At 69.1% G+C, this 57120-nt stretch carries 54 protein-coding genes and 1 pseudogene (2 of these 55 running past the window's edge); 27 read left to right on the plus strand and 28 right to left on the minus strand.

The features are described from left to right. Window positions 1–769 carry the 5' portion of a 3-deoxy-7-phosphoheptulonate synthase class II gene (locus tag VXD91_RS03365; RefSeq protein ID WP_020103604.1) on the minus strand. 617 nt of this gene lie to the left of the window's left edge, so the window shows 769 of its 1386 coding nt (coding positions 1–769); its start codon is at window positions 767–769; the stop codon falls past the left edge of the window. 112 nt (window positions 770–881) lie between these two features. Here VXD91_RS03365 and VXD91_RS03370 point away from each other — a divergent pair, with 112 nt between their 5' ends. After that, window positions 882–1595: a zf-HC2 domain-containing protein gene (locus VXD91_RS03370; RefSeq protein WP_346414649.1), complete on the plus strand. Its 714-nt coding sequence runs from the start codon at window positions 882–884 to the stop codon at window positions 1593–1595. Here VXD91_RS03370 and VXD91_RS03375 read toward each other — a convergent pair. Both VXD91_RS03375 and VXD91_RS03380 read right to left on the minus strand, forming a co-directional pair. Continuing rightward, window positions 1592–2248 carry a DUF5134 domain-containing protein gene (locus tag VXD91_RS03375; RefSeq protein ID WP_346414650.1) on the minus strand — a complete coding sequence of 219 codons (657 nt, stop codon included), beginning with the start codon at window positions 2246–2248 and terminating at the stop codon, window positions 1592–1594. The two genes, VXD91_RS03370 and VXD91_RS03375, sit on opposite strands and share 4 nt — an antisense overlap. Next, the gene (locus tag VXD91_RS03380; protein ID WP_346414651.1) at window positions 2245–3618 is read right to left on the minus strand and encodes a PepSY domain-containing protein; all 1374 of its coding nucleotides are present in this window, start codon (window positions 3616–3618) and stop codon (window positions 2245–2247) included. Before VXD91_RS03380 ends, VXD91_RS03375 begins: the two co-directional genes overlap by 4 nt. Before the next feature lie 113 nt (window positions 3619–3731). On the opposite strand from VXD91_RS03380, the gene VXD91_RS03385 reads away from it, so the two are divergent. Beyond that, entirely contained in the window at window positions 3732–5666 is a 1935-nt protein-coding gene (locus VXD91_RS03385) for a cytochrome c oxidase assembly protein (RefSeq protein WP_318985161.1), read from the plus strand. 65 nt (window positions 5667–5731) lie between these two features. Here VXD91_RS03385 and VXD91_RS03390 read toward each other — a convergent pair whose 3' ends face one another. Next, window positions 5732–7993, minus strand: a complete 2262-nt coding sequence (locus VXD91_RS03390) for a heavy metal translocating P-type ATPase (RefSeq protein WP_346414652.1) — start codon at window positions 7991–7993, stop codon at window positions 5732–5734. Window positions 7994–8101: 108 nt separating this feature from the next. On the opposite strand from VXD91_RS03390, the gene sigC reads away from it, so the two are divergent. After that, entirely contained in the window at window positions 8102–8656 is a 555-nt protein-coding gene (gene sigC / locus VXD91_RS03395) for an RNA polymerase sigma factor SigC (RefSeq protein WP_029105716.1), read from the plus strand. Between the two features lie 78 nt (window positions 8657–8734). Here sigC and VXD91_RS03400 read toward each other — a convergent pair whose 3' ends face one another. Continuing rightward, entirely contained in the window at window positions 8735–11413 is a 2679-nt protein-coding gene (locus VXD91_RS03400; protein ID WP_318985163.1) for a hypothetical protein, read from the minus strand. A 146-nt stretch (window positions 11414–11559) separates the two neighbouring features. On the opposite strand from VXD91_RS03400, the gene VXD91_RS03405 reads away from it, so the two are divergent. From VXD91_RS03405 to VXD91_RS03425, 5 genes are all read left to right on the plus strand, one after another. Then, window positions 11560–12801 (plus strand): PucR family transcriptional regulator, encoded by a 1242-nt coding sequence (locus VXD91_RS03405; RefSeq protein ID WP_318985164.1) that lies wholly within the window; start codon window positions 11560–11562, stop codon window positions 12799–12801. Window positions 12802–12885: 84 nt separating this feature from the next. Continuing rightward, window positions 12886–13344 (plus strand): hypothetical protein, encoded by a 459-nt coding sequence (locus VXD91_RS03410; RefSeq protein ID WP_318985165.1) that lies wholly within the window; start codon window positions 12886–12888, stop codon window positions 13342–13344. Between the two features lie 28 nt (window positions 13345–13372). Continuing rightward, entirely contained in the window at window positions 13373–13942 is a 570-nt protein-coding gene (locus tag VXD91_RS03415; RefSeq protein WP_318985166.1) for a DUF5134 domain-containing protein, read from the plus strand. A gap of 18 nt (window positions 13943–13960) precedes the next feature. After that, a complete protein-coding gene (locus VXD91_RS03420) occupies window positions 13961–14650 on the plus strand; it encodes a YcnI family protein (RefSeq protein ID WP_029118559.1) in 690 nt (229 codons plus the stop codon). Between the two features lie 49 nt (window positions 14651–14699). Continuing rightward, on the plus strand, window positions 14700–16094 hold the full coding sequence (locus tag VXD91_RS03425) for a copper resistance protein CopC (RefSeq protein ID WP_346414669.1): 1395 nt from the start codon (window positions 14700–14702) through the stop codon (window positions 16092–16094). A 6-nt stretch (window positions 16095–16100) separates the two neighbouring features. On the opposite strand, the gene VXD91_RS03430 is transcribed toward VXD91_RS03425, so the two are convergent. Together VXD91_RS03430 and VXD91_RS03435 are read right to left on the minus strand one after the other, a co-directional pair. Then, entirely contained in the window at window positions 16101–16595 is a 495-nt protein-coding gene (locus VXD91_RS03430; RefSeq protein ID WP_346414653.1) for a polyadenylate-specific 3'-exoribonuclease AS, read from the minus strand. Continuing rightward, window positions 16596–17486, minus strand: coding sequence for a hypothetical protein (locus VXD91_RS03435; RefSeq protein ID WP_064858739.1), 891 nt, complete (start codon window positions 17484–17486; stop codon window positions 16596–16598). Between the two features lie 66 nt (window positions 17487–17552). Between VXD91_RS03435 and VXD91_RS03440 the strand changes: the two genes are divergently transcribed. Then, on the plus strand, window positions 17553–18818 hold the full coding sequence (locus tag VXD91_RS03440; protein WP_346414654.1) for a glycosyltransferase 87 family protein: 1266 nt from the start codon (window positions 17553–17555) through the stop codon (window positions 18816–18818). A gap of 165 nt (window positions 18819–18983) precedes the next feature. Here VXD91_RS03440 and VXD91_RS03445 read toward each other — a convergent pair whose 3' ends face one another. From VXD91_RS03445 to VXD91_RS03465, 5 genes are all read right to left on the minus strand, one after another. Next, window positions 18984–19685, minus strand: coding sequence for a lysophospholipid acyltransferase family protein (locus VXD91_RS03445; RefSeq protein ID WP_020103590.1), 702 nt, complete (start codon window positions 19683–19685; stop codon window positions 18984–18986). 87 nt (window positions 19686–19772) lie between these two features. After that, window positions 19773–20183: a hypothetical protein gene (locus tag VXD91_RS03450; RefSeq protein ID WP_082934667.1), complete on the minus strand. Its 411-nt coding sequence runs from the start codon at window positions 20181–20183 to the stop codon at window positions 19773–19775. Further along, entirely contained in the window at window positions 20180–21433 is a 1254-nt protein-coding gene (locus VXD91_RS03455; protein ID WP_346414670.1) for an ArsA family ATPase, read from the minus strand. The genes VXD91_RS03450 and VXD91_RS03455 overlap by 4 nt, the downstream gene beginning before the upstream one ends. Then, a complete protein-coding gene (locus tag VXD91_RS03460; protein ID WP_020103587.1) occupies window positions 21426–21863 on the minus strand; it encodes an SRPBCC family protein in 438 nt (145 codons plus the stop codon). The genes VXD91_RS03455 and VXD91_RS03460 overlap by 8 nt, the downstream gene beginning before the upstream one ends. A gap of 105 nt (window positions 21864–21968) precedes the next feature. Next, on the minus strand, window positions 21969–22358 hold the full coding sequence (locus VXD91_RS03465) for a polyketide cyclase / dehydrase and lipid transport (protein ID WP_212814877.1): 390 nt from the start codon (window positions 22356–22358) through the stop codon (window positions 21969–21971). A 120-nt stretch (window positions 22359–22478) separates the two neighbouring features. Between VXD91_RS03465 and VXD91_RS03470 the strand changes: the two genes are divergently transcribed. After that, complete coding sequence (locus tag VXD91_RS03470; RefSeq protein ID WP_212812091.1) at window positions 22479–24269, plus strand: long-chain fatty acid--CoA ligase; 1791 nt, start codon at window positions 22479–22481, stop codon at window positions 24267–24269. Window positions 24270–24286: 17 nt separating this feature from the next. Here the strand turns inward: VXD91_RS03470 and VXD91_RS03475 are convergent, their stop codons facing one another. The 4 genes from VXD91_RS03475 to VXD91_RS03490 all read right to left on the minus strand — a co-directional run bounded on the left by VXD91_RS03475 (window position 24287) and on the right by VXD91_RS03490 (window position 27819). After that, window positions 24287–25423: a glycosyltransferase family 4 protein gene (locus tag VXD91_RS03475; protein ID WP_212812092.1), complete on the minus strand. Its 1137-nt coding sequence runs from the start codon at window positions 25421–25423 to the stop codon at window positions 24287–24289. A gap of 18 nt (window positions 25424–25441) precedes the next feature. Continuing rightward, a complete protein-coding gene (locus VXD91_RS03480) occupies window positions 25442–26119 on the minus strand; it encodes a peptidase (RefSeq protein ID WP_318985169.1) in 678 nt (225 codons plus the stop codon). A 131-nt stretch (window positions 26120–26250) separates the two neighbouring features. Beyond that, window positions 26251–27414, minus strand: coding sequence for a peptidoglycan hydrolase RipC (gene ripC, locus VXD91_RS03485; RefSeq protein WP_318985170.1), 1164 nt, complete (start codon window positions 27412–27414; stop codon window positions 26251–26253). A 153-nt stretch (window positions 27415–27567) separates the two neighbouring features. After that, window positions 27568–27819 carry a hypothetical protein gene (locus VXD91_RS03490; RefSeq protein ID WP_212812094.1) on the minus strand — a complete coding sequence of 84 codons (252 nt, stop codon included), beginning with the start codon at window positions 27817–27819 and terminating at the stop codon, window positions 27568–27570. A 131-nt stretch (window positions 27820–27950) separates the two neighbouring features. Between VXD91_RS03490 and VXD91_RS03495 the strand changes: the two are divergent. After that, window positions 27951–29765: pseudogene (locus tag VXD91_RS03495) on the plus strand (DEDD exonuclease domain-containing protein); the annotation flags it as partial. Here the strand turns inward: VXD91_RS03495 and trpD are convergent. After that, window positions 29703–30794: an anthranilate phosphoribosyltransferase gene (gene trpD, locus VXD91_RS03500; protein ID WP_231506635.1), complete on the minus strand. Its 1092-nt coding sequence runs from the start codon at window positions 30792–30794 to the stop codon at window positions 29703–29705. The pseudogene VXD91_RS03495 and the gene trpD overlap by 63 nt on opposite strands. A gap of 69 nt (window positions 30795–30863) precedes the next feature. Here trpD and VXD91_RS03505 point away from each other — a divergent pair, with 69 nt between their 5' ends. The 4 genes from VXD91_RS03505 to VXD91_RS03520 are packed head-to-tail and all read left to right on the plus strand — an operon-like array spanning window position 30864 to window position 35117. Further along, the gene (locus VXD91_RS03505; protein WP_064985843.1) at window positions 30864–31475 is read left to right on the plus strand and encodes a heme-copper oxidase subunit III; all 612 of its coding nucleotides are present in this window, start codon (window positions 30864–30866) and stop codon (window positions 31473–31475) included. A gap of 11 nt (window positions 31476–31486) precedes the next feature. Further along, complete coding sequence (locus VXD91_RS03510; protein ID WP_346414655.1) at window positions 31487–32323, plus strand: cytochrome c; 837 nt, start codon at window positions 31487–31489, stop codon at window positions 32321–32323. Then, window positions 32320–33483, plus strand: coding sequence for a ubiquinol-cytochrome c reductase iron-sulfur subunit (locus tag VXD91_RS03515; RefSeq protein WP_064985845.1), 1164 nt, complete (start codon window positions 32320–32322; stop codon window positions 33481–33483). The genes VXD91_RS03510 and VXD91_RS03515 overlap by 4 nt, the downstream gene beginning before the upstream one ends. Further along, window positions 33480–35117, plus strand: coding sequence for a cytochrome bc complex cytochrome b subunit (locus VXD91_RS03520; RefSeq protein WP_226521417.1), 1638 nt, complete (start codon window positions 33480–33482; stop codon window positions 35115–35117). Before VXD91_RS03515 ends, VXD91_RS03520 begins: the two co-directional genes overlap by 4 nt. 90 nt (window positions 35118–35207) lie before the next feature. Here VXD91_RS03520 and VXD91_RS03525 read toward each other — a convergent pair whose 3' ends face one another. Continuing rightward, the gene (locus VXD91_RS03525; RefSeq protein WP_318985172.1) at window positions 35208–35945 is read right to left on the minus strand and encodes a hypothetical protein; all 738 of its coding nucleotides are present in this window, start codon (window positions 35943–35945) and stop codon (window positions 35208–35210) included. Between the two features lie 55 nt (window positions 35946–36000). Between VXD91_RS03525 and VXD91_RS03530 the strand changes: the two genes are divergently transcribed. Further along, window positions 36001–36600, plus strand: coding sequence for a TetR/AcrR family transcriptional regulator (locus tag VXD91_RS03530; protein WP_318985173.1), 600 nt, complete (start codon window positions 36001–36003; stop codon window positions 36598–36600). On the opposite strand, the gene VXD91_RS03535 is transcribed toward VXD91_RS03530, so the two are convergent. The 4 genes from VXD91_RS03535 to VXD91_RS03550 all read right to left on the minus strand — a co-directional run bounded on the left by VXD91_RS03535 (window position 36597) and on the right by VXD91_RS03550 (window position 39754). Further along, a complete protein-coding gene (locus tag VXD91_RS03535) occupies window positions 36597–37268 on the minus strand; it encodes a DUF2561 family protein (protein ID WP_346414656.1) in 672 nt (223 codons plus the stop codon). The two genes, VXD91_RS03530 and VXD91_RS03535, sit on opposite strands and share 4 nt — an antisense overlap. Beyond that, a complete protein-coding gene (locus VXD91_RS03540; protein WP_212812101.1) occupies window positions 37269–38096 on the minus strand; it encodes a hypothetical protein in 828 nt (275 codons plus the stop codon). Window positions 38097–38283: 187 nt separating this feature from the next. Then, a complete protein-coding gene (locus VXD91_RS03545) occupies window positions 38284–38703 on the minus strand; it encodes a cytochrome c oxidase subunit 4 (protein ID WP_020103569.1) in 420 nt (139 codons plus the stop codon). Between the two features lie 10 nt (window positions 38704–38713). Beyond that, window positions 38714–39754: a cytochrome c oxidase subunit II gene (locus VXD91_RS03550; protein WP_346414657.1), complete on the minus strand. Its 1041-nt coding sequence runs from the start codon at window positions 39752–39754 to the stop codon at window positions 38714–38716. Window positions 39755–39892: 138 nt separating this feature from the next. Between VXD91_RS03550 and asnB the strand changes: the two genes are divergently transcribed. Continuing rightward, window positions 39893–41848, plus strand: coding sequence for an asparagine synthase (glutamine-hydrolyzing) (asnB, locus tag VXD91_RS03555; protein WP_212812103.1), 1956 nt, complete (start codon window positions 39893–39895; stop codon window positions 41846–41848). A 77-nt stretch (window positions 41849–41925) separates the two neighbouring features. On the opposite strand, the gene VXD91_RS03560 is transcribed toward asnB, so the two are convergent. Further along, window positions 41926–42900: a carbohydrate kinase family protein gene (locus VXD91_RS03560; protein ID WP_212812104.1), complete on the minus strand. Its 975-nt coding sequence runs from the start codon at window positions 42898–42900 to the stop codon at window positions 41926–41928. Between the two features lie 64 nt (window positions 42901–42964). On the opposite strand from VXD91_RS03560, the gene VXD91_RS03565 reads away from it, so the two are divergent. Continuing rightward, the gene (locus tag VXD91_RS03565; protein WP_212812105.1) at window positions 42965–43597 is read left to right on the plus strand and encodes a hypothetical protein; all 633 of its coding nucleotides are present in this window, start codon (window positions 42965–42967) and stop codon (window positions 43595–43597) included. A gap of 30 nt (window positions 43598–43627) precedes the next feature. Here the strand turns inward: VXD91_RS03565 and VXD91_RS03570 are convergent, their stop codons facing one another. Beyond that, the gene (locus VXD91_RS03570) at window positions 43628–43996 is read right to left on the minus strand and encodes an iron-sulfur cluster assembly accessory protein (RefSeq protein ID WP_020103564.1); all 369 of its coding nucleotides are present in this window, start codon (window positions 43994–43996) and stop codon (window positions 43628–43630) included. A gap of 45 nt (window positions 43997–44041) precedes the next feature. Beyond that, entirely contained in the window at window positions 44042–45106 is a 1065-nt protein-coding gene (locus VXD91_RS03575; RefSeq protein ID WP_318985177.1) for a glycerate kinase, read from the minus strand. A gap of 71 nt (window positions 45107–45177) precedes the next feature. Here VXD91_RS03575 and VXD91_RS03580 point away from each other — a divergent pair, with 71 nt between their 5' ends. From VXD91_RS03580 to VXD91_RS03595, 4 genes are read left to right on the plus strand one after another with little or no spacing between them, the layout of a single operon-like run. Next, on the plus strand, window positions 45178–45858 hold the full coding sequence (locus VXD91_RS03580) for a DUF3043 domain-containing protein (RefSeq protein ID WP_212812107.1): 681 nt from the start codon (window positions 45178–45180) through the stop codon (window positions 45856–45858). A 5-nt stretch (window positions 45859–45863) separates the two neighbouring features. Beyond that, on the plus strand, window positions 45864–46403 hold the full coding sequence (locus VXD91_RS03585) for a bifunctional adenosylcobinamide kinase/adenosylcobinamide-phosphate guanylyltransferase (protein WP_212812108.1): 540 nt from the start codon (window positions 45864–45866) through the stop codon (window positions 46401–46403). Then, window positions 46400–47461 (plus strand): nicotinate-nucleotide--dimethylbenzimidazole phosphoribosyltransferase, encoded by a 1062-nt coding sequence (gene cobT, locus VXD91_RS03590; RefSeq protein WP_346414658.1) that lies wholly within the window; start codon window positions 46400–46402, stop codon window positions 47459–47461. The genes VXD91_RS03585 and cobT overlap by 4 nt, the downstream gene beginning before the upstream one ends. 2 nt (window positions 47462–47463) lie before the next feature. Then, window positions 47464–48186: an adenosylcobinamide-GDP ribazoletransferase gene (locus VXD91_RS03595; RefSeq protein WP_212812110.1), complete on the plus strand. Its 723-nt coding sequence runs from the start codon at window positions 47464–47466 to the stop codon at window positions 48184–48186. Between the two features lie 58 nt (window positions 48187–48244). On the opposite strand, the gene VXD91_RS03600 is transcribed toward VXD91_RS03595, so the two are convergent. Together VXD91_RS03600 and gcvT are read right to left on the minus strand one after the other, a co-directional pair. Then, the gene (locus VXD91_RS03600; protein WP_020103558.1) at window positions 48245–49363 is read right to left on the minus strand and encodes a branched-chain amino acid aminotransferase; all 1119 of its coding nucleotides are present in this window, start codon (window positions 49361–49363) and stop codon (window positions 48245–48247) included. A gap of 42 nt (window positions 49364–49405) precedes the next feature. Beyond that, complete coding sequence (gene gcvT, locus VXD91_RS03605; RefSeq protein ID WP_212812111.1) at window positions 49406–50530, minus strand: glycine cleavage system aminomethyltransferase GcvT; 1125 nt, start codon at window positions 50528–50530, stop codon at window positions 49406–49408. Between the two features lie 116 nt (window positions 50531–50646). Here gcvT and VXD91_RS03610 point away from each other — a divergent pair, with 116 nt between their 5' ends. The 3 genes from VXD91_RS03610 (at window position 50647) to VXD91_RS03620 (ending at window position 53720) form a co-directional block, all read left to right on the plus strand. Beyond that, complete coding sequence (locus VXD91_RS03610; protein ID WP_244872603.1) at window positions 50647–51753, plus strand: adenylate/guanylate cyclase domain-containing protein; 1107 nt, start codon at window positions 50647–50649, stop codon at window positions 51751–51753. 17 nt (window positions 51754–51770) lie between these two features. After that, complete coding sequence (locus VXD91_RS03615) at window positions 51771–53276, plus strand: leucyl aminopeptidase (RefSeq protein ID WP_212812113.1); 1506 nt, start codon at window positions 51771–51773, stop codon at window positions 53274–53276. Between the two features lie 93 nt (window positions 53277–53369). After that, the gene (locus VXD91_RS03620) at window positions 53370–53720 is read left to right on the plus strand and encodes a hypothetical protein (protein ID WP_212812114.1); all 351 of its coding nucleotides are present in this window, start codon (window positions 53370–53372) and stop codon (window positions 53718–53720) included. 6 nt (window positions 53721–53726) lie between these two features. On the opposite strand, the gene VXD91_RS03625 is transcribed toward VXD91_RS03620, so the two are convergent. Next, the gene (locus tag VXD91_RS03625; RefSeq protein WP_212812115.1) at window positions 53727–54662 is read right to left on the minus strand and encodes an alpha/beta fold hydrolase; all 936 of its coding nucleotides are present in this window, start codon (window positions 54660–54662) and stop codon (window positions 53727–53729) included. Window positions 54663–54853: 191 nt separating this feature from the next. On the opposite strand from VXD91_RS03625, the gene sucB reads away from it, so the two are divergent. Both sucB and VXD91_RS03635 read left to right on the plus strand, forming a co-directional pair. After that, window positions 54854–56647: a 2-oxoglutarate dehydrogenase, E2 component, dihydrolipoamide succinyltransferase gene (sucB, locus tag VXD91_RS03630; RefSeq protein WP_346414659.1), complete on the plus strand. Its 1794-nt coding sequence runs from the start codon at window positions 54854–54856 to the stop codon at window positions 56645–56647. A gap of 4 nt (window positions 56648–56651) precedes the next feature. Further along, window positions 56652–57120 carry the 5' portion of a TIGR01777 family oxidoreductase gene (locus VXD91_RS03635; protein WP_212812116.1) on the plus strand. 440 nt of this gene lie beyond the right edge of the window, so the window shows 469 of its 909 coding nt (coding positions 1–469); it begins with the start codon at window positions 56652–56654; its stop codon lies beyond the right edge, outside the window.

Consider the following 57120-nt stretch of genomic DNA (forward strand, 5'->3'; position numbering starts at 1 on the left):
CGCGCTCGTAGTCGAGCACCAGGGCCTCGTGGCTGGCGTAGATCTCGGCGGTCTGCAGGTTGCGGTCGTTGACGCCGCAGGCCGTCATGAAGTTCAGGCCACGGTCGATCTCGGCCGCCAGCGCCTCGTACCGGGCACCCGCCGGCGAGGTCCGGACGAACTCACGGTTCCACTCGTGCACCTGCTGCAGCGACGCCAGGCCCGACGAGGTCAGCGCCCGCACCAGGTTCATCGCGGCGCTCGCGTTGGCGTAGGCCCGCACCAGGCGCGACGCGTCGTGCACGCGCACCGCGGGATCCGGGTCGAAACCGTTGACCATGTCGCCGCGGTAGGACGTCAGGCCCAGCGAGTCGGTGTCCGACGAACGCGGCTTGGCGTACTGCCCCGCGATGCGGGCCACCTTGACCACCGGCATGCTGGCGCCGTACGTCAGCACGACGGCCATCTGCAGCAGGGTCCGGATGTTGGCCCGGATGTGCGGCTCGGTGTTGTCGACGAACGTCTCGGCGCAGTCACCGCCCTGCAGCAGGAACGCCTTGCCCTGCGCCACGTCGGCCAGCTGCAGCTTGAGCTTCTCGATCTCGGACGGCACGGTGATGGGCGGCACGCTCTCGAGCACCTTGCGCATCGCAGCAGCCTGGTCCGCGGGCCAGCTGGGCTGCTGCGCGGCCGGACGGGACAGCGCGTCGGCAAGGCGCGTGCGCAGGTCCTCGGGCAGCGGGGGCAGCTCGGGCAGCTGGTCGATGGGTACGTCGACGGTCCAGTTCACGTGTCTATGGTACCGGCGCCGACCAGCGACTATTTACCCACCAAAACGGCACCGATCGACGGATTCGGGACTGCCGGGAGAAAACCGGGCCCGGTGCGCGACTATTGACGATGTGGAGTGCGAGATTGCCCGGGAGGCGCTGTCCGCGCGCATGGACGGCGAGCACGAACCCGTCCCCGCGCGCCGCGTCGACGAGCACCTGGCGTCCTGCCCCGAGTGCCGGCAGTGGCAGGACGAACTGGACAGCCAGATGCAGCTGCTGCGCGGGCTGATCGCCGCCGACCGCACCCGGATCACCGCCGTGGCCGACACGGTCTCGCAGACCGCGCTCCCCGAAACCCGCGCCGGCCTCGACTGGCTGCGCATCGGCCTCGCGGTGGTGGGCGCCATCCAGATCGTCCTGGCCGTGCTGCAGGCGGCGGGCGTCAGCATCGGCGTGCACGTCGGGCATGCCGCGGGCGGACATGTGGTCAACGAGTCGACGGCGTGGTCCGTCGCACTCGGCGTCGGCATGCTGGTCGCGGCCGCCCGCCCGGCCGCGGCGATGGGCCTGGCGATCGTCGGCGGCGTGTTCACCCTCGTGCTCACCGGCTACGTCGTCGTCGACGGACTGACCGGAGCAGTCGGTGCGGTCCGCATGCTGAGCCATCTGCCGGCGCTGGCCGGGGTGGTGCTGACGGTGCTGGTGTGGCGCCGCCACACCGGCGAGCCACCGCGGCCGGACCGCGACGCGGCACCGACGCTCGACGACATCACGCTGCCGGACAACGCCTCCCGCGGCCGCCGCCGGGGCCACCTGTGGCCCACCGACGGCAACGCTGCCTAGATCATCACGGCGAACATGATCGCCATGCCGGCCGCCGCCATGGCCTGGCACGCCACGGCGAACCACAGGCGGGCCGGGGCGTCGGGGCGCTCCTGCCGCACGGTGAAGTAGCGGATGGCCCACCACAACGCAGCGGCCCCGAACAACGCGGTGACCACCCAGTTCACGGCGTCGACCCACGCCGACGGGTGCCCGCAGCCGCCCATCGGACCCGCATGCGCCGTCGTCCCGGACATGTCCATGCCCGGCATGGACGGCATCGACGACGCCGACTGCGGCGCGTCGGCCGCGGTCCCGGCGCACTGACCGGGCAGCACCCGCCCGTCCATCACGGCGTACATCCACGCCATCGCCAGCATCATCACCGCGTGATAGGCGTCGGCCACCCGATGGCCGGTGCGCACCACCAGGAGGACCGCGAACCAGCCGGCCGCCAGCAGGAAGAACACCAGCGGCGGCCGGTTGGGCACACACATCCCGGCCGGCCACGCCATGACGAGCATCGCCACGGCCATCACCAGGTGCAGCGCGCGGCTGGCCTGGTCGAGCCAGGTCCGGTCCTCACGGGCCGTGACGAGGGCGTAGACGCACTGCGCCGCACTCAGCAGGAAGAGCCCCGTCACGAACAACCGGAGCCAGATGTCGGCGATCACTTGGCCGCCTGCCGCCGCTGCCGCCAGCCCAATGCCACGTCGACCGCGACGAACAGCGCCAGCGTGAGGCCGAACAGCGGGGCGAAATAGCCGACGCCGGCGAGTACGGCGACCAGGAGCACCGCCTCGTACGGCCGCAGCGCCGACAGCGCGCCCCGCCGCTGGCCGGTGGGCAGGACGAACCGGTCCCCGCGGGTCGGGCGGCGTCGCCACCACATCCGGTAGCCCAGCAGGATCCCGGCGATCATCGCGAGGGCGACCGCGATCAGTGCGAGCTGGTTGACCAGGCCGAACAGGACGCCCATGTGCAGGTCGATGACCCAATCGGTCATCTTGGCCATCAACGGCCATGCGGCGAAGTCCAGCCGCGAGACCACCGTGCCCGTGGCGGGGTCGACGACGATGGCGTCGTACTGCGTCGGCCAGTCACGCTTGCGCTCGGCGACCTGCCAGCCCTGGCCCGTCGTCGTCGGGGGGTACATCCACATCGGGGTGCGCAGGTGCGCATCATGGGCGACCTGCAGCGCCACGTCGGCGCCGCGCAGCGCGGTGGCCTCGTCCAACGTCGCCCCGGCGGTCTGCCCCGGCAGTGCGGTGTCGACGGACGGGCTGGTCCAGCTCAGCTGCGTCCTCAACTGCGCGACGTTCTCCCCCGCGAACCGCGACCACGTCATGCCCGACACCGCCAGCAGCGCCACCGCCGCGAGGATCCAGACCCCGAGGGTGCCGTGCCACGACAGCAGCCGGCGCCGCCCCGTCGCCCGCACATCCGGAACGACCAACCGGCGCGGCTGTCCGCGGTTGTGGCCGATCCACAGCAGCAGGCCGACGCCGGCGATCACCCATGACCAGCTGGCCGCGAGCTCGCTGTAGTTCCGGCCGAAGGCACCGAGGTGCAGGTTGCGGTGCAGTTCGTCGAACCACGCCCGCACCGGCAGCCACTGGCCGTAGGTGGTCAGGGCGCCGCGGATCGCGCCGGTGTACGGGTCGACGAACACCGTGCGCGCGTAGTCGGCGGGGACGTCGTCGACCGCGAGCGTCACCTGCGTCGTCTCGTCGGGCGCAGCCGGCGGCCGGATGCTGGTGACGGTGCCCTCCGGGTGCGCGGCCCGGACGGCCGTCAACTGGGCAGCCAGCGGCAGCTGACGGTCGCCGACGTGGTCGACGGTCAGTTCGTGCCGGTACACGGCACTGTCGATCTGCGGTATCACCGCGTAGAGCAGCCCGGTGACGGCGGCGATCAGGATGAACGGCGCGACGAACAGGCCGGCGTAGAAGTGCAGCCGCAGCAATGCCGGGCGGAAGCGCTTCCACGCCGACGGATCGGACGCGACGGCAACGTCCGATTCGGGCAGTTGGGTGTGACTCACAACTTGTATTGGTCGGCCCGCGGCGCCAGGAGTTCCTGCGCCCGGAAAATTTCTACGACACCTGGTCGTAGACTGGGCGTGATCAGTTCTTCAGGTGGAAGGCCGGTATTTCGATGGGCTCGGACCGGGCGGGCAGGATCACGCTGCCGCTGTTGGGTTATCTGGCCGCGGTCGCCGCTCTGGTCACCTACGCACTCATCTCGGGCGACCAGCGCTTCGTCGCCACCGGCGACAGCTACCCCGGCACGTTCACCGCTGTGGCCGAACCGGTCGGCTACTTCACGGCCGTCCTCGCCGCCGCGATCTGCCTCGGCGGCCTGCTGTACATCGTGACCACCGCCCGGCCCGACTCCAAGGGCGTCATCGACCCACCCACTTACCGCATCCACCTTGTGCTGGAACGGGTTTCGCTGGTCTGGCTGGTCGCCGCGGCGTTCATGGTGGTGGTGCAGGCAGCGACCGACGCCGGCGCGCCGGCCCTGCGGCTGGTCGAGAGCGGCCGGCTGGGTGAGGCCATCGGCGCGTCCGAGATGGCCCGTGGCTGGATCGCCGCCACCCTGTGCGCCGCCGTCGTGGCCCTGACGCTGCGGTTCAGCGTGCGGTGGATCGCCATGGTCGTGCTGTTGCTCCCGAGCGTGATCGGCGTCCTGGCGCTGCCGGTGACCGGCAATGCCAGCGAAGGGCCGGACCACGACTACACGACCAGCGCGGTCATCGTGTTCGCGGTGGCGCTGGCCGTGCTGGCCGGTACGAAGATCGCGGCCGTCATCAGCCCGCCGGCCGCCGACCTCTACCGCCGCGTACTCATCATCCAGGTGGCCTGCGGCACCGCGGCCCTGATCTACGGCGTGCTGCTGCTCGCCGAACAACTCGGCCCCACCGGGCTCACCGGCAGCGCCTACGGGCGGTGGGCCATCGTCGCCGCGATCGCGCTGGCGGCGTCGTGGATCACCGATGCCGCGGCGCTGCGCCGCGCCAAGCCGTCCCGACTGGCCACCTGCCTGCCCGCGCTCACCGCGCTCGCCGCGGTGTCCGCGATGGCGGTGCAAACCGCGCCGCGCCTGCTGCACCACAAGTACACGACCTGGGACGTCTTCCTCGGCTACGAGCTGCCAGACCCGCCGAATGTGGTTCGGCTGCTGACGGTCTGGCGGTTCGACACGTTCATCGGCATCGGTGCGCTGGTGCTTGCCGGCGCCTATCTCTACGCCTACCTGAAGCTGCGGCGCCGCGGCGACGAGTGGCCCGTGGGCCGGTTGCTCGCGTGGCTGATCGGCTGCGCGGCACTGCTTTTCACCAGTAGCTCGGGTGTGCGGGCCTACGGCTCGGCGATGTTCAGCGTCCACATGGGCGAGCACATGACGCTCAACATGTTCGTGCCGGTGCTGCTGGTGCTGGGCGGCCCGGTGACCCTGGCGCTGCGCGCCCTGCCCGCGGCCGGCGAGGGCGCCCCGCCCGGACCCCGCGAATGGATCCTGTGGCTCGTGCACTCGAAAGTCACCGCCGCCCTGTCGAATCCGATCGTGGCGTTCGTGCTGTTCGTCGCGTCGCTGTACGCGGTGTACTTCACCCCGATCTTCAACACGCTCGTCCGCTACCACTGGGGCCACGAGTTGATGAGCGTGCACTTCCTGCTGGTCGGCTACCTCTTCTACTGGGGCATCATCGGCATCGACCCGGGCCCCAAGCGACTGCCGTTCCTCGGCCGGCTCGGATTGTTGTTCGCGGTCATGCCTTTTCACGCGTTCTTCGGCATCGCGACCATGACCATGACCGACACCATCGGCGGACCGTTCTACAAGTTCGTCGGCCTGCCGTGGCTCTCCAGCATCGGCGCCGACCAGCACCTCGGCGGCGCCATCGCGTGGGGTTCGAGCGAACTGCCGGTGATCCTGGTGGTCATCGCCCTGGTGGCGCAGTGGGCGCGGCAGGATCGTCGCGCCGCCTCCCGCGCCGACCGGCACGCCGATGCGGACTACGCCGACGACGACCTGGATGCCTACAACGCGATGCTGCGCGAGCTGGCGCGCCAGCGCGGCCAGCAGTAACCCCGAGCGTCAACCAGTGATTCGTGCACGATTTTCCGCGTCACGCGCGGAAAATCGTGCACAAATCACTTGAAGTTGCGCAGGCGCAGGCTGTTCGACACCACGAAGAACGACGAGAAGGCCATCGCCGCGCCGGCGATCAGCGGGTTCAGCAGCCCGGCGGCGGCCACCGGGATGGCGGCGATGTTGTAGCCGAAGGCCCACACCAGGTTCAACTGGATGGTGCGCATGGTCGCCTTGGCCAGGTCCAGGGCCTGCGGCACCGAATCCAGGCTGTCGCGGACGAGGATGATGTCGGCGGCGCCGATCGCGACGTCCGTGCCGCGGCCGATGGCCAGGCCCAGATCCGAGCAGGCCAGCGCCGGGCCGTCGTTGATACCGTCACCGACCATCGCGACCATGCGGCCGCGGTCGCGCAGCTGCTGGATGACGTCGACCTTGCCGTCCGGCAGCACATCGGCGATGACGTCGTCGATCCCCACCGCGGCACCCACCGCGGCGGCGGCCGCCGGGTTGTCGCCGGTCAGCAGGATGGTCTTCAGACCACGCTCATGCAGCGCCGCGATGGCGCCCGCCGCCGATTCGCGCACCGCGTCGGCGACCGCGATGGCACCGCACAGCTCGTCGTCGACGGCCACGAAAACGACTGTCTCGCCGCGGGATTCGGCGCCGCGCCGCGCTTCGGCGAGGGCCGCGGGCACCGCGGCACGGCCGGCCGCCCACGACGGCTTGCCGATGCGCACCTCGCGCTCCCCCACGGTGCCGACGACGCCGCGACCGGGAACAGCTTGGAAATCAACGACTTCCGCATGCTCGGGCGCCGACGTGGTGATGGCCACCGCGACCGCGTGCTCGGAAGCCGACTCCACCGCCGCGGCGAGGGCCAGCACGTCGTCGGACTCCCAACCGTCGGCAGCAGTGACCGCGGTGACGGCCAGGTGCCCGGTGGTCAGGGTGCCCGTCTTGTCGAAGACGACGGTGTCGACGGCCCGGATCGCCTCCAGCGACCGGTGCCCCTTGAGGAAGATGCCGAGCTGGGCGCCGCGTCCGGACGCCACCATCATCGCCGTCGGCGTGGCCAGACCCAGCGCACACGGGCACGCGATCACCAGGACCGCCAACGCGGAGGCGAAAACCTTGTCGGGACCGGCGCCGGCCAGGGCCCAGCCCAGCGCGGTCAGTGCGGCGATGGCGAAGACGCACGGTACGAACACCGAGGCGATGCGGTCGGCCAGGCGCTGCGACTCGGCCTTCTGCGCCTGCGCTTCCTCGACCAGCCGCACCATGCCGGCGAACTGGGTGTCGGCGCCGACGGCCGCGGCCTCCACGATCAGGCGTCCGTCGAGCACGATCGTGCCGCCGATGACGCTGCTGCCGGGCATCGCCCGGACCGGCTTGGCCTCACCCGTCATCACGCTGGTGTCGACGGCGGCCGAGCCCTCGACCACGAGTCCGTCGGCCGCGATCGTCTGACCGGGCCGCACCACGAACTTCTGCTGTTCGGCGAGCTCCTCGGCGGGGATCACCATCTCGGTACCGTCGGCGAGCAGGATCGTGACGTTCTTCGCGCTCAGCGCCGCGAGCGCCCGCAGCGCACTACCCGCCTTGGACTTGGCGCGGGCCTCGAAATAGCGGCCCGCCAGCACGAACACGGTGACGCCGGCCGCGACCTCGAAGTAGATCGCGTCACTGCCGACGAGGGCCTGCCAGATGCCGGTGGCCTCGGTGGCGTGGTGTCCGAAGAACACCGTGTAGAGCGACCAGACCGTGGCCGCGGACACACCGACCGAGATCAGGGTCTCCATGGAAACCGCGCGGTTGCGGGCATTGCGCAGCGCGACGCGGTGGAACGGCCAGGCGGCCCACGTGACGACCGGCAGCGCCAGCGCGGTGAGCACCCACTGCCAGCCGGTGAAACGGGTGCTGGGGACGACGGCGAACATCACCGACAGATCGGCGAGCGGAACGAACAGCACCGCGGCCACCAGCAGGCGGCGCAGCAGATAGTGAGCGTGCGAGAGGTCCTCGTCGTCGCGGTCGCCGGCGATCGCCCCGGAGCGGGGCTCGGCGTCGTAGCCGGCCTTGCGGATCGCGTCGCACAGCTCGGAATCGGCGACCTCGGGAAGGGCGTCGACCGTGGCCACGCGGGTGCCGAAGTTCACCGAGGCGCGGACACCCGGCATCTTGTTGAGCGTCCGCTCGACCCGCGCGGAGCAGGCGCCGCACGTCATGCCGGTCACGTCGAGCTGCACCCGGCGCGCGGCCGCACTGTCGTCGGCAGCTGCGGCAGCGTCGACCGCGCTGCCGACCGCTGTGCTGGCCGTCATCATCCTCCTATTGTCCCCCGGTCGTGTCCTGCGCTGTGCGGGCTACCAAATCAATGGTCGGACGTGCCCGGCTGTGAGTTCCCGGCAACCGTCGCATATGGTCGGCCTGTGAACAGCCGCGGCGACGACGACGAGGTGACCCGCCTCGCATTGGCGGCCGGCCGGGGCGATCGCGCCGCATTGGAGCAGTTCATCAAGGCTACCCAGCGCGATGTCTGGCGCACTGTCGCCTACCTCGACGAGCCCGGCAGCGCAGACGACCTGACGCAGGAGACCTACCTGCGCGCCCTCGGCTCGCTGCCCCGGTTCCGCGGCCGGTCGACGGCCCGCACCTGGCTGTTGTCCATCGCGCGCCGCGTCGTCGTCGACCACATCCGGCGCAAGCAGTGCCGGCCACGCAGCAGCGCCGCCATCGAGCCCGAGACGGTCATCGACATGCACCAGCCGACCGCCCGGTTCGAGGACATCGTCGAAATCCGCATGCTGCTCGACGGCGTCGACGCCGACCGCCGGGAAGCGCTGCTGCTGACCCAGGTGCTGGGCCTGTCCTACGCCGAGGCCGCCGAAATCTGCGGCTGCCCCGTCGGCACCATCCGCTCCCGGGTCGCCCGGGCCCGCGACGACCTGCTGCGCGCGGGGAACCAGGACCAGAGCGCGGGCTGACCGCGCGCTCTCGCGTCCGGACCGCGGGCTTGTGGCCCGCAGCCCGGACGCATCACGCCGGCTGCGATCAGCCGCGCGTCAGCTGCTGGAGTGACCGGCCGCCGCAGCGGCGTGCTCGCTTTGACTGTGAGTTGTCGACGTCCCGGCCGCGCGGTTCGGCGCGGTGTTCTGGGTGGCGGGCCGATTCTGGCCGGAGCGCGCCCCGCCGCCGCGGACCTTGGGCGTCCTCCTCGGCGACACCTTGGACGACGATGCATCGGCGCCCGGCGCCGCCGTCTCACCGGTGCTCGGAGTGCCGGCGCTGTCGGTGACGGTGTTCACCGGCTTGCCGGCCTTGCCCTTCGTTGTCGACTTCGCGGATTCGGGCCGGCCCGGCGCCGGCGACGAGGTCGCGGTCGCTGCGGTGGGCGTCGTCGCCGGGGTATCCGCGGGCGTCGTCGCCGGAGTGGACGCCGTGGGCGACTTGGCCACTGCGGCAACCGAACTCGAGGCAGTGGACGGCGCGCTCACCGCGGCCTGGGTGGGGCTCGGCGGCGTGACCGGAGTGCTCGCAGCCGTGGCCGAGCTCGCAGCCGTGGCCGCGCTCGTTGCCGTGGCCGCGCTCGTTGCCGTGGCCGCGTCGGAATTCGACGCTGCGGCCGGGGTGTTCGTCGGCAACAAGTAGCTGGAGCCGGCCAACATCAGTTGCGATGCCGACCGCCCGAACTCGGTGATCCGATTGAGCGCACGCCCGAAGTCACCCGGTGAAAGCGTGTAGCTGTTGGCGTGCATCAACGCAACAGAGAGGTCGTCGCGGGCATTGAGAAAACCGGCGGTGACACTGGTAGCCGGGTCGGTCAGGGTCTGCCCGACCAGCGTGCCCAGCCCCTTCACGCCCGAACCCAGGTCGCCCAATACTTTCTCCGGGTGCCCGGAGGCGAGATCGTCGACGACGGCCTGGATGGTCTGTCCGACGTGCATCTGCAGGCGTAGCACGGCCAAGACCATCGGCAGGCCGATGTCGTTGACCACCAGAGGCAGGTTGTTGACCACCGCCGACAAGCTTCCGGCCGGATTGGCCAGCACGGCGTGCGCGACGGCGCTGACGTTGGGCACCAGCGCCGCCGACGTCACGCGATCCAGCACCGAGGGCACCCCGGTTTGACTGACGAACAGCCGGTTGAACGCGTCCTGGCCTACCGCCGCCTTGATCTGGTCGAGTTCCAGGTTGCTGGTGATCCAACCCAGATTGTTGTTCTGGTGCAGCGAATAACCCCATTCGAGCAGGCGCTGTCGCAGTTCGGCTTTCCGCTGCGTCGGGGTGACGACCGGGGTGTCCGCCGGGAGTGCGTCGCGGACGTCGTCGACATTGACGACCTGCGTCTGTATCGGGATGGACGGAGCCGTCCCGTCCGGCAGAGCCTGCCAGCGGAGGAACACATTTCCGTCGGGATTGTTGCTCGAATCAATCCAATTCGCCACGCCCGGATCGGTGCTGCTGATCACGTAATAGGTGAAGCCATCAGAACCTTTGAAGGTCTGAGTGTTGTTGAGGGTGCCGGAGGCCGTGGCATACGGCAGCGCATAGGTCCAGGCATCGTTGATTTGAAAGCCGGTATAGCCCGCGTCGATGTTCGGCACTTTCACGATGAGCGCTTGGCCGGGCTCGAGCGAAAAATGCCCGAAACTACTCAACTGGAAAGAATTCGAGGCCCCCACGGCATTGCCGGTCACCGTGATCGGCGTGAATGTGTTGCTCGGCAACGTGTTTTGTATCGTCTGCAGGCCCAGCAGGAAGCGGCTGTTGTTGACGGACGCAAAAGTCGTCGAGATCTGATTCAGCACCGCACTGATCTGCGTTTTCGACAGACGCGGCGGGAGCACGACGTCCGGCTGACCCGGCGTTTGTAGGGATACCGTGGCCCGCAGCAATCCCCAGTCGTCGGTGGTGTTGCGCACCAGCATCGACTTGTCGCCGGAGGTGTCGACCCAGTTTCCGGGCTGCGGCGTGGGGCTCAGAACGATCGTGTAGGTGCCGTCACTGTTGGGCGTGAAGCCGGTGAGGTTATAGGCGCGGTGCGGAATGATGTCGCCATTTCCGAGATAGTCACCTGCCGACGTGGTGATACTGAAATCGGCCGTACCGGGACCGGGGCGGACCGTCATGATTTGCGTACCGCCACTCACATGGGTGAACAGATACGGCGTGTCCGGATTCGAGATGTTCATGTTGGTGATCGGGTTGGTGCCGGGCGCATTCCAGGTATAGGGCACCGACTGCCCGTTCTGAGTTATCGAATTGTCCAGATTGAATTTACCGAGCGCGTTGAAGAGTTGACCCGTCGCGACAAGGCGCGCATATTGCGGCAGCAATGTCTTGTCGAAGTCCGTGACGAACGGGTAATTGCTGTTATTGGCGACAACGGCCTGCTGGGCCGCGAGAATCTGATCGATTTCAGTTTGAAACGGACTCGTGGCGGACGTCAGCGTGTACGCCAACCTGGCCGCCTGGCGATGGTCTCGGGATACGGTCGCGACGGGCTCGGTCGCGGCCGTCAGCGTGAACGCCAGCGCACTCGCGGTGACGATGGTCGCCACCCGGGCGGCCCGAACCCGCCCCGCACGTGGCAGCCGTCGGCGGGCGTCGCGGTTCAGGGAGACGCCGGCACCGTGATCGGCGATCAGGGATGAGCCGCACGTGGCGGCCGCACCGCTCGTGATCGGCCCGCTGTGGACCCGCGGCATCGATGACGGTGAGGTGGGTGTGACGTCTCGCATAGGTTGCCTCGCTGTGTGACAGAAATCTCGAATCGACTTGAACGAGACGAAATGGTTCCGCAGCTCACAAGCCCCAGACAAGGGCATACCGCATAGACATTGGCATCTGATTGTGCATAGTGCCTTGGTGCCATACGCTCCGCTGCATGGAGCCACGGGGCTGGGAGCCGCCGACACCACGCATCTGCGAGTTGATGCGCCTTGCCGCCGAACGGGTCATCAACCTGCCCCAAGACTGGCTCGACGAGTTGCATACCGCCACGCTGGCATCGGATTACATGCCGCCGGCCATCGTCGAGGATCCGGTTCTCGCCGGCGAGGTCCGCCGCAGCAACCGGGCAAACCAACTGCACTGGGCCGCCGCCAATATCGGGCACCCCGGCGAACCGGTGCCGGCCAATGTCGGAGCGGACTCGCTGGCCATCGCACGCGACCTGATCCGGCGCGGGCTCGACGAATCAGCTCTGCTGGACGCATACCGGATCGGCCACAACGTGGCATGGCGGCAGTGGATGCAGGTCGTGTTTGAACTGACGTCCGATGCCGTCGAGCAACGAGAGCTGCTCGAGCTGTCGGCACGGTCGATCACCGCATTCATCGACGCGACAATCGCCGGCATCCACCGACAGTTGCGGATCGAACGCGACGACCTGATCCGCGGCACACATGCCGAACGCCGGGAGATCGTCGCACTCATCCTTCATGGCGCGGCGATCACCGAGAAGCACGCCGAGAACAAGCTCGGCTACCACCTCGGACAGTGCCACACCGCAGCCGTCATCTGGGGCGACGAGTCCGACACCGACTTGGCCGATCTGGACCGCGCCGCCGAAGCGCTCACCCACACGGTCGGCGGACCCCGACCACTGTCGGTGCTGGCCGATGCCGCCACGCGGTGGGTGTGGGTGCCCGGACACACCGGTCCCGACCTGGATCGTGTCTGCGCCGCGGTCGATCAACTGCCAGGGGTGCGGATCGCCCTCGGGCCAACGGTGGCAGGAATCGACGGGTTCCGGCGCAGCCACCTCGATGCCATCACCACAGAACGCATCATGGCTCGCCTCGGCGCCGGCCGGCGCGTCGCCAGCTTCGCTGACGTCGAACTCGCCGCCCTGGTCACCGCCGACCCCGAATCGGCGCAGCGATTCATCAAACACACCCTGGGGGATTTCGCGACGGCCGATCCTGAACTCCAGCGGACCGTACTGACGTTCGTCCACGAGCAGTGCAACGCCTCGCGCGCGGCCGCTCACCTGTTCACCCATCGAAACACGTTGTTGAACAGGCTCACTCGTGCCAACGAGCTGTTGCCACAGCCACTGGAACACTCCAGCGTGAAGGTCGCGGTGGCGTTGGAAGCACTCCGCTGGTGCAACGCCGGCAGATAGGGCACGTGGGCCACCGCGGAACCCGGGCCGCCACTTGCCCGACCAACTCTGCGAAACTGGTCTACAGACTGAACGGAGTTCGGCTTGTCCACCCGCCACGCGATCGACCTCGAGCACACCCTGAGCGCCATCGGGCGCCGGGTGTTCGACGAGGTCTGGATCGGTCCTGCCCGCCGCTACCCCACCGCCGTCGCGGTCGTCGTGCTGGTGCTGTCTGCCGGGGTCAGCTGGTCGGAATCGCATCGGTGGGTGCTGAAGGTCGTCGCCATCCTGTTCACCCTGGCCGCGACTGCATCGGCAACGGCGCTGTGGCGCAAGCGGTTTCGCGTTTGTTGCGCGGCGCTGTATCTGTCGGGCGTGGCCACCGCCGCCGGGTTCGGCGCGGTCTGGTGGTGCCAGACGTCACCGGCGCGAGTCTCGGTGTGGTGGCCGCTGGCCGGTTTCGTCGCCGCCGCGGTGCTGGCCGTCTGCTGGCTGGGTGTGGTGCTGACGCCGCTGGAGCGGTCCCAGCCCGACATGCGGTTCAAGCCCGCCGGGAACTGAAGCCCCCTTTCGTACGACCAATGACAGCGTGATCGCCGACTCTGCCCTGCGCTGGGCGCTGACTGCCGTGTTCGCGGTGGCCGCGCTGCTGTTCGTGGGTGCCGGACGGCGGGTACCCGGACAACGCGGCGTCGGGGTGCTGCATGCGCTGGCCTCGGTGGGCATGATCGCGATGCTCTGGCCGGCCGGCATGCAGGTGTCGCCGCTGCTGTACGTGCTGGTGTTCACCGCCGGCGCGCTGTACTTCGCCTACCTGGCCCTGTTCGGCTTCGAGCTACCGCACCCTGTCTACCACTGCACGATGATGGCCGCGATGGCACTGATGGGCCTGCTGATGGCGCCCAATGCGGGCGTTCCGGTGGCTGCGGCCGGTTCGGGGGCCCAAGCCTCCGGTCACCACAGCGCCCACCTGGGTCACGGCGCCGTCGCCGTGACTCCCCCCGGCTGGTTCACCGTGGTGTGCATCGTGCTCGCGATCGGATTCTGCGCCGCCGCGCTGTGGTGGTTCTACCTGCTGGTGCGCGGGCCGAAGCGCCCGTACGCCGACCTGCTCATGGCGCTCGGCATGAGCGCCGCCTTCGCCGTCATGGCCGTCTGACCCTCTCGAAAGGACAACATGCCCAAGCTGATCCAGACCCTCGCCGCCGTCACCGCGACGACGGCCTGCGCCGTCGCGCTGGCCGCACCGGCCGCCGCCCACGTCAAGGTCACCGGCGACGCCACCCAGGGTGGCTGGGGCGTGCTGAACTTCCGCGTGCCGACCGAGTCGGACACCGCGTCCACCACCGGCCTGCTCGTCGTGCTGCCCGACGACCAGCCGATCATCTCGGTCAGCACGCAGCAGAAGGCCGGCTGGACGGCGACCATCACCAAGAAGAAGCTGCCCGCTCCGCAGAAGGACGACGACGGCGCCGAGGTCACCGAGTACGTCTCGTCGGTCGAGTGGAAGGCCACCGCGCCGGACGCGCCCATTCCGCCGCATCAGTTCAACGTCTTCGCCATCTCGGCCGGCCCGCTGCCCAAGGTCAACACGCTGACGCTTCCCGCGGTCCAGACCTACAGCGACGGCAAGACCGTCAACTGGAACGAGAAGGCCAACCCGGGCCAGCCCGAGCCCGAGCACCCGGCGCCGGCCCTGCACCTCAAGCCTGCCGGCGGCGGGGACCACGACCGGCCCGCGGCCGCGGCTCCGGCGGCTGCGGCGCCGACGTGGCCGGGCCTGACGGCGCTGGCCGTGTCGGTGGTCGCGTTGCTGGTGGCGATCGCTAGCCTGGCAGCCTCCCGACGAAAGACGAGTCACGACTAGAAAACTGAGACCGGTCGCAGCGCTGCTCGCGGCTCTGCTCGCGCTCCTGCTGCCGGCTCCCCTCGCACACGCGCACGCCGTCCTGGTCTCCAGCGATCCGGTGGACGGCGCCACCCTGCCGGCCGCGCCGACCCGGGTCACCTTGAGCTTCGATGAGCCGGTTCGCCTGATTCCCGGTGCGGTTCAGGTGATTTCGAACTCCGGCGCGCGGGTCGACCGGGAGGTGCGGCAGCGGTCGGGCAACACCGCCGTGGAACTGGACCTGCCGCCGAACCTGCCACGCGGCAGCTACACCGCGACGTGGCGGCTGATGTCGGCCGACGGGCACGAGGTGTCCGGGTCGGTGAGTTTCGGTGTGCAGCAGGCGCCGGACGCGCCGCCGGAGGTTCGTCCGGTCGCGTCGTCGTCGGCAGCATCGGATGTCGCCCGCGGTCTCACGTACGCCGGCCTGGTGCTGTGCGTCGGTGTGCTCGCGGCGGCCCGGCTGGTGTGGGGGTGGGCGCTCGCGTTGCGCCGCACCCGAGTCCTGGCCGGCATCGGCTGGCTGCTGCTGGCCGCCGCGACCGTCATCAACGCCGTCACCACCGGCCCCGACATCCAGCTCTACGTGCAGGCCGCCCTGCTCGTGCTGCTCGCGGCGACCACCCGCGCCGGCACCGCGCTGTTCGTCGTGATCGCTACGGCACTCGCGGCCAGTGTCGCCGCGTCCGGGCACGCCTCGGCAGGCCCGGACCCGTGGCTCGCCACCACCGTCACCACCGTCCACCTGTTGGCCATGGCGCTGTGGCTGGGCGGGCTGGCCGTGCTGATGCTGGTGGTCCTGCCCGCCCGGCGCAGCGACGAGCTGCAGCGGTGGTCCCGGGTGGCGTTCGGCTGCGTCGCGGCGGTCCTGCTCACCGGCGAGTATCAGGCCTGGCGGCAGGTGTCGCCGATCGAGTCACTCTGGTCGACCGGCTACGGAATGGCCTTGTGCGCCAAGGTTTTCCTGGTGACGCTCATGGCCGCCCTGGCCTACCTCGGCCGGCGCCGGCTCACCCCGGAGCGGCTGCGCCGAACCGTACCGTGGGAGACCGCGCTCGCGGTGCTGGTCTTGATCATGACCACGGTGCTCACCGGCGAGCCGCCCGCCCGCACCACGTACGGCCCCGCGTTCACCGCCACCGCCGCACTCGATGAGGACCGGCAGGCACAGGTGCATCTGGACACCACGCGGCACGGCGCCATCCCGATCGACGTCGCGGTGCCCGGCGCCACCGGGCTGCGGGGCACTCTGTCGAGCGCCGAGATCGCCTCTCTGCCGGTGCGTTTCACGGCGGGTCCCGACGGTCACTGGCACAGCACGTATGCCACCGCGCCGCGGCCGGGACTGTGGACGCTGCAGCTGACGGTCCAGTTCGGCCCGAACGACGCCACCGTCACCAGCGTGCCGTTCCGCGCCTGGTGACCTGAGCTACCGGGGCGCCGTCATCATCTCGGCGATCAGCCGGTAGCGGTGCAGGTTGTGTCGCGCGTCGACCAGCGCGTCGTGGGAATCGCGCGGCCGCGGTGGCATCCGCGGGCTGCCGCAGTCCTCCCAGAACTGCCGCAGTTCGCGGGTGAAGCGCGGCATCGCCGGCGGCAGGTCGGCCATCGGGCCCCACAGCTGGCACAGCACCACGTGGTCGTACGCGCCGACCCAGGCCCACAATTCGATCGGCTCGTCACCGTCGATGTTGAAGAAGTCCTCGAGCTCGGCACGAATCTGCCGCCGCGACCGCCACACCTGCGACGACGGTGACGGCAGCTTCGGCAGCACGTTCTTGCGCACCCAGGAGCCCGCCCGATCGGGGTCGAACTCCGAGGAGACGGCGTAGTACTCGCGCCCGTCCTCGGCGGCCACACCGATCGAGATCAGGTCGATGGTGCGACCGTCGTCGATGAACTCGGTGTCGTAAAAAAACTTCATTCAGGCAACCTCGGTCGGCGTTCGGTCCGGCGGCGCGGGTGCCGCGTGGATCTCGCGGTCGAGCTGTTGGTCCACGTCCGCGTCGTCGGGAAACTTTGGCATACCGGCGATCGCATCCTGTAACCACAGCTTCGCCCGCACCACCGGCCGGCGCAGCCACCGCTCGCGTTCCAGCGCTTTGTGCATCTTGCGCGGCCGGCTCGTGTACCGCCAGCGGGCCCACGGCGCGTGCGGTCGCGACAGCCGGATTGCGCCGATGACCAGCAGCGGTGTGATGAACATCCCAATCAGACCGGTCCACACCTTGCCCTTGAGCAGCACGATGACGGCCATCGCGAGCGTGATGAGGGCCAGCGCGACGACCATGACGCGGGCCGCCACGTCCTGGTCGTCACGCCAGACGGTGATGTCGAAGAACGACAGCGGGTTGAACCCCAGGATCAGCAGGCCGGCCACCGCGATGGCGACGAAGACCGCGTCGACCGAGGTACGGCCGTCCTCGGCCCAATACACGTCGGACAGGTGCAGGATCAGCGCGAACTCGTCCAGGACCAGGGCCGCACCGATACCGAAAAAGATTGCCGCCACGGTGAATTCGGGGACGCCGCCGTCGACCGCCAGCGTCACCATCGTCACGCCCGACACCATCACCAGCACCACGCCGATCACCGCGTGATGGATGTGCAGGCCGCCGTGCCCGATGTTGCGCGGCTGCCACCACTTGCGCGGCGCCGGGTTGTCGGCGTGGGCCCGGATATACCGGACCACGGTGCGGGTGACGAAAAACGTCAGGATGAACGCAATCAGGCACCACAACAGTGGCAGCCGCCCACTCGATACGAACTCCGTAGGTAAGGGCGACCGCACGGGCAGAAACTTACGCCCGTGCATGCGTGTCACTGCCCCGCAGGGCGTCGACGCGCCGGTCCCCCCGATAGGCTGTCCGGCGAGATGCGTATGGGAACTTGGTCGTGGCCCGCCTCCGGTCAACGGCTGGCCTGGCTGCTGTTGCAGTTGCTGGCCATGTTGACGTTGGTATGGGGCGCCTGGCGGCTGCTGGGTCATACGCCGTACCGGATCGACATCGACGTGTACCGCATGGGCGGCCGCGCCTGGCTGAACAACACGCCGCTGTACAGCGAGAGCACCATCTTCCGCACCGAGGCCGGCATCGACCTGCCGTTCACGTACCCGCCGCTGGCCGCGATCATGTTCGCGCCGTTCGCCTGGCTCCCCCTGCCCGCGGCAAGCGTGGCCATCACGGTGACGACGTTCGTGTTGTTGCTGGTGTCCATCGTGATCGTGCTGACCCGCCTGGACGTCTGGCCGCAGTCGCGGCTCGGCGGATCGGCCCTGGCCCGCCGCTGCTGGCTTGCCGTCGCGATCGTCGGGCCGGCCGTGCTGTTCCTCGAACCGGTGCGGTCCAACTTCAACTTCGGTCAGATCAACGTCGTCCTCATGACGCTGGTGATCGCCGACTGCGTTCCCCGCCGTACGCCGTGGCCGCGCGGCCTCCTGCTCGGGGTGGCGATCGCCCTCAAGCTGACCCCGGCCGTCTTCCTGCTGTACTTCCTGCTGCGCCGCGATTTCCGCGCGCTGCTCACCACGGTGGCGTCGTCGGTCGTGGTCACGCTTGTCGCGTTCGCGCTGGCCTGGGGCGACTCGTGGGAGTACTGGACCAAGACGGTCCGCAACACCGACCGCATCGGCACCGCGACGCTGAACACCAACCAGAACATCTCCGGCACGCTGGCGCGGTTCGGGATGTCGGCGACGCCGCGATTCGTGCTCTGGGTGCTGCTGTGCTTCGCGGTGCTGGCGCTGACGGTGTGGGCGGCCCATCGGGTGCTCCGCGCGGGCCAGCCGGTGCTGGCTCTCATGTGCGTGGCGATGTTCGGCCTGGTGGTGTCGCCGGTGTCGTGGTCGCATCACTGGGTGTGGGCCCTGCCGACCATGGTGACCATCACCGTGATCGCCTACCGCGAACGCAGTGCCACTCTCGCCGTGGTGAGCGCGCTCGGCGCGTTCCTGCTGATCTTCACGCCGATCCGGCTGCTGCCCGAGCACCACGAGGTCGACGCGACGGTGTGGCGTCAGGTGATCGGCAGCTCGTACGTGTGGTGGGCACTGGCCGTCATCGCCGCGGCGGGCACCATCACCGGCCGCGGCACGCCGTCAGCCGACGCGGCCGAGCACGTCGCACCGGTCTCGGCGACGAACTGACCGCGCCGGGGGCCCGGCCGGCGCGACGGTGACGACACGGCGGTCCGAGAGCCGATTTTCCGCCACCGCGTCACGTTGGCGACGCGGCGTGCCGGCCCACGAAATCACGTAAGCCGAGGACTGCCGTTTGGTGACGGCAATCCTCGGCTCAGCGTTGTGGCGTGTTCAGCCGGCTTTGATCGCGGGCGGCGGTGTCTTGCCCTCTTTGACGTCGGCCGCGTAGAGGTCGACGTACTCCTGGCCGGACAGCCGCATCAGCTCGTACATGACCTCGTCGATGACGGCGCGCTCGATGAAGCGGTTACCGGCCAGGCCCTCGAAGCGGCGGAAGTCCATTGGCTTGCCGAACTTCACCTCGACGCGCGCGAAGTGCCACATCTTGCTTCCCGGCGGGTTCACGACGTCGGTATTGATCATGGCGACGGGAATGACGGGGATGCCGGTCTCGAGTGCGATGCGGGCCAGGCCGGTCTTGCCCTTGTAGAGCTTGCCGTCGGGCGAACGCGTGCCCTCGGGGTACATGCCGAGCAGCTTGCCCTGGTCGAGGATCTTGGCGGCGGCGGCCAGCGCGTCGGCCGCGGAATCGGCGTTGGTGCGGTCGATCGGCACCTGGCCGGTCGACGAGTAGAAGAACTTGATCAGCTTGCCCTTGATGCCGGTACCGGTGAAGTACTCGGCCTTGGCCAGGAAGAAGATCCGGCGGCGCAGCACCAGCGGCAGATAGAAGCTGTCGACGACGGCCAGGTGGTTACTGGCCAGCAGAACGGGACCCTCGTCGGGAACGTATTCCAGCCCCGTCACTTTCGGACGGCCCAGCAGGCGCAGCAACGGGCCCATCAAGATGTACTTGTAGAACCAGAAGAACATCGAACCTCCCGCTGAGGGCCCCCGGACGGTGCCCCCGACAACTTTACCCACCGACTGTCGGCCCGACCACAGCCCGCAGCGGACTGGTCATTCCTCCACAGATACCGGAATGGACTGGTAGCGACCCGGCCCTGGTGGGCCGTCCGGATCGTCGGGCTGGCGGTGCCTGCCAGCCGGACCGGACGGGTCCGTCGGCGGCTCGGGGTGCGGGCCGACGGGCCCCTTGTCGGCGAGCGCGGCGCGCACCGCGTCGAGAAAAGTCGTGCTGTGTTCGGCGATGGCCGTCAGCATCGGGTGCTGTTCGTCGTTGGCCAGGGCGACCAGTGCGCACACCGGGCACCACACCTGGTTGCAGTCGCTCGGGTTCTCGCCGTCGGCGAGCATGGCCACGGACAGCCGGACGACGGGATCGATCTTGTCGAGAAGCGCCTGGGCCAGCAGCCGCAGGTCCACCGGTAGGTCGCCCAGAGCGTCTGCCCCGAAATCGGTGTGCGTCACTTGGGCCACACCTCCGGGTCAGGGCGAAAACGGACGGTCAGTTCACAGCCGCGCAACGACGCGCCGATGACGATGCAGCGGCGCAGGACTGATGCCAACGGGACCCGGCGCCGGGTGCCACCCGAGCCGATGATCAGGTCGTCGTCGACGCGGCCCAGCGTCAGAGACCCCGGGTCGATTTGCGGCAATTCTATCCGCAGCCGGTAGACGGCATCCAATCCTGAGCCCGATTCGCGGTCGACGACGGGGCGCGGCGGCGCGGGCGGCGCGGCGCCGTGCCGCAGCCGTGACGCCTCGAGCAGTTCCCCCAGTGCCTTCGGCCCGATGGGTTCGCCGGCCAGGTGCGGCACCAGCACCAGGCGCACATCGCCGACGGCGGCATCCAGGTCGCTGAGCATGCTGCGCTGCTCGGCGATGCGCTCGGCGTACCAGTCGAAGGCCGGGTGCGCGGGCAGGTTCACGTACTCGTACGAATCGTCTTGGATCAGAACCTGATTCACGATCAGCTCCGACACGTGCACGCCCATCAGGGTGAGCGACGCCAGCGTCCGCACCGCTTCGGCCACCACCACCCGTTCCGGGGTGAGCACCAGGTGCGCGGTGACGTCCGGCTGGTCGAGCAACTCCCCCAGCGCCTCGGTGGCGGCGGCGAGTCGCTCGACGAGCGTGACCATGGCGACGGTCTTGGCGTCGGCCAGACCGACCGACAGCCGCCGGTGCCGCGGCCAGGCCTTCTCCAGGTACAGGGCGAACGCGGCGGGCAGCGTCAGCATCCGCATCGCGTCGGCCGTCGAGGCGCAGTCGACGATCACGTGGTCCCAGTTGCCCGACGCCGCCAGCTCGGCGACCTCGTGCAGCCCCAGCACCTCCTGAATCCCGGGTAGCGCCGAAAGTTCCTCCGGTGCAACGTCTCCCACATCGGAGTCCGGGAACCGGGCGACCAGCACCGCGGCCACCTCACGCCACCTGGCCTCGAGCAGCGCCAGGGTGTCGAGCGCCAGGGCATCGAGCACGACGCCGGCGCCGTCGTCGACGGGCACCTGCGTGGGCGTCCGGAGTCCGGTCGGCGGGACGTCCGCGCCGAGCACGTCACCCGTGGAGTGGGCCTGGTCCGTCGACACGATGAGGACCCGCTGCCCGGCGCGGGCATCACGCACCGCGGTGGCCGTGGCCACCGTCGACTTGCCTACTCCACCCTTACCGACGAACAGACTGATCCTGGCACGCCCAGCAGGGTCCGCGTCACTCAGACTCGACTCGCTTCTTGAGGTCCTTGAGCGCCGTGTCGGTCAGGCGGCGCTCTGCCTTGCGTTTGAGCAATCCGATCATCGGAATCATCAGATCGACCGACAGTTCGTAGGTCACCTCGGTGCCAGAACCCTTGGGCGACAAGCGGTATGTGCCTTCGAGCGCCTTGAGCAGGGTGCTGGACACCAGGGACCAGCTCACCGACTTGCGGTCGGCGGGCCACTGGTACGTGAACACCATGGTGTCCTTGAGGACCGTGGCGTCGAGGACCATCCGGGCGGTCTTCGGGTAGCCGTCGGCGTAGACGTCCAGGACTTCGGTCTCCGGGTACTCGGCGACCCAGTCGGGATATGAGCCGATGTCGGCGATGACGTCCATCACGGTCGCCGGGTCGGCGTCGATGTAGATGGTCTGCGCAGTCTTGTCAGCCACGTGTCCACTTCCCGAGTTGACGATGCCGGCGCGGGCGTCGCGCGCCCGTCTGCCGAGTTCTCAATGTACCGCCAGCGCCCGGCCCTGGCCGGGCGATGCCGGGGCTCAGGCCAACCGGGATACGCCCACCGGGCGCGACCGCTCGAGATCGGTCTTGATCTCGAAAGCCATGTTCTTGCCGGCCACCCGGCGACGATGGTTGAGGTCTGCCAGGTTCAGCTCGGCCAGCGCGGCACCGGACACGCCCGTCGGCTCGGCGTGCAGGAAGTAGTGCAGCACGACGCCGTCCATGACGGTCTCCAGCCACACCTCCATGGTCCCGGTCAGTGCACCGGTGACGGTCCACCGCTGCCCCGCCGGACCGCGGTCTTCGACGACCGTCAGCTTGAGGTCCGGCCACCAGCGCCGCCAGCTGCTCTGGTTCGCCACGGCGGCACCGACAGCGGCTGGGTCGGCGCACACGAAGGTCTCGTCGGCGATCTGGATGCTGTTCATCCCGACCAGCTTCACATACGCCTCCACAGTGTGATGAAGCACCCGACTACGCTGAGCACGGCATTGCTGTCACGGCACTGCTGCCAGTACTGCTTTGCTCTGACCCGAAAGGCCACATCCGTGCGTGAGTTCAGCGTTCCCGCATCGTTCACCATCGGCGAATACGACAACGTCGTCGCCCCGGTGTACTCCCTCGAGCGCGATGACCCCAAACACGTAGCCATCCAGCGCCTGGTCGGAGACACCTGGACCGACGTCACCAGTGCCGACGTCGCCGCCCAGGTCCGGGCCACCGCCCTCGGCCTGATCGCCAAGGGCGTCAAGCCCGGCGACCGCGTGGTGCTGCTGTCGGCGACCCGCTACGAGTGGCCGATCATCGACTTCGCGATCCTGTCGATCGGCGCGGTGACGGTGCCCATCTACGAGACCTCCGCCGCCGATCAGATCCGGCACGTGCTGGCCGACTCCGGCGCCGTGCTGGCGTTCGCCGAGGCCGACGCCCACGCCGCCAAGATCGAGTCCATCCGGTCGGAGGTGCCCGCGCTCGGTGAGGTGCTGGTCATCGACGGCGGCGCCCTCGACCAGCTGGCCACCGCCGGCGCCGGCGTCGACCGCGCCGAGCTGGACGCCCGCCTGGCCGGCATCAAGTCGAGCGATCCGGCCACCCTGATCTACACCTCCGGCACCACGGGCCGCCCCAAGGGCTGCCAGCTGACCCACGCCAACCTCCTGTCGGAGCTGCGCGGCGTCAAGGCCTGCTTCCCCGACCTGCTCGCCAAGGGTCAGAAGCTGCTGGTGTTCCTGCCGCTGGCGCACGTGCTGGCCCGCGCCGTCGCGGTGGCCGGCTTCAGCAACCAGGTGACCCTCGGCTTCACCAGCGACATCAAGAACCTGGTGCCGATCCTCGGGGTGTTCAAGCCGACGCTCGTGGTGTCGGTGCCGCGCGTGTTCGAGAAGGTCTACAACACCGCCGAGCAGAACGCCCGCAACGACGGCAAGGGCAAGATCTTCCAGATCGCCGCGGACACGGCCATCGAATGGAGCAAGGCGCAGGACACCCCCGGCGGCCCGGGCCTGCTGCTCAACCTGAAGCACACGGTGTTCGACAAGCTGGTCTACGGCAAGCTCAAGGCCGCGCTCGGCGGCAACTGCGTCGGCGCCATCTCCGGCGGCGCCCCGCTCGGCGCCCGGCTGGGCCACTTCTACCGCGGCGTCGGCGTCACCATCTACGAGGGCTACGGCCTGACCGAGTCCAGCGCCGCCATCACCGTCAACCGGGTCGGCGAGTTGAAGGTCGGCACGGTCGGCAAGCTGGTGCCCGGCAACAGCATGCGCATCGCCGAGGACGGCGAGCTGCTGCTGTCCGGCGGCGTGGTGTTCAGCGGCTACTGGAACAACCCGACCGCCACCGACGAGGCGTTCACCGACGAGTGGTTCCACACCGGTGACCTCGGCGCCATCGACGACGACGGCTACCTGTCGATCGTCGGGCGCAAGAAGGAGATCATTGTGACCGCGGGCGGCAAGAACGTCGCCCCGGCCCCGCTGGAAGACGTCATGCGGGCGCACCCGCTGATCAGCCAGGCCATGTGCGTGGGTGACCAGGAGCCGTTCATCGCCGCCCTCATCACCATCGATCCCGAGGCGTTCGAGGGCTGGAAGCAGCGCAACAACAAGGACGCCGGCGCATCGGTGGGCGATCTGGCCGAGGACGCGGCGCTGGTCGCCGAGATCCAGAAGGCCGTCGACGACGCCAACCAGACGGTGTCGAAGGCCGAGGCCATCCGGAAGTTCCGGATTCTGCCGGTCGACTTCACCGAGGACACCGGCGAGCTGACGCCGACGCTGAAGGTCAAGCGCAAGGTCGTCGCCGAGAAGTTCGCGGCCGAGATCGCGGCGCTCTACAGCTGAGCAGCGCTACAAGAGCGCTACAACAGCTCGGATAGCCGCTCGCCCTTGAGCTTCCACTGCCAGTTGTCGACGACGAACTGACGGCCGGCGGCGCCCATCGCGGCGGCCAGATCCGGGTTGGCCAGGACGTCGGTGATGGCGGCGGCGATGTCTTCGACGTCGCGGCCGTCGACCACATGGCCGGTCTTGCCTTCCACGACGGTCTCCGGTGCGCCGCCGGAGTCACCGGCGACCACCGGCACGCCGCACGCCGAGGCCTCGAGGAAGACGATCCCCAGGCCTTCGACATCGAGCCCGTTGCCCCGGGTCCGGCACGGCATGGCGAAGACGTCGGCCATCGCGTGGTGGGCCGGCAACTCGTCGCCGGGCACGCCGCCGGTGAACACCACGTGGTCGGTGACGTCGTAGCGGCGCGCGAGCTTCTGCAGATCGTCGCGGTACGGCCCGTTGCCGACGATCACCAGCGCGGCACCGTCGATCCGCTGCCGGATGACGGGCAGCGCCCGGATCAGCATGTCCTGTCCCTTGCGCGGCACCAGACGGGACAGGCAGACGATCACCGGCCGCTGCCCCAGCCCGTACCGGGCCCGCAGCTCGGCGCGGGCCACCTCATCGGGGACGAAGCGGTCGACGTCGACGCCGGGTGACAGGTATTCCAGCGCGGCATCCGGGCCGAAGGCCGCGGCGAACCGGTTCCGCGTGTAGTGGCTGACGAAGGTCACCACGTCCGTGTTGTTTCCGATGTGCCGCAACGCGTTTCGCGCGACCGGCAGCATCGACCACCCCACCTCGTGCCCGTGCGTGCTGGCCACCACCCGGGTCGCCCCGGCATCGCGCGCCAGCGGGGCCAGCAGCGCCAGCGGCGCGGCCGCGCCGAACCACACGGTGTCGATGTCGTGCTCGGCGATGAGTCGACGCATCCGCAGCGCGACGGTCGGCTCGGGCACCATCAACGTCGTCGGGTGGCGGACCACCTCGTACCCGGCGGCCGCGGCGGCCTTGTCGTATTCCGGCGCGCCCTTCCATTTCGGGGCGTACACCGTCAGCTCGTGCGACCCGCGGACGAGCAGCTCGCCGACCAGACTCTCCAGATACGACTGGATGCCACCGCGGCGGGGCGGAAAATCGTTGGTCAACAGCAGCACCCGAGACATCGCGGTCAGGCTATCGCGTCAGCCCCGGGCCGCGAGCCACCGCTGCCACACAGCGGTCAACGCGTCGCGGTCCGTGCCGAGGGTGGCGGTCAGCGCGGTGTCGAGGTCGGGATGCCCGGCACCGCACGCCGCCAGATACAGCCGGCGCAGCACCGGATCGCCGAACTGCGCGCCGACGAACCGGGCGAACCACCAGGCGCGGTCATAGGCCAGCGACAGCGCCGGCCCGACGATCTGGAAGTCGGCATTGGTGGGTAGCACCGCCATGCCGGCCGGCGCCGGTCGCGGGGTGCGCGGGCGGCTGACGTAGTCGGCGACGCCCTCGGTCAGGCACCAGGGCGCGTCGGCGGCCGTGACGGGCCGGGAGGCGTAGTGAAAAAGCTCGTGGCGCAACACGATTCGCAGCGCCCCGGGCCCCATCGCGGCGGCGCCGGGCGCGAACACGATGCGGTCGACGGTGGTGGCCGCGGCGAATTCTTCCTTCCCGCCGGCCAGTGCCCGGAACTCCTCGTCGGTGCCGGTGGTCACGATGGTGATCTGACGGCGCCAGTCGGCACCCCAGAACGCGGTGACCGCGGCGGCCGCGCCGTCGAGTTCGGCGGTGATGCGCCCCGGCAGCGTCGAGCCGGGATCGAGGACCAGCAGTTCGGCGGTCCGGCCATCGGCCAGCCGGATGGTGGTCGGCGCCGTCGGCATCGGTGGCGCCGTCGGTGGCACGGACGGTGGTGCGGCGGCCGGCACGTCAGCCGCATGGCCGCGGCTCAGCACGAATGCGGCCGCAGCCGACTCTGCGGCGAGAAGGCCGAGAACTACGCGACGGGAGACGCTCAGTAGCGACGCACGTTGTAGATCGGCGCGTTGTCGACCGGCGCCACCCGCACGGGCACACCGAACGTCGAGGCGTGGACCATCATGCCGTCGCCGATGTAGATGCCCACGTGCGAGGCGTCGGAGTAGTAGCTCACGACGTCACCGGGCTGCATCTGGTCGCGCGACACCGGCTGTCCGCCGGCGGCCTGCGCGTAGCTCGAGTGCGGCAGCGAGATGCCGGCCTGCTGGAACGCCCACATCACGAGACCTGAGCAGTCGAACTGGCCGGGACCCGCGGCACCCCAGACATAGGGGTCGCCGATGCGGGTCAGCGCGGCCTGCACCGCGATGGCGCCGGCAGCAGTGCCGCTGCCATCCGACGGGGCGGGCGCACCCTCGACGGGCGGGTTGGGGCCGGCGGCGTTGATGGACGGATCCTGGCCGGGGGCCGGCGGCACCGCGTCCGGGTTCGGCGGGAGGCCGTCCGGGGCCGGGGCGGGCGGCGCGGCGGCCGGAGCCGGCGGAAGGGCGGCCAGCGCCTGCCGCTGGCTCGGCGTCAGCGCGGTGTAGCGGGACTTGACGATGGCGATCTGCACCTGCAGCTTGCTTTGCTTGGACTGCAGATCGGCACGCACGGCGGCGGCCTGCTCGGCCGCGGTCTTGGCTTCGGACGCCAGCTTGGCCGAGTCGGCCTCGGCCTTGGTGGCGGAGTCGGAGGCGCTGTGGAAGTTGGCCATCTGCACGGCCATCTCGCCGGCCATCACGCGCTGGACCGAGAGCTGGTCGATCAGGCCCTGCGGGGAATCGGCGGTGAGGATGGCGTCGATGCCGTCGGTGCGGCCACCCATGTACTGCGCTGCAGCAATCTTGTCGACCGAGTCCTGGTAGGTAGCCAGGTCGTTCTTGGCGACCTCCGCGGCAGCGGCCGCAGCCTCGTGCTTGCTGTCGGCGGCCTTGGCAGCAGCCAGCTTCTTGTCCAGATCGAGCTGCGCGGCGTGCATGGCCTCAGTGGTCTGCTCAGCCTGGCGCGAGAGCTCGTTGAGCTTTGCTACGGCGTCGTCCGCCGGATCGGCCTGGACGTTGCCCGCAAAGGCACTACCAAGTATGGTGAGCCCCGCGATCGCACCGGCTACTGGTCGTTTAAGACCGCAAATGGTGCGGTGCGTGCGGTGGAGACTCAAGATTTCGCGTCCTTCAACTGCGGGTTCGAGCCGCTTCGAACTCAGTGAGGTCTCGAATAGGTTACGAAACGGCATCGGCGTTGTCCAACGGGAATGGCCAATCTATCAGCCCGTCCCCCGATCCCGTTAACCAGCATCACAATGTGAGGGTCGTCACGCTACGCCCGTAGTGCTTGACTTTGTCTCGTTTTGAGTACCCACCCCTCCCTTGGGTCGGCCGATCGGAACCAACCGCAGCCGCGGCGCCATGCCGGCATCGGCGAGCACCTCGAGCGCGCGGCGCTCGTCGTCCAGCAGTGTCTCGGGCACGCCCAGCAAAACACTGACCACGCAGTCACCGCAGCCGGGACCGCGCACCGCGCAGTCGTCGCAGTCGATCTTGACCGGCCCGTTGTCGAACTTCATCTCTGACTCCTTCATCGGTTGAGGCGCACGCTAGCGACGTCCACCGACAAAAAAGTGCGGGTGATCAGCAACCGGATAACGGAATGACATCGATGGGATTTCTTGTCGGTGCCGGCCCCTACTGTCACGTCATGGGCTCCGGCAGCGCCACCGACCAGTTGGCTTTCGACCTCGATGAGGCGTTGCTGCGCGACACCACATTCGTGGTGGTCGACCTGGAGACCACCGGTGGCCGCGCCCGGGCGGACGACACCGGAGGCGGCTGGGACGCCATCACCGAGATCGGCGCGGTCAAGGTGCGCGGCGGCGAGATCATCGGCGAACTGGCCACCCTGATCGACCCGGGTCGCGCCATCCCGCCGCAGATCGTGCAGCTGACCGGCATCACCACGGCCATGGTCTGCGACGCCCCGCGCATCGAATCGGTGCTGCCCACATTCCTGGAGTTCTGCCGCGGCGCGGTCCTGGTCGCCCACAACGCGGGCTTCGACATCGGATTCCTGCGGGCCGCGGCCGAGCGGGCGCAGCTGCCCTGGCCCAACCCGCCGGTGTTGTGCACCGTCAAGCTGGCCCGCCGGGTCCTGACGCGCGACGAGGCGCCGAGTGTGCGGCTCTCGGAGCTGGCCCGGTTGTTCCGCGCCACCACCACACCCACACACCGCGCCCTCGACGACGCCCGCGCCACCGTCGACGTCCTGCACGGACTGCTCGAGCGCATCGGCAATCAGGGCGTGCACACCGTGGCCGAGCTGCGCGGCTATCTCCCGGACGTCACCAAGGCACAGCGCCGCAACCGCAAGCTCGCCGACGCACTGCCGAACTCCCCCGGCGTCTATCTGTTCCGCGGACCGTCCGAGGAGGTGCTGTACGTGGGCACCGCGGTCGATCTGCGCCGCCGGGTGCGGCAGTACTTCACCGGCGCCGATCCCCGCGCCCGTATGAAAGAGATGGCGTCCCTTGCCATTCGCGTCGACCACGTCGAGTGCGCGCACGAGCTGGAGGCCGGGGTGCGCGAACTGCGGCTGCTCGCCGCGCACGCGCCGCCCTACAACCGGCGTTCGAAGGCACCGCACAAGTGGTGGTGGGTGGTGCTCACCGACGAGGCCTTCCCCCGGTTCAGCGTGGTGCGCGCACCGCGCCACGACCGGGCGGTCGGCCCGTTCCGGGCGCATGCCGACGCCGTCGACGCGGCGCTGCTGCTGGCCCGCTTCACGGGCGTGCGGACCTGTACGACGCGGCTGGCACGGGCCGCCCAGCACGGGCCGCAGTGTCCGGAGCGGGAACTGTCGCCATGTCCGGCGCCCCGCGGCATCACCGCCGGCGCCTACGCCGAATTCGCCGACCGGGCCGCGGAAAACATTGCCGGCGTTGATGATTCCGCGCTCTGCACGGCACTGAAACACATCGACGAGCTGGCGGCCGAGGGCCGTTTCGAGAGCGCGGCGCGGCTCCGGGACCACGCCGCGACCGTCATCGACGGATTGTGGCGCGGCCAGCGCCTGCGCGCGCTGACGGCACTGCCCGAACTCGTGGCCGCCCGGCCCGACGGCGCCGGCGGCTGGCATCTCGTCGTGGTCCGGTACGGCCAGTTGGCAGCCGCAGGCAATGCGCCGCGGCGAGTCCCCCCGATGCCCGTCGTCGACGCGATATCCGCTGCGGCACAGGTGATCCTGACATCGGAGCGGCCACTGGGCGGCGCGCCCGTCGAGGAGGTCGCGCTGATCGTGCGCTGGCTCGCCGCGCCCGGTGTGCGCATCGTGCGCACCGATTCCGGCGCCGGGCCGGAGGTCGGCTACTGCTCGCCGATCACCGCCGCGGGGCGGTGGGCCGAATGGGCCGCCACCGCCCGGTCGGCCCGGGCGGCAGCGCAGCAGGCAGAGCGGTCAGACCTTCTGGGTGAACCGAGCCCACCTCGCGAGCAGCTGCTCGGCCGCACCCGAATCGATCGCCTCGGTGGCGCGGGCCAGGCCCCGCTCCCACGCCGGCACCCACTGGGCGTCGCTGGATAGCCCGGCATGAGCCACCATGGCCCCTGCGGCGTTGAGCACCACGGCATCCCGGACCGGACCCTTCTGGCCCGCGAACACCGCCCGCACCGACTCCGCGTTGGCCTTGGCGTCACCGCCGCGCAACTCGCTCAGGTCGGCGCGCGCGAAACCGAATGCCTTCGGGTCCAACGTCAGCCGCTCGACGGTGCCCGCCTGCACCCGCCAGATGGTGCTCGTCGTCGTGGTGGTCAGCTCGTCGAGCCCGTCGTCGCCGTGCACGACCAGGACGCTGGAGCCGCGCGCGGCGAACACCCCGGCCATCACCTCGGCCAGCTCTGCCCAGGCGCAGCCGATCAGGCCGGCGCGCGGCATGGCCGGATTCGTCAGCGGCCCCAGGAGATTGAAGACCGTCGGCACCCCGATCTCCCGGCGTACGGACGACGCGTGCCGGTACGACTGATGGAACTGCGGGGCGAAGGCGAAGCCGATACCCACCTCGGCGACCGAGCGTGCCACGTCGCCCGGCGACAGGTCGATCCGGACGCCCAGCGCCTCCAGGGTGTCTGCACCGCCCGACAACGACGACGCCGCGCGGTTCCCGTGTTTGATCACCGGCACCCCGCACGCGGCGACGACGATCGACGCCATCGTGGAGAGGTTGACGGTGTTGGAGCCGTCCCCGCCGGTCCCCACGATGTCGACCACGTCGCTGCCGATCGCGGCGAGCGCGTCGGCGGGCACTTTTCGGGCGTGTCGCAACATCACATCGGCGAGCTCGGACACCTCCGCGGAGGTGGGTCGCTTCATCTTCATCGCAATGGCGAATGCAGCGATCTGCGCGGGCGTGGCGGTACCCGTCATGACCTGGTCCATTGCCCACCCCGCCTGACCCGCGGCAAGGTTCTGGCCGGTGGTCAGCCGGCCCAGGATCTGGGGCCACAACGGCCCGTCGGTGGTCGGTTCCTGATGAGGATCGGTGGTTGGCACGGACCCGATTATGGCCAATGTCGGCACCCGGGTGGAGTTCAACAACTACAAAGCGTCATACTTACCGCTGTGACGAGCGCTGTAGGTACCTCCGGAACCGCGATCACGTCGCGGGTGCATTCGCTGAACCGGCCGAATATGGTCAGTGTCGGCACCATTGTGTGGCTTTCCAGTGAGCTGATGTTCTTTGCTGGACTGTTCGCAATGTATTTCACCGCGCGCGCCCAGGCAGGCGGCGTATGGCCGCCTCCCCCCACGCACCTGAACCTGGCCGAGGCCGTTCCGGTGACGTTGGTGCTGATCGCGTCGTCGTTCACCTGCCAGATGGGCGTGTTCGCCGCCGAGCGCGGTGACGTCTTCGGCCTGCGCCGGTGGTACGTCATCACGTTGCTGATGGGCGCCTTCTTCGTCGGTGGCCAGGCGTTCGAGTACTTCATGCTCGTCGAAGAGGGCACCACGATTCCGAGCAGTGCCTACGGGTCTGTGTTCTACCTGGCGACCGGTTTCCACGGTCTGCACGTCATCGGTGGTCTGGTCGCATTCGTGTACCTGCTGGCCCGCACGAAGATGAGCAAGTTCACGCCGGCCCAGGCCACCGCTGCCATCGTCGTGTCCTACTACTGGCACTTCGTCGACATCGTGTGGATCGCCCTGTTCGCCACCATCTACTTCGTTCGCTGATCGGCTCGCCGATGCTTCCTATGAGAAGGGGTTCGATGACCAGCAAGTCCCGTCGCCGGCTACACCGGCGCCTCTCGGCAGCGATGCTGCTGCTGCTCGGACTTCTAGTCGCTGGTGGCCTGGCGGCCACCCTGACTCCGCGGCCTCAGGTCGCGAAGGCAGACGAGTCGCAGCTGGCTCTGCTGCGCACCGGCAAGCAGTTGTTCGAAACGTCGTGCGTCTCCTGCCACGGCGCCAACCTGCAGGGTGTGACCGACCGCGGCCCGAGCCTCATCGGTGTCGGCGACGCGGCCGTCTACTTCCAGGTGTCCACCGGCCGCATGCCTGCCATGCGCGGTGAGGCGCAGGCGCCCCGTAAGGACGCGGCGTTCGACGAGCACCAGATCGACGCCCTCGGTGCCTACATCCAGGCCAACGGCGGCGGACCTCAGGTCCCGCGTGACGCCAACGGTCAGATCAACCAGCACTCGTTCATCGGTGAGAACGTCGCCCGCGGTGGCGACCTGTTCCGCCTGAACTGCGCCTCGTGCCACAACTTCACCGGCAAGGGTGGCGCGCTGTCGTCGGGCAAGTACGCGCCTGACCTCGGCAAGGCCGCCGAAGTGCCGGCGCAGGTGTACACCGCCATGCTCACCGGCCCGCAGAACATGCCCAAGTTCTCGGATCGTCAGCTGACCCCGGAGGAGAAGCGCGACATCGTCGCCTACGTCCACGAGTCGGCGAACGCCCGCAGCCAGGGCGGCTACGGCCTCGGTGGCTTCGGCCCCGCGCCCGAGGGCATGGCGATGTGGATTATCGGGATGGTCGCCGTGATCGGCGCGGCTATGTGGATCGGAGCTCGCGCATGAGCGAGAACGTGAACATTCCCAGTGACGACGAACTGCGCGAGATGTCGCGCGAGGAGCTCGTCGAGCTGGGCGGGAAGATCGACGGCGTCACGACCGTCTTCAAGGAGCCGCGCTGGCCCGTCGAGGGCACCAAGGCGGAGAAGCGCGCCGAGCGTCAGGTCGCGGCCTGGCTGCTGCTCGGTGGCCTGTCCGGCCTGGCCCTGCTGCTGGTGTTCCTGTTCTGGCCGTGGGAGTACAAGCCGTTCGAGTCCGAGGGCGAGTTCATCTACTCGCTGGCGACCCCGCTGTACGGCCTGACCTTCGGTCTGTCGATCCTGGCGATCGGCATCGGTGCGGTGCTCTTCCAGAAGAAGTTCATCCCTGAGGAAATCTCGATCCAGGACCGCCACGACGGCGCCTCCCCCGAGGTCCACCGCGCCACCGTCGCGGCCAACCTGACCGACGCGCTCGAGGGCTCGACCCTCAAGCGCCGCAAGCTGATCGGCCTGTCGCTGGGTGTCGGCCTGGGTGCGTTCGGCCTGGGCACCGCGGTCGCCTTCATCGGCGGTCTGATCAAGAACCCGTGGAAGCCGGTCGTCCCGACCGCCGAGGGCAAGAAGGCCGTCCTGTGGACGTCCGGCTGGACCCCGCGTTTCCACGGCGAGACCATCTACCTGGCTCGGGCCACCGGCCTGCCGGGCGAGTCCCCCTTCGTGAAGATGCGCCCCGAGGACATCGACGCGGGCGGCATGGAGACGGTCTTCCCGTGGCGTGAGTCCGACGGCGACGGCACCACCCTCGAGTCGCACGAGAAGCTGTCGGAGATCGCACTCGGTGTGCGTAACCCGGTGATGCTCATCCGCATCAAGCCCGAGGACCTGTCCCGCGTGGTCAAGCGCAAGGGCCAGGAGAGCTTCAACTTCGGTGACTTCTTCGCGTACACCAAGGTGTGCTCGCACCTGGGCTGCCCCTCGTCGCTGTACGAGCAGCAGACCTACCGCATCCTGTGCCCCTGCCATCAGTCGCAGTTCGACGCGCTGCACTTCGCGCGGCCGATCTTCGGTCCGGCGGCCCGCGCCCTGGCGCAGCTGCCGATCACGATTGACAAAGAGGGCTACCTGGTCGCCAACGGCGACTTCATCGAACCCGTCGGACCGGCATTCTGGGAGCGCAAATCATGAGTCCCAAGCTCGCTGACATCGCTGCCGCACAAGGCGATGCGATCGACTCGCGGTACCACCCGTCGGCCGCCGTACGCCGGCAGCTGAACAAGGTCTTCCCGACGCACTGGTCCTTCATGCTCGGTGAGATCGCGCTGTACAGCTTCCTCGTGCTGCTGCTCACCGGCGTGTACCTGACGCTGTTCTTCGACCCGTCGATGACCGAGGTCATCTACAACGGCGTCTACCAGCCGCTGCGTGGTGTGCAGATGTCGCGCGCCTACGAATCGGCCCTCGAAATCTCCTTCGAGGTCCGCGGTGGCCTGTTCGTCCGCCAGATTCACCACTGGGCCGCGCTGATGTTCGCCGCGTCGATCATGGTCCACCTGGCCCGCATCTTCTTCACCGGCGCGTTCCGCCGCCCGCGTGAGGCCAACTGGATGATCGGCTCGGTGCTGCTGATCCTGGCGATGTTCGAGGGCTACTTCGGCTACTCGCTGCCCGACGACCTGCTCTCGGGTATCGGTCTGCGCGCCGCGCTGTCGTCGATCACCCTGGGTATCCCGGTCATCGGCACCTGGATGCACTGGGCCCTGTTCGGTGGCGACTTCCCCGGCAACATCATCATCCCGCGGATGTACGCCCTGCACATCCTGCTGATCCCGGGCATCATCCTGGCCCTCATCGGCGCTCACCTGGCGCTGGTGTGGTTCCAGAAGCACACCCAGTTCCCCGGCCCCGGCCGCACCGAGAAGAACGTCGTCGGCGTGCGCGTCATGCCGGTGTTCGCGATCAAGGGTGGCGCGTTCTTCGCGCTGGTGACCGGCATCCTGGGCATCATGGGTGGTCTGCTGCAGATCAACCCGATCTGGGAACTGGGCCCCTACAAGCCCTCGCAGGTGTCCGCCGGTAGCCAGCCCGACTTCTACATGATGTGGACCGAAGGCCTGGCGCGCATCTGGCCGGCCTGGGAGTTCTACCCCTTCGGCCACACCATCCCGGCCGTCATGGGTGTCGCCGTGATCATGGGTCTGGTGTTCGGTCTGCTGATCGCCTGGCCGTTCCTGGAGAAGAAGTTCACCGGCGACGATGCGCACCACAACCTGCTGCAGCGTCCGCGTGACGTGCCGGTCCGCACCGCCATCGGTGCCATGGCCATCGCGTTCTACATGGTGCTCACCCTGGCCGCGATGAACGACATCATCGCGCTCAAGTTCGACATCTCCCTGAACGCCACCACCTGGATCGGCCGTATCGGCATGGTCGTCCTGCCCGCAGTGGTCTACTACCTGACCTACCGCTGGTGTGTCGGCCTGCAGCGCAGCGACCGCGCGGTCCTCGAGCACGGTATCGAGACCGGCATCATCAAGCGCCTGCCGCACGGCGCCTACGTCGAACTGCACCAGCCACTGGGACCGGTCGACGACCACGGCCACCCGATCCCGCTGGAATACCAGGGTGCCGCACTGCCCAAGCGCATGAACAAGCTCGGCTCCGCCGGCTCCCCCGGCACCGGCAGCTTCCTGTTCGCCGACTCCGCCGTCGAACAAGCCGCCCTCGCCGACGCCGAACACGCCGCCGAACACAAGGCACTCACCGCCCTCAAGGAATACCAGGACGAGATTTCGCCCAACGGCTCCAACGGGCATCACTAGTTCGATCTACGGTTTCGGCCCGGTCTGGTTTTCACCAGACCGGGCCGAAGTCGTTTTCGGGTCCACTCCCCTACCCCGGTGACCAACGCCCTATCCGTTTGCCGCGAACGCCGCCTCGATCCAGTTGCTGAACTCGCACGCCAGGTGCCAGCGATGCTGCGCGATCAGGTACGGCGCGGTGAGCCAAGGGAATTCGACGCACAGCCGGGCATGGAAGCCGCCCGCTTCGTCGCGGAATTCATGCCGGACGCCGCCGATCGCCAAGCCACCCTCGGTACGCGCGACCCCCGCCGCCTCGACGGGGAACGCGGGGTCACGGGGCGTCACGAGCGGTGACGTGTCGTCGTAGTCGACGAAGAACCGCGTCGCCAATGGACTTCCGCCGGTCGTCTCGATGACCTCCTGCCGGCCGTCCGAGGCGGTGTCGATGAGGAAGTGGTCGGGGTTGGCGGCGATCATGCTGCGCGCGTAATCGTCGCGGCCGTCGTCGGTGAACCAGTCCACGAACGCGCGGGCGCTGCCGCCGGTCACGTACAGGTCGCACACACTCGTCGCACGACGTCCGAACGACAACCGCGTCGTACCACGGGCCACCACGCCGGCCGCCCGGACGTCACGCGCCAAGCGACGACGGATGTCGTCGGCGCCCAGAGCCAGCTTGGCGTCGGCGAAAGCTGTTCGCTGCCGGGCGATATCCCCGGCGGGCACCGGCAGACCGATCTTGCCGGCGGCCTTCGGCAGGCGCCTGGCCTCCCAGGCGAGCACCTCGTCGCGAGCTACCGCACGCCCCCCGATCACGGCGTCGATGGTGAGCGTCTGGTCCGGCATGCGAACACCTCCTACACTAAAAGCATCTGTAGTTGCTTTTATATGATGGAGTGCGATGCCCAGTCAAGACTCCGCAGTCCCCCGGCCGCGACCAGGTGGCCGGTCCGCGCGTGTGGTTGCCGCCGTCCACGCGGCGACCCTCGAACTCCTGACCGAGATCGGCTACGACAACCTGCAACTGTCCGATGTGGCCAAGCGGGCGCAGGTGAACAAGACGACCGTCTACCGCCGGTGGCCGACGAAGGCCGCTCTGGTGGCCGACCTGCTGGCGCGCTTCACGGAGAGCAACGTCGCGACGCCGGACACCGGGTCACTGCAGACAGACCTCGAGCAGCTGCTCTCGGACATCGTCACCGCACTGTCCGACCGGGCCATCCGCGCCGTCCTCTACGCCGCGCTGACGGGCGCCGACGACAGCGACGACGTGCGAACCACACAGACCAGGTTCTGGGAGGAACGCTTCCGGTGCAGCGGAGCTGTCGTCGACCGCGCGATCGCCCGCGGCGAAATCCCGCCGGGCACCGACCCGCGCGCGGTGCTGGAGATGGCCGCGGGCCCGGTCTATTTCCGCGCCCTGTTCACCGTAGACGCGGTGACACCCGCGTATCTCAGTGAGACCGCGCGACGCACCATCCGTGCGTTCGCGGAACGCTAGGCCGCCCGGGCGTCCTCGGCTGACGCCTCCAGCACGGCGTGCAGGCTGCGCAGGCAGTACCAGGGAATGGCCACCATGGCAGCCGTGATGATCAAGGCCAGGCCGTACAGGATCCAGGCCAACTCGTCGTGTCGGTCGGCCAGCATGTACGCGCCCAGGAAGACGAACAGTGTCGCGCCCCCCATGGCCGCGGCGATCCCGAGCGTGCAGCGCAGCCACAGCTGATCCACCGCCGCCACCGGAAAGCCCAGCATGCTCGTCGCCGGCGACGCCGAGTAGCGGCGCACGACCGGATCGTCGAAGGAGCGCAGGGCACTCTGCGGGAGCTCACCGGCGGGACGACGGTCGTCGGCCTCGGACGGCCCGCCGCCGAGCAGCAGCAGCGGCGCTGCCCCACCGCGACGGGCGCGCAACAACAGCGGAATGGCGCCCACGATCACCGCCGCGGATACCGCGATGACCGAGTACAGCAGCCACGGCGTGTGCGACGACGCGGCACCCGACGGGTGCCGCGTGCCGAGGTCGACCATCGCGACGACGGCGGCCACGCCGGCGCCCAGGGCAGCGAGCCACACGGCCACCGAGCCGCCGAGCAGAAGACGGTCCAACTGGTCGGGGCTACCGCCGGTCACTCGCGACCGGGTTGAAGTCTCAGCGTTGTACGGCATTTAACAGCTCGTCTGCCAATCATCGTTGGTCTGCGAGGCCAGCGTCTGGCCGTCGCTCGTCACAATCGAACAGTTCAGGTGGCTCAGCCGCAGCAGGCTGGAGGCCTGCACCGAGCCCACGTCGGACATCGAGATCGGTGTCAGAGTGATCATCCACGGGATGTAGACGTTCTGCTGGGTGCGCTGGCGTCCCGCGGCGTCGGTGTACGTCACCGAAATGCGGTCCAGCGGCGCCTTCGTGCCCCAAATTCGGTACGTGACATAGCGCGGCCCGGTCGGCGGCGCGGACGTCGTCGCCGGCGGCGCGGCCGCGGCGGAGCTGGGCGGCGGAGGCGGCGGCTCTTCCGACGGCGGAGGTGGCGGCGGCTGCGTCACGGTCACCGTCGACGGGGGCGGCGGAGGTGGTGGCGGCGGGGGCGCCTCGGTTGTCGTGGGCGGAGGCGGCGGCGTGGTCGTGGTGGTGAACTCGTCCTGGAACGGCGGCGCCGACGTGGTGCTGGTCGACGGCGTCGCCACATTCTCGGAATCGGTGTTGCGGGTCACCAGGATGGCGACGGACGCCACCAGCGAGATGGCCGCGATGATCGCCACGACGCCGACGACCCACGGCCACCGCGGCGGCGGGGTGTCGTCGGCTTCGGACTTGGCCTCGTAGCTGTCGTAGTCGTACAGCGCGGGCTCCGGCGGCACGTACGGCGCGATGGTGAAGTGCTCGGACTCGGGCGCAGAGTAGGCCTGCGAATAGATCTCGGTTTCGCCGGTGCCTTCACCGACTCCCGATGACTCCCGGGCCGCATCATCCGAGCCCGGGGAATGTGACCCGCTCACGTACGCCTATCCCTCTCGACCACTGTGTCGCTGTAGCTGGTGAACGCCGCTTGCGGCGACAGTCCAGCCTTTGGCAGACATTACCCAACATGGGCCCGGCATGGCCGTACCGGACGGCGCCAGAGGACCATCTGACATACGGTTGTGACCTGACCGCAGAGCGATCAGGTCACAGGGGCCGTAGGTGTCAGTGCTTCTCGGGGCCGGTGTAGTACTCGAAAACCAGGCCGGCGACGGTGGCCAGCACGAAGCAGACGCCGGCGACGATCAGCCAGGGCAGCCACAGGCCGATACCGACCGCGGTGGTCGAGGCCGACAGGGCGATCAGCAGCGGCCACCAGCTGTGCGGGCTGAAGAAGCCCAGCTCGCCGGCACCGTCGGAGACCTCGGCGTCTTCGTAGTCCTCGGGCCGGGTGTCGAGGCGACGGGCCACGAACCGGAAGAACGTGCCGATGATCAGCGACAGACCGGTGGTCAGCACCAGCGCGGTGGTGCCGGCCCACTCGATGCCACCGTTGGCGTACAGCGCGGTCAGCGCGCCGTAGCCGACGGTCGCCAAGGCGAAGAAGGCAGTCAGAATCTCGAAAAGTCGGGCTTCGATATGCATGGCGTATCCCCTACTTGCTCGCCTGAGCCGGCGAACCGACCTGCTCGCCGCGGCGAGAGTCGAACGGATGGGTCGTCTGGGCCACCGGCGGCAGGCCGATCGACACCAAGGCGTCGGCGTTGGTCGCCTTCGGGTGGTCGATGCGGTACTGCAGGTAAGCCTTGAACTGCTCCGGCTCCACGACGCGCACCTCGAAGTTCATCATCGAGTGGTACGTGCCGCACATCTCGGTGCAGCGGCCCACGAACGGACCGGTCTTCTCGATCTCGCTGACCTGGAAGATGTTGTCCGAGTGGTTGGCCTCGGGGTTCGGGATGACGTCCCGCTTGAACAGGAACTCCGGCACCCAGAAGCCGTGGATGACGTCAGCCGAGGCGATCTGGAACTCGATGCGCTTGCCCTTCGGCAGGACCAGGATCGGAATCTCGGTGCTGGTGCCGATGGTCTCGACCTTGTCGAAGTTCAGGTAGCTGCGGTCCTCGGGGTTCTCGCCGCGGATCGCGCCGACCTTCTCCTCGCCGTGCTCGTCCTTGCCCTCGGGCTTGGACTTCATGGCTTCCTTACGGGCCGGGTCGGCGCCGTCGTAAGAGAAGGTGTTGTCCTTGAAGGCGACCTTCTGGTAGCCGAACTTCCAGTTCCACTGGAACGCGGTGACGTCGATGGTGACCTCAGCAGGCTTGCTGTGGTCCATCATCTTCTCCTGCACCACGACGGTGAAGTAGAAGAGCACCGAGATGATGAGGAACGGCACGACGGTCAGCACCAGTTCCAGCGGCATGTTGTAGCCGAACTGGCGCGGCAGCTCGGTGTCCGTCTTCTTCTTGCGGTGGAACGCCATCGCCCAGAAGATCAGCGCCCAAACGATGGCGCCGACGACGAACGAAGCGATAACCGACCACACCCAGAGGTCACGGTTTGCGTGCGCTTCTGGCGTGATGCCGGTCGGCCAACCCAGGCCGAAGACTTCTTGCCAGCTGCATCCGCTGAGCAGCAGCGTCGACGCGCCGAGAATGGCGGACAACGCCACCAAACGGAGCCCGCGAGCGGTCACGTTGAGGCCCTCCTAGGAGTCGGTCAAGCCGGTCGAATACTACGCAGCGTAGACCACGCCCGCGGCGCCGAGCGAAGCGACCGGCCAATCGGCAACGTCGGTTCTGAGTTCACCTGCCTGAACAGGCATACTGGCGCCGTGTGCGGACTGCTGGCCTACCTGGCCGACCCTGTTGCCGACCATTCCACTGACCTGGTGAACGCGGTCTCGGATGCCACGCATCCGATGCGCCACCGGGGTCCGGACGAGTCGGGCGCCTGGGCCGACGACAGCGATCCGAGCGACGGTCATCACACCGTCGTGTTCGGCTTCAACCGACTGTCGATCATCGACATCGCGCACAGCCACCAGCCGCTGCGCTGGGGTCCGCCCGAGGCGCCGAATCGCTACGCGCTGGTGTTCAACGGCGAGATCTACAACTACCTCGAGCTGCGCGAGGAACTGCGCGCCGAGTTCGGTGCCGAGTTCGCCACCGAGGGCGACAGCGAGGCGATCGTCGCTGCCTACCACTACTGGGGCACCGCGGCGCTGAACCGCTTGCGCGGGATGTTCGCCTTCGCGCTGTGGGACACCGAGACCCGCGAGTTGTTCTGCGCGCGGGACCCGTTCGGTATCAAACCGCTGTATCTGGCGACGGGCCCGGGCGGCACCATCGTGGGCAGCGAGAAGAAGTGCATTCTCGACCTGGCGGCCCGTGCCGGCGTCGACCTGAGCATCGACGAACGTGCCGTCCAGCACTACACGGTGCTGCAGTACGTGCCCGAACCCGAGACCCTGCAGCGCGGGATCCGGCGGCTGGAGTCGGGCAGCTATGCCCGGATTCGCCCGGGCCAGCAGCCCGAGGTGACGCGCTACTTCAAGCCGAAGTTCGCCGCTGTGCCATTTGTCACAGGGCAGGAGCAGGCCCGGTACGACGAGATCACCGCCGTCCTGGAGGATTCCGTCGCCAAGCACATGCGGGCCGACGTCACCGTCGGCGCGTTCCTGTCCGGCGGCATCGACTCGACCGCGATCGCCGCGCTGGCGATGCGGCACAACCCCAAGCTGATCACCTTCACGACGGGCTTTGAGCGCGAAGGCTTTTCGGAGGTCGACGTCGCCGTCGCCTCCGCCGAGGCCATCGGGGCGCGGCACGTGACCAAGGTCGTCAGCCAGGCCGAGTTCGTCGCGGCGCTGCCCGAGATCGTCTGGTACCTGGACGAGCCGGTGGCCGACCCGGCGCTGGTGCCCTTGTTCTTCATCGCCCGCGAGGCCCGCAAGCACGTCAAGGTGGTGCTCTCCGGTGAGGGCGCCGACGAGCTGTTCGGCGGCTACACCATCTACCGGGAACCGTTGTCGCTCAAGGCCTTCGACCGTGTCCCGCGGGGACTGCGGCGCGGGCTCGGCAAGGCCTCGAAGTCACTGCCCGACGGCATGCGCGGCAAGAGCCTGCTGCACCGCGGGTCGCTGACGCTCGAGGAGCGCTACTACGGCAACGCCCGCAGCTTCTCCGACGAGCAACTGCAGGCAACCCTGGCGCAGTTCAACCCGGAGTGGACCCACACCGACGTGACGGCGCCGATCTACGCCGAGTCCGCGGGCTGGGACCCCGTGGCGCGCATGCAGCATCTGGACCTGTTCACCTGGCTGCGCGGCGACATCCTGGTCAAGGCCGACAAGATGACCATGGCCAATTCCCTGGAACTGCGGGTGCCGTTCCTGGATCCCGAGGTGTTCGCGGTCGCGTCCAAGCTGCCGTACGACCAGAAGATCACCCGCACCACGACCAAGTACGCACTGCGGCGGGCCCTCGAGCCCATCGTCCCGGCGCATGTGCTGCACCGCGCGAAGCTGGGGTTCCCGGTGCCGATCCGGCACTGGCTGCGCTCGGGCGAACTGCTGGAGTGGGCCTACGCGACGGTCGACGCGTCGCAGGCCGGGCATCTCATCGACCTCGACGCCGTCCGCCAGATGCTCGAGGAGCACCGGGGCGGCGTCAGCGATCACAGCCGCCGGCTGTGGACGGTGCTGATCTTCATGCTGTGGCACGCCATCTTCATCGAGGGCAGCGTCACGCCGCAGATCAGCGAGCCCGTCTACCCCGTCGAACTCTGACCACTACGCCGAAAGTGCGGGAAACGACCGCGAATTCGCACTGAATTCGGTCGTTTCCCGCACTTTCGGCGTAGTGCTTATGCGAGCGCTGCGGCGATCTCGTCGGCCGCTTCGGCGCCGAACGCGGCCGACAGCCGCGGCAGCGCAGTCGTCTTGTCCCAGGTCCACTCCTGCGGACCCGGGGCCTCGAGCACCAGGGTGGCCACGAGCGAGGCCAGCTGAGCGGCCCGCTCGAGGCTCAGGCCGGCGCCGCGGCCGGTGAGGAAGCCGGCGCGGAACGCGTCACCGATACCGGTCGGGTCGACCTTCTCGTTCTCGGGCACGACGTCGACGTGGACGAACGAGCCGTCACGGCCGACGATGTCGACGCCCTTCTCCCCCAGCGTGGTGACGCGCAGCTCGATCTGGCTCATCACCTCGGCCTCGGACCAGCCGGACTTCTGCAGCAGCAGGTCCCACTCGTAGTCGTTGGTGAACAGGTAGGCGGCGCCGTCGATGAGGCGACGGATCTCCTCGCCCGACAGGCGGGCCAGCTGCTGGCTGGGGTCCGCGGCGAACGACAGACCCAGCTTCCGGCATTCCTCGGTGTGCAGGAACATGGCCTCGGGGTCGTTGGCCCCGATGATCACGAGCTCGGGCTCACCCTGAGCGGCGACGAGATCGGCAAGCTTGATGTTGCGCGCCTCCGACATGGCACCCGGATAGAACGACGCCAGCTGCGCCATGTCCTCGTCGGTGGTGCAAACGAATCGTGCGGTGTAGGCGGAGTCGGACACCAGCACCTGCGAGCAGTCGACGCCGTGCGACGTCAGCCAGCCGCGGTAATCGTCGAAGTCCTTGCCCACCGCGCCGACCAGCGTCGGGCTACCGCCCAGGATGCCGATGGCGTAGGCGATGTTGCCGGCGACGCCGCCGCGGTGCACCACCAGGTCGTCGACCAAGAAGCTCAGCGACACCTTCTGCAGGTGTTCGGCCAGCAACTGCTCGGCGAATCGGCCGGGGAAGCGCATCAAATGGTCGGTCGCGATCGATCCGGTCACGGCAATGGTCATTCGGCGAGCTTACCCAGGCTGAGGTCCGGGCTGCCCTGCGCGGGTGCGCTAGCCTGTGGACAACATGGACGGCGCATATCCGTACCCGGAATCGATCCCCCCGCAGCCGGGTCCGGGGAACTCCACCTACGGTGCCCCTTACAGCGGCCCGCCGACGTCGTACCCGACGACTCTCCCACCGGCCGTGGAATACCCGTCGGGCGGCGGTAACAACACCAAGCGAATCCTGCTGGTCGTCGGCGCTGTGCTTGCGGTCGTCGCCGTCATCGGCGGCATCATCTTCGCGGTGCGCAGCACCAGCGATCGCGGCCTGACCGACGCCTCCGCCAAGTCCGCCATCCAGGGCTATCTCAACGCGCTGTTGCAGCAGGACAAGCAGACGGTGGCACGCCACGCCCTGTGCGGCCTGTATGACGGCATCAAGGATCACGCCACGGATTTCACGGTGGCGAATCTGGCCAGTGATGCGTTCCGCAAGCAGTTCGGTCAGGCGGATGTGACGTCGATCGACAAGATCGTGATGCTGTCACCGAATCAGGCGCAGGTGCTGTTCACCATGAAGGTGGCGCCGTCGGGCCGGCTGCCGCGCGGTTCGGGACCGAAGAACAACGAATTGCAGGCTGTCGCACAGCTGCTGGTGCAGCCGCGCGAGACCCTGGTCTGCTCGTACCTGCCGCGTCCGGCGGACTCCCTGTAGGAGACCGCCGGACCAGCACGGTCGGCTATCTCAGTTGAACGAATCGCCGCAGGCGCAGGAGCCGGTGGCGTTCGGGTTGTCGATGGTGAAGCCCTGCTTCTCGATGGTGTCGACGAAGTCGATGGTGGCGCCCTGGACGTACGGGGCACTCATCCGGTCGACGGTCAGGTTGACGCCGCCCACGTTGGTGGTGAGGTCACCATCGAGGGTGCGGTCATCGAAGAAGAGGTTGTAACGCAGGCCGGCGCAGCCGCCCGGTTGCACGGCGATACGCAGCGCGAGGTCGTCACGGCCTTCCTGGTCCAGCAGAGCCTTGGCCTTGGCGGCCGCCGCGTCCGACAAGATCACGCCGTGGGTCTCGGTCGAGGTACCGGTGCTGGTCGCGTCCTCAACAGTCATTGCATCTCCCTGGTGCATCGATTGCCTGGCACTATCCAGGCACCATCAACGGTACCTTGTCGGGCCGGTATTCCCGAGTTCAGCGGCTACGCCCGTAGCTAATCCGGTCAGCTGGTTGGCCGCATCGCTCATGGCCAGTTCCACCGACCCGGCGTGGTCGGTGATCGAATACGCGGCCGTCACCCCGGCGGCGGCCAGCGCGGACGGGTCCAGCGTCACCTGCCCGGCCAGCACCAGCACAGGCGTGCCGGCGGCCTGGCCCACCAGCGCGCTGATCACCTTGCCGTGCAGCGACTGGTCGTCGAACCGGCCCTCACCGGTGATGACGAGGTCGGCGGCAGCCAGGTCCGCGGCCAGCCCGGTGTGTGTGGCGATGACCGTCGCGCCCGACTCGCGCCGGCCGCCCAGCGCCAGCAGTGCCGCGCCGAGGCCGCCGGCAGCGCCGGCTCCCGGTTCGACGGCGACGTCCCGGCCGGCCACCGATTCGAGTTCGCGGGCCCACGCCGTGAGCCGCTGCTCCAGCAGCTCCACCGTGGCGGGATCGGCCCCCTTCTGCGGACCGAACACCGCGGCCGCACCCATCGGCCCCAAAAGTGGGTGTTCGACGTCGGAGGCGACGATGACCTCGACACCGGCCAGCCTCTGACATGCCGGCGTCAGCCCGCCCAATGCGGCGACGAGCCCCAGGCCGCCGTCGGTGCACGAACTGCCGCCGAGGCCCACGACCACCTTCTGCGCGCCCGCCGTCAGCGCCGCGTCGACAAGCTGGCCTACGCCGAAGCTGGTGGCATCCAGCGCGGTCCGCACCGTCGGCGGCCCGCCGAGCAGCGCCAATCCGCAGGCCTGCGCGCACTCGATGTAGGCGGTGTCCTGGTGCAGCACCCAGTGCGCGGTGACGTCGCGATCCAGCGGGCCGCGCACCGTCGCGGTCTGCAGCCCGCCCAGCCGCTCGGCCAGGACGTCGACGAAGCCCGGGCCGCCATCGGACTGCGGGGCGAGCACCAGCGTGTCGGCCGGCCGCGCGGCGGCCCAGCCCGCGGCGATCGCCGCCGCGGCCTCGACCGCGGTGAGGCTGTCGCCGTAACAGTCGGGGGCGACCAGAACTCTCATCGGAGCAGGTTAAGCCGCCCACAGCTCGGGTGCATGACGGCCGAGCCCGGCCACCGAAGTAACCTGACACCGTGAATCTGCTGGGCCGCAAGAAGGACAACGCCGACTCCGGAGACGAGAGCGGCAATGCTGACGACGTCGACGTGACCGTCGACTCGGGCGACGACGCCGGGGCCCGCACCACGGCGCCCAAGGGCCGCCCGACCCCCAAGCAGAGCGCGAACCGCAAGCGCGGCCCGGTCGCACCGGCGCCGATGACGACGGCCGAGGCGCGCAAGCGCCGCAAGGAACTGCGCAACTCGAAGACCAAGGAAGAGCGCAAGGCCGACCGAGTGGCCCGCCGCGCCGACATGGATGCGCGCCGCGCCAAGATGATGGCCGGCGACGAGGCCTACCTGCTGCCCCGCGACAAGGGTCCGGTCAAGCGCTACGTCCGCGATCTCGTCGATTCCCGGCGCAACGTGCTGGGGCTGTTCATGCCGTCGGCGCTGGTGCTGGTGTTCTTCATGATGGCGCTGCCGCCCGTGCAGACCCAGGGCCTGCTGTCGGTCGCGATGCTGGGTCTGATGGTGATCATGGCCATCGACGGTGTGCTGCTGAGCCGGCGCATCAACAAGCGGGTCGACGCGAAGTTCCCGGGCAACACCGAAAGCGGTTGGAAGCTGGGCTTCTACGCGTCCAGCCGGGCTTCGCAGCTGCGCCGGATGCGCGTGCCGAAGCCGCAGGTCAACCGCGGAGACAAGGTCGACTGAGCCCGGTGCGCACCCTGGTGCTCGGCGGCATCCGGTCGGGCAAGTCGCAGTGGGCCGAGGATTGGGTCGCCGGTGCGGCGGGTCCGGGCGGATCGGTGCGCTACGTCGCGACCGGTTCCGTCGCCGGTGACGCCGACTTCGCGGCCCGGGTTTCGGCACACCGGAACCGCCGGCCGGCACACTGGTCGACCGTCGAATCCGCCGATGTGGCAACGACTTTGCGTGGCTCGGCTGCCGCCACCATGGTCGACGACATCGGCGGCTGGCTGGTCGCCGCCATGGACCGGCGCGGCGCATGGGAAGGGGCTCGGTCCGGCGCCTCCCTTCGGACCGATATCGACGAATTGACCTCTGCGGTCCACGAATTCACCGCGCCACTGGCCCTGGTCAGCCCGGAGGTCGGCCTGACCGTCGTCCCCGCCACGGAGTCGGGCCGCCGGTTCGCCGACGAGCTGGGCGCGCTCAACCAGCGCCTGGCCGCCGTCTGCGACCGCGTGGTGCTGGTGGTGGCCGGCCAGCCTCTCACCGTCAAGGAGCCCCGATGAGCGATCCCCGCGCCCAGTTCCCCGACCTCACCAAACCGGACGCCGATGTGCGGGAGGCCGCCCTCGCGCGCCAGCTGACCCTGACCAAGCCGCCGGGCTCCCTGGGACGTCTCGAGGATCTGTCGGTCTGGGTGTCGGCGTGCCAAGGTGCCTGTCCGCCAAAGCAATTCGAGCGTGCTCGGGTCGTGGTGTTCGCCGGCGACCACGGCGTGACGGCGTCCGGCGTTTCGGCATTCCCGTCCGAGGTCACCGCGCAGATGGTGGCGAACTTCGACACCGGCGGCGCCGCCATCAACGTGCTGGCCGAGGTGGCCGGCGCGACCGTGCGCGTGGCCGACATCGCCGTCGACGGCGAGGCCCACTCCCCCGCGATCGGCGCCCACAAGGTGCGACGCAGCAGCGGCAACATCGCTGTCGAGGACGCGCTGTCGACCGAGGAGGCCATCGCGGCGATCGCGGCGGGCCGCACCATTGCCGATCAGGAGGTCGACGCCGGCGCCGACCTGCTCATCGCCGGCGACATGGGCATCGGAAACACCACTCCGGCAACGACTCTGGTCGCCGCCTTGACGGCGACCGAACCCGTCGCCGTGGTGGGCCGCGGCACCGGCGTCGACGACGAGGGCTGGGCCCGCAAGACGGCGGCCATCCGCGACGCGCTGTTCCGCGCGCGTCAGGTGAAGGCCGATCCCGTTGCGCTGCTTGCCGTTTGCGGCGGTGCGGATCTGGGCGCCATGGCGGGCTTCCTGGCCCAGGCCGCCCTGCGGCGCACCCCGGTGCTGCTCGACGGCATGGTGGTGACCGCCGCGGCGCTCCTCGCCGACCGGCTGGCCCCCGGCGCGAAGGCGTGGTGGCAGGCCGGCCACCTGTCGACCGAACCCGCGCATGCGGTGGCATTGCAGCGCCTGCAACTGACGCCGATCCTGGACCTCGGCATGCGCCTGGGCGAAGGCAGCGGCGCTGCGGTGGCGCTGCCCGTGCTGCGGGCCGCGGTCGCGACGCTGGCGTCGATGGCCACGTTCGGCGAGGCGAACGTCACCGACAAGCCCGCACACTGACTGTGATCGGTTCCCTCGCTTCGGCTTTCGCGTTCAGCACCGTCCTGCCGGTGCGCAGTGACCGGCCGTTCGGGCGGGGCACACTGACTGCGCTTCCAGCGGTCGGCATCGTTCTCGGTGGTATCGCCGCGGCCGTCGTTTGGGGCGCCGGGCAGGTGTACGTGACCGGCCCACTGGCCGGGCTGCTCGCGGTGGCGGTACTACTTCTACTGACCCGGGGCCTGCACATCGACGGGCTGTCCGACACCGTCGACGGCCTCGGCTGTTACGGACCGCCCGAGCGGGCGCTGGCCGTCATGCGCGGTGGCACCGCGGGCCCGTTCGGGGTGGCCGCGATCGTGGTGGCGATCGGCGCGCAGAGCATGACGTTCGCCGCGCTGAGCCCGGTGGCGGTCGTCGTCGCTGTCACCGCGGGCCGTGTCGCCGCGCTGGCGGCCTGCCGCACGTCGGTACCGGCCGCGCCGGGCAGCACGTTGGGCGCGATGGTCGCCGGCAGTCAGCCGGTGGGGGTGGTCGCGGCGTGGACGGTGGCGGTGGCCGCGGCGTCCGCGTGGGCGACGCCGCGGCTGTGGCAGGGTCCGGTGGCCGTGCTGGTCGCGCTGGGAATCACCGCACTACTGGTGGCGCACTGCGTCCGCCGGTTCGGTGGGATCACCGGCGACGTACTGGGTGCGGCCGTCGAAGTCACGACCACGTTGACTGCCCTCGGGCTGGCCGTCCACTAGCCGCCGAATGTGAAGAAGATCGCGAGATTTCTCGCGATCTTCTTCACGTTGGCCGTGATCAGCCCAGGCGGGTCATCCAGTTGTGGGTGTCGGCGAAGGTGCCGCGCTGAATGCCGGTCAGGGTGTCGCGCAGCGCCATGGTGACCTCACCGGGCTGGCCGTCGCCGATGGTGAACTCGCCGGCCGATTCGCCGTGCCCGTACTTCACATGCGCGACGGGCGTGATGACGGCGGCGGTACCGCAGGCGAACACCTCGGTGATCTCCCCCGCGGCGGCCTTCTTCTGCCACTCGTCGATGTCGATCTTGCGTTCCTCGACGGCGAAGCCGGCGTCAACCGCCAACTGCAGCAACGAGTCCCGCGTGATGCCGGGCAGGAGCGAGCCGGACAGCTCGGGGGTGACCAGTCGTGCCGAACCACCACTGCCGAACACGAAGAACAGGTTCATGCCACCCATTTCTTCGACGTACCGGCGCTCGATGGCGTCCAGCCAGACCACCTGGTCGCAGCCCATCTCGGCGGCCTGCGCCTGCGCCAGCAGCGACGCGGCGTAGTTGCCGCCGAACTTGGCCGCGCCGGTGCCGCCCGGGCTGGCCCGCACGTACTCGGTGGACAGGTAGACCGACACCGGCTTGATGCCGCCCTTGAAGTACGCGCCGGCGGGCGAACCGATCACCAGATAGCGGTACTCGTTGGCGGGGCGCACACCCAGGCCGGGCTCGGTGGCGATGATGAACGGGCGCAGGTACAGCGACGCCTCACCACCGGCGGCCGGCACCCATTCGTTGTCGACGGCGATCAGCTGGCGCAGTGACTCGACGAAGACGTCGCCGGGCAGCTCCGGGATGGCCAGGCGCCGGCACGACGACTGCAGCCGGGCGGCGTTGGCCTCCGGACGGAACGACACGATCGAGCCGTCATTCCAGCGGTACGCCTTCAGACCCTCGAAGACCTCCTGCGCGTAGTGCAGGACGATCGCCGACGGATCGAGCTCGATGGGCCCGTATTCGGTGACCCGTGCGTCGTGCCAGCCACGGTCGACGGTGTAGTCGATGGCCACCATGTGGTCGGTGTGGAACCGCCCGAATCCGGGGTCGGCCAGAACCTGAGCCCTTACCTCATCGCTCGCCGGGTTGCTCGCGCGCGAAACGGTGAATTCGAGGGGGCCATCGGTCATATGCCGATTGTATCGCCCGTGGCTAGCGCGTTTTCGCCGCGGCTAACGCGTCTTGGCCGCCACGAACGGCGGCGCCACGACCTCGCATTCGAGCGCCCGGCCGCGGACGTCGACGGTCACCCGCGCGCCGTCGGCGATGTCGGCCGCGGTGTCGAGCAGTGCCAGCGCGATGCCGACCTTGAGGCTCGGCGAGAAGGTGCCCGACGTGGTGATGCCCACCGGCTTGGCAGGTACCTCCCCCGTCGCTTCGCTCGCCCCGGCGTCCAACACTGTCAAACCGGCCCGCAGCACGCCACGTCCGACAGCCTTCAGGCCGCGCAGCGTCCGCTTCGGCCCGGCTTCCTTCTCCGCGAGCAGCGCGTCGCGGCCCCAGAAGGCGTCCTTCTTCCAGCCGATGGCCCAGCCGCAGCGGGCCTGCAGCGGCGAAATGTCCAGCGACAGTTCATGTCCGTGCAGCGGGTAGCCCATCTCGGTGCGCAGGGTGTCGCGCGAGCCCAGCCCGGCGAGTTCACCGCCGGCATCCTTGACCGCGGCGACGAGCGCGTCGAAGACCACGCCCGCGCGGTCCCACTCGGGCAGCAGTTCGTAGCCGTGCTCACCGGTGTAGCCGGTGCGGCACACCCGAACCGGGACGCCGTTGTACTCGGCGTCGGCGTAGCCCATGTAGTCCATGTCGGTCGGCAGCCCGAGCGCGGTGAGCACGTCGGTGGATTTCGGCCCCTGCACCGCGAGCACGGCGTAGGAGCGGTGCTCGTCGGTGATGGTCAGTTCGGGCGGGGCGACGCGCTGCAGCTCGGCGACGACGGCGGCGGTGTTGGCCGCGTTGGGCACCAGGAAGATCTCGTCGGCGGAGACGTAGTAGGCGATCAGATCGTCGATCACGCCGCCGGACTCGTTGCAGCACAACGTGTATTGCGCCTTGCCCGGACCGATGCGGCGCAGGTCGTTGGTGAAGGCGGAGTTGACGAACTCGGCGGCGCCGGGGCCACGCACGAGCGCCTTGCCGAGGTGGCTGACGTCGAAGAGCCCGACGGTCTCGCGGGTGGCGTTGTGCTCGGCCACGGTGCCGGCGTACGACACCGGCATCAACCAGCCCCCGAATTCGGCGAAACTCGCCCCGAGTTCGCGGTGACGGTCTTCCAGCGGGCCCTGCAACAGTTCGCTCACGGCCAGTCAGCCTAGTGCTTGCGCCTCGGATCGCAGTCGGTATGTGGCTGTGATCCGAGGCGTTATCGATGGTCAGATCGCCCCGCCGGTCCCCCGGTAGCTGGCAGACTCGTTTCGTGGTCGATTTCGACGCCCTGGAAGCCGCGGGCATCGCCGATGCCCGCCGGCGCGCACCGCTCATCGAGTATCTGGACGGCCTGGGCTTCACCGCGGAGCAGATGGTCACGGCCGAGCGCCAGGGGCGGTTGTTCGGCTTGGCCGGCGACGTCGTGCAGTGGTCGGGGCAGCCCAGCCACAGCCTGACCGCCGCCGCTGAGGCGCTCGGATTACCGCTGGCCGACGTCGAGCAGGCCTGGGCGGTGCTGGGCCTGACGGTCGCCGACCCGAACACACCGACGCTCACCGACAACGACATCGAGGCGCTGCGCACCTGGGCCGACCTGCGGACGGCGATCGGCGACGACGCCGCGACGGGCTTCCTCCGGGTGATCGGCGCCAGTGTGGCGCGGGTGGCCGAGGCGCTGGCGTCGATGAGCCGCGCCGGTCTGCCGGAACTCGACCTGGCCCACAGCCACGACGAACTCGTGACGGCGCAGGCCTACCGATCGGCGGCCGCCTTCATTCCGCGCATCGGCGGCATGATCGACTCCTTTCACCGCCACCACTTGTTCGCTGCCCGAACGTATTTCGATGCCGTCGCCCGCCGCGAGCCATTGACGGTGGACTGCGGTGTCGGGTTTGCCGACCTGTCCAATTTCACGCAGCTCACGCAACGGCTCACGCCGGCCGACCTGACCAGCCTGCTCAACGAGTTCAACGCCATCACGAACGACGTGGTGCACGCCGACGGCGGCCGGGTGGTCAAGTTCATCGGCGATGCGGTGATGTGGGTCAGTGCCACACCCGAGTCGCTGGCGCGGGTCGCCATGGACCTGGTGCACCATCCGCGGCCGAAGATGGCCCACATCAGCGTGCGGGCCGGTCTGAGTTTCGGCTCGGTGGTGGCCACCGGTGGTGATTACTTCGGCAATCCGGTGAATCTGGCGGCCCGCCTGGTGGCCGCAGCCGAGCCGGGGCAGATTCTGGTGGCCGCACCGTGGTACGACATGCCGGGCAAATGGCCGGTGGCGCCGCGGGAGCCTTTGGTACTCAAGGGCTTCAACGACCCGGTGACCGCGTTCGAGCTGTGCCCGGAGGCTGAGCGGGCGGCCCGGCAGGCGTGATGACTAGGGTGGGACCGGTGAGCAGCGCACCCGGTTACCAGTCCCCCGCCGTCACCGTCGCATCCGCCCTGCCGTCCGATCTGGACGCCGCGGTGCTGATCGTGCCGGTCATCACCGGCGAGAACGACGAGGCCACGGTTCTGGCCAACCCGTTCCTGGACGCCGAAGCCACCGGCGAGATCGAGGTGGCATTGAAGACCCTTGGCGCGAAGGGTTCGACCGAGCAGGTGACGCGCGTGCTCGTGCCGTCGCTGCCGGTGGCCAGCGTGCTGGCCGTCGGCCTCGGCAAGGACCGCGACGAGTGGCCGGCCGACGTCATCCGCCGCGCCGCCGGCGTGGCGGCCCGCGCCCTCAACGGCACCGAGACCGTCGTGACCACCCTGTCCGAAGTGGACGTGGCCGCTGCCGTCGAAGGCCTGATCCTCGGCGCCTACCGCTTCTCCGAATTCCGCAGCGCGAAGACCGCCCCGAAGGAGGCGGGCCTCACGGCGCTGACGGTGCTGTCCACCGCCGACGACGCCGAGACCGCAGCGGCCCGCGGCGTCGATGTCGCGACTGCCGTGGCGACGGCCCGCGACTTCGTCAACACCCCGCCGAGCCACCTGTACCCGGGCGAATTCGCCAAGCGCGCAAAGGCTTTGGGTAAGTCGGCGGGCCTCGAGGTCGAGGTGCTGGGCAAGAAGGAACTGGAGGACGCCGGATACGGCGGCATCGTGGGTGTCGGCAAGGGCTCGTCCCGCGGGCCGCGCCTGGTGCGGCTGACCTACCGTTCCGGCAAGAAGAACGCCAAGAAGGTGGCGCTGGTGGGCAAGGGCATCACCTTCGACACCGGCGGCATCTCGATCAAGCCGGCCGCCAACATGCACCACATGACCTCCGACATGGGCGGTGCCGCGGCCGTCATCGCGACCGTCGTGCTGGCGGCGCGTCAGAAGCTGGCGGTCGACGTCACCGCGACCGTCCCCATGGCCGAGAACATGCCGTCGTCGACGGCGCAGCGGCCCGGCGATGTCCTGACGCAGTACGGCGGCACCACCATCGAGGTGCTCAACACCGATGCCGAGGGCCGGCTCATCCTGGCCGACGCCATCGTCCGCGCCTGCGAGGACAACCCCGACTACCTCATCGAGACGTCGACGCTGACCGGCGCGCAACTGGTCGCGCTCGGCACGCGCACCCCCGGCGTGATGGGTAGCGACGAGTTCCGCGACCGGGTCGCGAAGCTGTCGCAGCAGGTCGGCGAGAACGCGTGGGCGATGCCACTGCCCGAGGAGTTGAAGGACGACCTGAAGTCGACGGTCGCCGACCTGGCGAATGTCAGCGGCGCGCGCAACGCGGGCATGCTGGTGGCCGGGGTGTACCTGCGCGAGTTCGTCGCCGACGGTGTGCAGTGGGCACACCTCGACGTCGCCGGCCCGGCGTACAACACCGGCGGCCCGTGGGGCTACACCGGCAAGGGTGGCACCGGCGTCCCGACCCGCACGATGTTCGCCGTGCTGGAGGACATCGCCGCCAACGGCTGACCACGCACACAACGACAGCTCGGCGGTAGCTGAGACGACGGCAGTTACCGAATTTTTCTACCGCCGAGCTTGTCCGAGGCGTACCGTTCCTGCATGAATAAGTACATTCAGCTGGCTGCCGTCACAGCCACTGTTATCGGCATGGAATTAGCCGGGATGAGCGGTGCCGCACAGGCGCTTGCCGATCCCGAAGACGAGGACATCATCGCCGACCAGTTGTGTCCCTTCCGGAATGTGATCGACCGGCTGGGCGGCGACGATCAGTGCGACCCCGGATACAACAACGGCGACAACAACGGCGGCGGGCTGTTCTACAACAACGGCATGCCGTGCGACAGCGTCGCGTTCCAGAACCCGGCCTGCAATCCCACGGTCAACGTGAACGTGAACCACGAGGGCGAAGTCACGCACAACGTCAACGTCAACGGCGAGCCGCCCCGATAGGCCGCCCTAGCCGGCTTTGCTGCCGACCTGAGCCAGTTGCAGCTCTGGCGTGGGCGCGGCGCCGGCGACATGCTCGGCGAGTTCGCGGGCGGCGGTGGCGAGCAGCTCCGGATGTGACATCGGCGACCAGTGTCCCGACTCGATGTCCCGGCGCCACAACTGCGAGACCCATTGGGGCGTCTCGTTGTACAGGTACGGGCGCACGAACTGGTCGCCGCGGTTGACGATCACCTGCACAGGCACCGTGACGTAGTGGTCGCGCCGGCCCTTGAAAAGGGTGCGCCAGTAGTTGGCCGGGTACACCTTGAGGCTGTTCGCGGCGTCGGTCGCGAAGGTGTCCGAATGCCGAATCTGGTTGTCGGACATGCCATCCAGCCACTTCAGCAGGAGCGGAATGATGGTCGGCACGCTGGCGCGCACCAGCACTCGCGCCACGAGCGGGATCGAGAAGAAGCCCTGGTATGTCAGCCGCAGGAACTGCGACACCGATTGCAGGAACCGCGCCGGCTGATACGGCCGCTTGAGACCCTCCATGATGAAGCGCCGGGTGTGGTCGGCGCTCGGCCCCGAGGTCGAGGTGAACGACGCGACGCGGTCCACCGACTCCGGTCGCGACAGGTACTCCCAGATACCGACCGAGCCCCAGTCATGGGCCAGCACGTGGACCTTCTGACCGGGCGCCAGCGCGGCGATGACGGCCGCGAAGTCGTCGGCGTAGTGCGCCATGGTGTACGACGAAACCTTCTTGGGCACACCGGAATTGCGCGAGCCACGGTTGTCGTAGCGGATCACCCGGTAGGTGTCGGCGAGGTGCGGCACCGTGGCGTCCCACATGTCGTGCGAGTCGGGCCAGCCGTGCACCAGCACCATCACCGGGCCGTCGGGGTTGCCCTCGTCGTAGGTCGCGATCCGCGTCCCGTCGGCACTGTCCACAAACTGCATCGCCACACCCGCCTGACCTCAAAGTATCCCGTACCGCCGGTACTGGTTCGATTGCGACAGTAGCCTGCTCAGCGAGGGTGTCAACACAGCGGGACAAAGTCCCGACCCGCCCCTCCTCGACTGCGCGAGCATGACAGGATGGGCCCTGTAGACATTCGAAGTGACGAGCGACTTTTCGAGGAGTCAACGTAATGGCCATCTCCGTCCAGATGCCCGCACTCGGTGAGAGCGTTACCGAGGGGACCGTCACTCGATGGCTCAAGCAGGAGGGCGACACCGTCGCGGTCGACGAGCCCCTGCTCGAGGTGTCCACCGACAAGGTCGACACCGAAATCCCGTCGCCGGCAGCCGGTGTCCTGACCAAGATCGTCGCGCAGGAAGACGACGTGGTCGAGATCGGCGGCGAGCTCGCCGTCATCGGTGAGGCCGGCGAGTCCCCGGCTCCGTCCGCCCCCGAGCCCGCAGCGGCACCCGAGCCGGAGCCCACCCCGGCTCCCGAGCCCGCCGCCGAAGCCCCGGCTCCGGCCGCCGAAACTCCCGCGCCGGCACCCGCATCGGCCCCCGCCCCGGCCGCCTCCGACGCGACCGACGCCACCTCGATCGTGATGCCGACGCTCGGCGAGTCCGTCACCGAGGGCACCGTGACCCGCTGGCTCAAGAAGGTCGGCGACTCCGTGGAGGTCGACGAGCCCCTGGTCGAGGTGTCCACCGACAAGGTCGACACCGAAATCCCGTCGCCGATCGCCGGCGTGCTGCTGTCCATCACCGCCGACGAGGACGACGTCGTGTCCATCGGTGGCGAGCTCGCCAAGATCGGTGCCGCCGGTTCGGCCCCGGCCGCCGCCCCGGCCCCCGAAGCCCCGGCACCGGCACCCGCCCCCGAGCCTGCCGCCGCGCCGACGCCACCGCCGGCTCCCCCGGCTCCGGCCGCACCGACCCCGCCGCCGGCCCCCGCGCCCGCTCCCGCCCCGGCCGCTCCGGCGCCCGCCGCTCCGGCTGCTGCGGCCCCGGCCGCGTCGTCGTCGGACGACGCCAGCCCGTACGTCACCCCGCTGGTGCGAAAGTTGGCTGCCGAGAACAACGTTGACCTCGCATCGGTGCAGGGCACCGGTGTCGGTGGTCGCATCCGCAAGCAGGACGTGCTCGCCGCGGCGGAGGCCGCCAAGGCCCCGGCCGCACCTGCCGCCGCTTCGTCCGCCCCGGCCCCCGCAGCTCCGGCGGCGAAGGCCCCGGCCGCCGCACCGGCTCCGGCCCTGGCGCACCTGCGTGGCACCACGCAGAAGGCCACCCGGATCCGGCAGATCACGGCCAAGAAGACGCGCGAGTCGCTGCAGACCACGGCGCAGCTGACGCAGACCCACGAGGTCGACATGACCCGCATCGTCTCGCTGCGGGCGCGCGCCAAGAACTCGTTCGCCGAGCGCGAGGGTGTGAACCTGACCTACCTGCCGTTCATCGCCCGCGCGGTGATCGACGCGTTGAAGATCCACCCGAACGTCAACGCCAGCTACAACGAGGAAACCAAGGAGATCACCTACTACGACGCCGAGCACCTCGGCTTCGCGGTGGACACCGAGCAGGGCCTGCTGTCGCCGGTCGTGCACAACGCCGGTGACCTGTCCCTCGGTGGCCTCGCGCGGGCGATCGTCGACATCGCCGACCGCGCCCGCTCGGGCAATCTGCGGCCCGACGAGCTGGCCGGTGGCACCTTCACGATCACCAACATCGGCAGCCAGGGCGCCCTGTTCGACACCCCGATCTTGGTCCCGCCGCAGGCGGCCATGCTCGGCACCGGCGCCATCGTCAAGCGGCCGCGCGTCGTCGTGGACGAGAGCGGCAACGAGTCGATCGGTGTCCGGTCGGTCTGCTACCTGCCGCTGACCTACGACCACCGCCTGATCGACGGCGCCGACGCCGGACGGTTCGTGACCACCATCAAACGTCGTCTCGAAGAGGGTGCGTTCGAGGCCGACCTGGGGCTGTAATCCCATGGCGCACGCGGTCATTGCCATCGCGGGCTCGTCGGGACTCATCGGTTCCGCACTGGTGTCGGCGCTGCGCGCGACCGACCACCGGGTGGTGCGCATCGTGCGCCGGCAGCCGGCCAACGCCGACGAGGTGTACTGGAACCCCGACGCCGGCGACTTCGACTGGCGCACGCTGCGTGACGTCGATGCCGTGGTCAACCTGTGCGGCGTGAGCATCGGGGCGCGCCGCTGGTCGGGAGCGTTCAAGCAGAGCCTGCGTGACAGCCGGATCGTCCCGACCGAGGTGCTGACCGACGCCGTCGTCGACGCCGGGGTGCCCGTGCTCATCAACGCCAGTGCCGTTGGCTTCTATGGCGATACGCGCGACCGCATCGCCGATGAGCGATCCCCCGCCGGCACCGGCTTCCTGGCCCGGCTCTGTCTGGACTGGGAGGCCGCCACCCGGCCGGCCGCCGACGCCGGCGTCCGCG

This window comes from Mycobacterium sp. SM3041, from assembly GCF_039668335.1.
Lineage (GTDB): Bacteria > Actinomycetota > Actinomycetes > Mycobacteriales > Mycobacteriaceae > Mycobacterium.

What these genes read in the sequence shown, in the direction of transcription:
- VXD91_RS03510 (WP_346414655.1), top strand. Translation starts at nt 31,487, where the DNA reads ATGCTTCCTATGAGAAGGGGTTCGATGACCAGCAAGTCCCGTCGCCGG.
- VXD91_RS03520 (WP_226521417.1), top strand. Translation starts at nt 33,480, where the DNA reads ATGAGTCCCAAGCTCGCTGACATCGCTGCCGCACAAGGCGATGCGATC.
- VXD91_RS03545 (WP_020103569.1), bottom strand. Translation starts at nt 38,703, where the DNA reads ATGCATATCGAAGCCCGACTTTTCGAGATTCTGACTGCCTTCTTCGCC.
- VXD91_RS03430 (WP_346414653.1), bottom strand. Translation starts at nt 16,595, where the DNA reads ATGAAGTTTTTTTACGACACCGAGTTCATCGACGACGGTCGCACCATC.
- VXD91_RS03570 (WP_020103564.1), bottom strand. Translation starts at nt 43,996, where the DNA reads ATGACTGTTGAGGACGCGACCAGCACCGGTACCTCGACCGAGACCCAC.
- VXD91_RS03625 (WP_212812115.1), bottom strand. Translation starts at nt 54,662, where the DNA reads ATGCAGTTTGTGGACAGTGCCGACGGGACGCGGATCGCGACCTACGAC.
- VXD91_RS03575 (WP_318985177.1), bottom strand. Translation starts at nt 45,106, where the DNA reads ATGAGAGTTCTGGTCGCCCCCGACTGTTACGGCGACAGCCTCACCGCG.
- VXD91_RS03385 (WP_318985161.1), top strand. Translation starts at nt 3,732, where the DNA reads ATGGGCTCGGACCGGGCGGGCAGGATCACGCTGCCGCTGTTGGGTTAT.
- sucB (WP_346414659.1), top strand. Translation starts at nt 54,854, where the DNA reads ATGGCCATCTCCGTCCAGATGCCCGCACTCGGTGAGAGCGTTACCGAG.
- VXD91_RS03600 (WP_020103558.1), bottom strand. Translation starts at nt 49,363, where the DNA reads ATGACCGATGGCCCCCTCGAATTCACCGTTTCGCGCGCGAGCAACCCG.
- VXD91_RS03480 (WP_318985169.1), bottom strand. Translation starts at nt 26,119, where the DNA reads ATGCCGACGGCGCCGACCACCATCCGGCTGGCCGATGGCCGGACCGCC.
- VXD91_RS03515 (WP_064985845.1), top strand. Translation starts at nt 32,320, where the DNA reads ATGAGCGAGAACGTGAACATTCCCAGTGACGACGAACTGCGCGAGATG.
- VXD91_RS03475 (WP_212812092.1), bottom strand. Translation starts at nt 25,423, where the DNA reads ATGTCTCGGGTGCTGCTGTTGACCAACGATTTTCCGCCCCGCCGCGGT.
- VXD91_RS03400 (WP_318985163.1), bottom strand. Translation starts at nt 11,413, where the DNA reads ATGCGAGACGTCACACCCACCTCACCGTCATCGATGCCGCGGGTCCAC.
- VXD91_RS03465 (WP_212814877.1), bottom strand. Translation starts at nt 22,358, where the DNA reads ATGAACAGCATCCAGATCGCCGACGAGACCTTCGTGTGCGCCGACCCA.
- VXD91_RS03440 (WP_346414654.1), top strand. Translation starts at nt 17,553, where the DNA reads ATGGGAACTTGGTCGTGGCCCGCCTCCGGTCAACGGCTGGCCTGGCTG.
- VXD91_RS03435 (WP_064858739.1), bottom strand. Translation starts at nt 17,486, where the DNA reads ATGCACGGGCGTAAGTTTCTGCCCGTGCGGTCGCCCTTACCTACGGAG.
- VXD91_RS03390 (WP_346414652.1), bottom strand. Translation starts at nt 7,993, where the DNA reads ATGACGGCCAGCACAGCGGTCGGCAGCGCGGTCGACGCTGCCGCAGCT.
- VXD91_RS03560 (WP_212812104.1), bottom strand. Translation starts at nt 42,900, where the DNA reads ATGACCATTGCCGTGACCGGATCGATCGCGACCGACCATTTGATGCGC.
- VXD91_RS03525 (WP_318985172.1), bottom strand. Translation starts at nt 35,945, where the DNA reads ATGCCGGACCAGACGCTCACCATCGACGCCGTGATCGGGGGGCGTGCG.
- VXD91_RS03565 (WP_212812105.1), top strand. Translation starts at nt 42,965, where the DNA reads ATGGACGGCGCATATCCGTACCCGGAATCGATCCCCCCGCAGCCGGGT.
- VXD91_RS03535 (WP_346414656.1), bottom strand. Translation starts at nt 37,268, where the DNA reads ATGCCGTACAACGCTGAGACTTCAACCCGGTCGCGAGTGACCGGCGGT.
- VXD91_RS03530 (WP_318985173.1), top strand. Translation starts at nt 36,001, where the DNA reads ATGCCCAGTCAAGACTCCGCAGTCCCCCGGCCGCGACCAGGTGGCCGG.
- VXD91_RS03405 (WP_318985164.1), top strand. Translation starts at nt 11,560, where the DNA reads ATGGAGCCACGGGGCTGGGAGCCGCCGACACCACGCATCTGCGAGTTG.
- VXD91_RS03420 (WP_029118559.1), top strand. Translation starts at nt 13,961, where the DNA reads ATGCCCAAGCTGATCCAGACCCTCGCCGCCGTCACCGCGACGACGGCC.
- VXD91_RS03445 (WP_020103590.1), bottom strand. Translation starts at nt 19,685, where the DNA reads ATGTTCTTCTGGTTCTACAAGTACATCTTGATGGGCCCGTTGCTGCGC.
- cobT (WP_346414658.1), top strand. Translation starts at nt 46,400, where the DNA reads ATGAGCGATCCCCGCGCCCAGTTCCCCGACCTCACCAAACCGGACGCC.
- VXD91_RS03490 (WP_212812094.1), bottom strand. Translation starts at nt 27,819, where the DNA reads ATGAAGTTCGACAACGGGCCGGTCAAGATCGACTGCGACGACTGCGCG.
- VXD91_RS03620 (WP_212812114.1), top strand. Translation starts at nt 53,370, where the DNA reads ATGAATAAGTACATTCAGCTGGCTGCCGTCACAGCCACTGTTATCGGC.